The 47,750-nt window shown below is 54.1% G+C and carries 88 protein-coding genes, 6 tRNA genes and 1 pseudogene (3 of these 95 cut by a window edge); 56 read left to right on the top strand and 39 right to left on the bottom strand.

What is annotated here, in order from left to right; genetic code table 11:
- Positions 1-32 carry the 3' end of a stress response translation initiation inhibitor YciH gene (gene yciH / locus FPV09_RS06455; RefSeq protein WP_206204241.1) on the top strand. Its footprint begins 235 nt before the window's first position, so 32 of the gene's 267 nt are visible here — the last part of the coding sequence; its start codon lies off the left edge, out of view; the stop codon is at positions 30-32.
- A protein-coding gene (locus FPV09_RS06450) for a ribonuclease P protein component 1 (RefSeq protein ID WP_148882783.1) crosses the window boundary here: on the top strand, positions 1-295 show its 3' portion. 83 nt of this gene lie to the left of the window's left edge; 295 of the gene's 378 nt are visible here — the last part of the coding sequence; its start codon lies beyond the left edge, outside the window; the stop codon is at positions 293-295. The genes yciH and FPV09_RS06450 overlap by 115 nt, the downstream gene beginning before the upstream one ends.
- The gene (locus FPV09_RS06445; RefSeq protein ID WP_014012551.1) at positions 292-627 is read left to right on the top strand and encodes a 30S ribosomal protein S17; all 336 of its coding nucleotides are present in this window, start codon (positions 292-294) and stop codon (positions 625-627) included. Before FPV09_RS06450 ends, FPV09_RS06445 begins: the two co-directional genes overlap by 4 nt.
- A 5-nt stretch (positions 628-632) precedes the next feature.
- The gene (locus FPV09_RS06440; protein ID WP_058937898.1) at positions 633-1,058 is read left to right on the top strand and encodes a 50S ribosomal protein L14; all 426 of its coding nucleotides are present in this window, start codon (positions 633-635) and stop codon (positions 1,056-1,058) included.
- Between the two features lie 10 nt (positions 1,059-1,068).
- Positions 1,069-1,434, top strand: a complete 366-nt coding sequence (gene rplX, locus FPV09_RS06435) for a 50S ribosomal protein L24 (RefSeq protein ID WP_148882782.1) — start codon at positions 1,069-1,071, stop codon at positions 1,432-1,434.
- Entirely contained in the window at positions 1,434-2,165 is a 732-nt protein-coding gene (locus FPV09_RS06430; RefSeq protein ID WP_148882781.1) for a 30S ribosomal protein S4e, read from the top strand. Before rplX ends, FPV09_RS06430 begins: the two co-directional genes overlap by 1 nt.
- Before the next feature lie 11 nt (positions 2,166-2,176).
- Complete coding sequence (locus FPV09_RS06425) at positions 2,177-2,728, top strand: 50S ribosomal protein L5 (protein WP_148882780.1); 552 nt, start codon at positions 2,177-2,179, stop codon at positions 2,726-2,728.
- Position 2,729: 1 nt separating this feature from the next.
- Complete coding sequence (locus tag FPV09_RS06420) at positions 2,730-2,900, top strand: 30S ribosomal protein S14 (RefSeq protein WP_014012546.1); 171 nt, start codon at positions 2,730-2,732, stop codon at positions 2,898-2,900.
- Positions 2,901-2,911: 11 nt separating this feature from the next.
- Positions 2,912-3,304: a 30S ribosomal protein S8 gene (locus tag FPV09_RS06415; protein WP_014012545.1), complete on the top strand. Its 393-nt coding sequence runs from the start codon at positions 2,912-2,914 to the stop codon at positions 3,302-3,304.
- Between the two features lie 10 nt (positions 3,305-3,314).
- Positions 3,315-3,869, top strand: a complete 555-nt coding sequence (locus tag FPV09_RS06410; protein WP_148882779.1) for a 50S ribosomal protein L6 — start codon at positions 3,315-3,317, stop codon at positions 3,867-3,869.
- Positions 3,870-3,879: 10 nt separating this feature from the next.
- Positions 3,880-4,260, top strand: coding sequence for a 50S ribosomal protein L32e (locus FPV09_RS06405; protein ID WP_148882778.1), 381 nt, complete (start codon positions 3,880-3,882; stop codon positions 4,258-4,260).
- Positions 4,261-4,270: 10 nt separating this feature from the next.
- Entirely contained in the window at positions 4,271-4,717 is a 447-nt protein-coding gene (locus FPV09_RS06400) for a 50S ribosomal protein L19e (RefSeq protein WP_058937904.1), read from the top strand.
- Positions 4,718-4,727: 10 nt separating this feature from the next.
- Complete coding sequence (locus FPV09_RS06395; protein ID WP_148882777.1) at positions 4,728-5,333, top strand: 50S ribosomal protein L18; 606 nt, start codon at positions 4,728-4,730, stop codon at positions 5,331-5,333.
- The gene (gene rpsE, locus FPV09_RS06390) at positions 5,330-6,037 is read left to right on the top strand and encodes a 30S ribosomal protein S5 (RefSeq protein ID WP_148882776.1); all 708 of its coding nucleotides are present in this window, start codon (positions 5,330-5,332) and stop codon (positions 6,035-6,037) included. The genes FPV09_RS06395 and rpsE overlap by 4 nt, the downstream gene beginning before the upstream one ends.
- 11 nt (positions 6,038-6,048) lie before the next feature.
- The gene (locus tag FPV09_RS06385; protein ID WP_148882775.1) at positions 6,049-6,516 is read left to right on the top strand and encodes a 50S ribosomal protein L30; all 468 of its coding nucleotides are present in this window, start codon (positions 6,049-6,051) and stop codon (positions 6,514-6,516) included.
- An 11-nt stretch (positions 6,517-6,527) separates the two neighbouring features.
- The gene (locus FPV09_RS06380; protein ID WP_139680157.1) at positions 6,528-6,974 is read left to right on the top strand and encodes an uL15 family ribosomal protein; all 447 of its coding nucleotides are present in this window, start codon (positions 6,528-6,530) and stop codon (positions 6,972-6,974) included.
- A gap of 35 nt (positions 6,975-7,009) precedes the next feature.
- Positions 7,010-8,455 carry a preprotein translocase subunit SecY gene (secY, locus tag FPV09_RS06375; protein WP_058937908.1) on the top strand — a complete coding sequence of 482 codons (1,446 nt, stop codon included), beginning with the start codon at positions 7,010-7,012 and terminating at the stop codon, positions 8,453-8,455.
- A 76-nt stretch (positions 8,456-8,531) separates the two neighbouring features.
- On the top strand, positions 8,532-9,122 hold the full coding sequence (locus FPV09_RS06370) for an adenylate kinase (RefSeq protein WP_014012536.1): 591 nt from the start codon (positions 8,532-8,534) through the stop codon (positions 9,120-9,122).
- Positions 9,115-9,642: a DUF106 domain-containing protein gene (locus FPV09_RS06365; RefSeq protein WP_148882774.1), complete on the top strand. Its 528-nt coding sequence runs from the start codon at positions 9,115-9,117 to the stop codon at positions 9,640-9,642. Before FPV09_RS06370 ends, FPV09_RS06365 begins: the two co-directional genes overlap by 8 nt.
- 42 nt (positions 9,643-9,684) lie before the next feature.
- Entirely contained in the window at positions 9,685-9,957 is a 273-nt protein-coding gene (locus FPV09_RS06360) for a 50S ribosomal protein L34e (protein WP_139681595.1), read from the top strand.
- 19 nt (positions 9,958-9,976) lie between these two features.
- Entirely contained in the window at positions 9,977-10,558 is a 582-nt protein-coding gene (gene cmk, locus FPV09_RS06355; protein WP_058938253.1) for a (d)CMP kinase, read from the top strand.
- Positions 10,559-10,571: 13 nt separating this feature from the next.
- On the top strand, positions 10,572-10,823 hold the full coding sequence (locus FPV09_RS06350) for a 50S ribosomal protein L14e (protein ID WP_139680161.1): 252 nt from the start codon (positions 10,572-10,574) through the stop codon (positions 10,821-10,823).
- Between the two features lie 78 nt (positions 10,824-10,901).
- Positions 10,902-11,612 (top strand): SDR family NAD(P)-dependent oxidoreductase, encoded by a 711-nt coding sequence (locus FPV09_RS06345; RefSeq protein WP_148883730.1) that lies wholly within the window; start codon positions 10,902-10,904, stop codon positions 11,610-11,612.
- 47 nt (positions 11,613-11,659) lie between these two features.
- Entirely contained in the window at positions 11,660-11,881 is a 222-nt protein-coding gene (locus FPV09_RS06340) for a type II toxin-antitoxin system HicB family antitoxin (protein ID WP_148882773.1), read from the top strand.
- Positions 11,853-12,092, top strand: coding sequence for a type II toxin-antitoxin system HicA family toxin (locus tag FPV09_RS06335; RefSeq protein WP_139680163.1), 240 nt, complete (start codon positions 11,853-11,855; stop codon positions 12,090-12,092). The genes FPV09_RS06340 and FPV09_RS06335 overlap by 29 nt, the downstream gene beginning before the upstream one ends.
- Positions 12,093-12,101: 9 nt before the next feature.
- Positions 12,102-13,103, top strand: a complete 1,002-nt coding sequence (locus FPV09_RS06330) for an RNA-guided pseudouridylation complex pseudouridine synthase subunit Cbf5 (RefSeq protein ID WP_148883729.1) — start codon at positions 12,102-12,104, stop codon at positions 13,101-13,103.
- Between the two features lie 65 nt (positions 13,104-13,168).
- Complete coding sequence (locus FPV09_RS12220; RefSeq protein ID WP_281288750.1) at positions 13,169-13,300, top strand: hypothetical protein; 132 nt, start codon at positions 13,169-13,171, stop codon at positions 13,298-13,300.
- The gene (locus FPV09_RS06325) at positions 13,300-13,722 is read left to right on the top strand and encodes a hypothetical protein (RefSeq protein ID WP_246112240.1); all 423 of its coding nucleotides are present in this window, start codon (positions 13,300-13,302) and stop codon (positions 13,720-13,722) included. The genes FPV09_RS12220 and FPV09_RS06325 overlap by 1 nt, the downstream gene beginning before the upstream one ends.
- 22 nt (positions 13,723-13,744) lie before the next feature.
- Positions 13,745-14,332 (top strand): class I SAM-dependent methyltransferase, encoded by a 588-nt coding sequence (locus FPV09_RS06320; RefSeq protein WP_148882772.1) that lies wholly within the window; start codon positions 13,745-13,747, stop codon positions 14,330-14,332.
- A tRNA-Ser gene (locus tag FPV09_RS06315) sits at positions 14,318-14,404 on the top strand. The genes FPV09_RS06320 and FPV09_RS06315 overlap by 15 nt, the downstream gene beginning before the upstream one ends.
- A gap of 39 nt (positions 14,405-14,443) precedes the next feature.
- Positions 14,444-14,893 (top strand): 30S ribosomal protein S13, encoded by a 450-nt coding sequence (locus FPV09_RS06310; RefSeq protein WP_058938246.1) that lies wholly within the window; start codon positions 14,444-14,446, stop codon positions 14,891-14,893.
- A gap of 10 nt (positions 14,894-14,903) precedes the next feature.
- A complete protein-coding gene (locus tag FPV09_RS06305) occupies positions 14,904-15,446 on the top strand; it encodes a 30S ribosomal protein S4 (protein ID WP_139680166.1) in 543 nt (180 codons plus the stop codon).
- Positions 15,443-15,865: a 30S ribosomal protein S11 gene (locus tag FPV09_RS06300; protein WP_014012526.1), complete on the top strand. Its 423-nt coding sequence runs from the start codon at positions 15,443-15,445 to the stop codon at positions 15,863-15,865. Before FPV09_RS06305 ends, FPV09_RS06300 begins: the two co-directional genes overlap by 4 nt.
- Before the next feature lie 29 nt (positions 15,866-15,894).
- Positions 15,895-16,677 carry a DNA-directed RNA polymerase subunit D gene (locus FPV09_RS06295; RefSeq protein WP_148882771.1) on the top strand — a complete coding sequence of 261 codons (783 nt, stop codon included), beginning with the start codon at positions 15,895-15,897 and terminating at the stop codon, positions 16,675-16,677.
- A 1-nt stretch (position 16,678) separates the two neighbouring features.
- A tRNA-Leu gene (locus tag FPV09_RS06290) sits at positions 16,679-16,766 on the top strand.
- A gap of 68 nt (positions 16,767-16,834) precedes the next feature.
- Positions 16,835-17,200 carry a 50S ribosomal protein L18e gene (locus FPV09_RS06285; RefSeq protein ID WP_148882770.1) on the top strand — a complete coding sequence of 122 codons (366 nt, stop codon included), beginning with the start codon at positions 16,835-16,837 and terminating at the stop codon, positions 17,198-17,200.
- A gap of 6 nt (positions 17,201-17,206) precedes the next feature.
- Positions 17,207-17,635 (top strand): 50S ribosomal protein L13, encoded by a 429-nt coding sequence (rplM, locus tag FPV09_RS06280; protein WP_058938242.1) that lies wholly within the window; start codon positions 17,207-17,209, stop codon positions 17,633-17,635.
- 11 nt (positions 17,636-17,646) lie between these two features.
- Entirely contained in the window at positions 17,647-18,054 is a 408-nt protein-coding gene (locus FPV09_RS06275) for a 30S ribosomal protein S9 (RefSeq protein ID WP_058938241.1), read from the top strand.
- Positions 18,055-18,092: 38 nt separating this feature from the next.
- The gene (locus FPV09_RS06270; protein WP_014012521.1) at positions 18,093-18,290 is read left to right on the top strand and encodes a DNA-directed RNA polymerase subunit N; all 198 of its coding nucleotides are present in this window, start codon (positions 18,093-18,095) and stop codon (positions 18,288-18,290) included.
- A 16-nt stretch (positions 18,291-18,306) separates the two neighbouring features.
- Positions 18,307-18,384, top strand: a tRNA-Pro gene (locus FPV09_RS06265).
- Positions 18,385-18,436: 52 nt separating this feature from the next.
- Positions 18,437-18,610 carry a DNA-directed RNA polymerase subunit K gene (locus tag FPV09_RS06260; RefSeq protein WP_014012520.1) on the top strand — a complete coding sequence of 58 codons (174 nt, stop codon included), beginning with the start codon at positions 18,437-18,439 and terminating at the stop codon, positions 18,608-18,610.
- A gap of 6 nt (positions 18,611-18,616) precedes the next feature.
- Positions 18,617-19,642, top strand: coding sequence for a hypothetical protein (locus tag FPV09_RS06255; RefSeq protein ID WP_148882769.1), 1,026 nt, complete (start codon positions 18,617-18,619; stop codon positions 19,640-19,642).
- A gap of 13 nt (positions 19,643-19,655) precedes the next feature.
- Positions 19,656-20,261, top strand: a complete 606-nt coding sequence (gene rpsB, locus FPV09_RS06250; protein ID WP_058938239.1) for a 30S ribosomal protein S2 — start codon at positions 19,656-19,658, stop codon at positions 20,259-20,261.
- A gap of 40 nt (positions 20,262-20,301) precedes the next feature.
- Positions 20,302-20,389, top strand: a tRNA-Leu gene (locus FPV09_RS06245).
- Positions 20,390-20,447: 58 nt separating this feature from the next.
- Positions 20,448-20,606, top strand: a complete 159-nt coding sequence (locus tag FPV09_RS06240) for a 50S ribosomal protein L40e (protein WP_014012517.1) — start codon at positions 20,448-20,450, stop codon at positions 20,604-20,606.
- Between the two features lie 103 nt (positions 20,607-20,709).
- On the opposite strand, the gene FPV09_RS06235 is transcribed toward FPV09_RS06240, so the two are convergent.
- Positions 20,710-21,039, bottom strand: a complete 330-nt coding sequence (locus tag FPV09_RS06235; protein ID WP_139680170.1) for a PadR family transcriptional regulator — start codon at positions 21,037-21,039, stop codon at positions 20,710-20,712.
- Positions 21,040-21,146: 107 nt separating this feature from the next.
- Here FPV09_RS06235 and FPV09_RS06230 point away from each other — a divergent pair, with 107 nt between their 5' ends.
- The 3 genes from FPV09_RS06230 (at position 21,147) to FPV09_RS06220 (ending at position 23,910) form a co-directional block, all read left to right on the top strand.
- A complete protein-coding gene (locus FPV09_RS06230) occupies positions 21,147-21,446 on the top strand; it encodes an FUN14 domain-containing protein (protein WP_058938237.1) in 300 nt (99 codons plus the stop codon).
- A gap of 25 nt (positions 21,447-21,471) precedes the next feature.
- Positions 21,472-22,782, top strand: coding sequence for a lipopolysaccharide biosynthesis protein (locus FPV09_RS06225; protein ID WP_148882768.1), 1,311 nt, complete (start codon positions 21,472-21,474; stop codon positions 22,780-22,782).
- A gap of 168 nt (positions 22,783-22,950) precedes the next feature.
- Entirely contained in the window at positions 22,951-23,910 is a 960-nt protein-coding gene (locus FPV09_RS06220; protein WP_148882767.1) for an integrase, read from the top strand.
- Between the two features lie 64 nt (positions 23,911-23,974).
- On the opposite strand, the gene FPV09_RS06215 is transcribed toward FPV09_RS06220, so the two are convergent.
- From FPV09_RS06215 to FPV09_RS06090, 29 genes are all read right to left on the bottom strand, one after another.
- Positions 23,975-24,883 carry a hypothetical protein gene (locus FPV09_RS06215; RefSeq protein WP_148882766.1) on the bottom strand — a complete coding sequence of 303 codons (909 nt, stop codon included), beginning with the start codon at positions 24,881-24,883 and terminating at the stop codon, positions 23,975-23,977.
- A 13-nt stretch (positions 24,884-24,896) separates the two neighbouring features.
- Positions 24,897-25,082, bottom strand: coding sequence for a hypothetical protein (locus FPV09_RS06210; protein WP_148882765.1), 186 nt, complete (start codon positions 25,080-25,082; stop codon positions 24,897-24,899).
- 4 nt (positions 25,083-25,086) lie between these two features.
- The gene (locus FPV09_RS06205; protein WP_148882764.1) at positions 25,087-25,431 is read right to left on the bottom strand and encodes a hypothetical protein; all 345 of its coding nucleotides are present in this window, start codon (positions 25,429-25,431) and stop codon (positions 25,087-25,089) included.
- Complete coding sequence (locus FPV09_RS06200; protein WP_148882763.1) at positions 25,428-25,679, bottom strand: hypothetical protein; 252 nt, start codon at positions 25,677-25,679, stop codon at positions 25,428-25,430. The genes FPV09_RS06205 and FPV09_RS06200 overlap by 4 nt, the downstream gene beginning before the upstream one ends.
- A complete protein-coding gene (locus FPV09_RS06195; protein ID WP_148882762.1) occupies positions 25,676-25,939 on the bottom strand; it encodes a hypothetical protein in 264 nt (87 codons plus the stop codon). Before FPV09_RS06195 ends, FPV09_RS06200 begins: the two co-directional genes overlap by 4 nt.
- Entirely contained in the window at positions 25,936-26,136 is a 201-nt protein-coding gene (locus FPV09_RS06190; protein WP_148882761.1) for a hypothetical protein, read from the bottom strand. The genes FPV09_RS06195 and FPV09_RS06190 overlap by 4 nt, the downstream gene beginning before the upstream one ends.
- Before the next feature lie 107 nt (positions 26,137-26,243).
- Positions 26,244-27,164 (bottom strand): hypothetical protein, encoded by a 921-nt coding sequence (locus FPV09_RS06185; protein ID WP_148882760.1) that lies wholly within the window; start codon positions 27,162-27,164, stop codon positions 26,244-26,246.
- A 2-nt stretch (positions 27,165-27,166) separates the two neighbouring features.
- Entirely contained in the window at positions 27,167-27,730 is a 564-nt protein-coding gene (locus tag FPV09_RS06180) for a hypothetical protein (protein ID WP_148882759.1), read from the bottom strand.
- Between the two features lie 68 nt (positions 27,731-27,798).
- The gene (locus tag FPV09_RS06175; RefSeq protein WP_148882758.1) at positions 27,799-28,743 is read right to left on the bottom strand and encodes a hypothetical protein; all 945 of its coding nucleotides are present in this window, start codon (positions 28,741-28,743) and stop codon (positions 27,799-27,801) included.
- Between the two features lie 243 nt (positions 28,744-28,986).
- Complete coding sequence (locus tag FPV09_RS12010) at positions 28,987-29,154, bottom strand: hypothetical protein (protein ID WP_168194743.1); 168 nt, start codon at positions 29,152-29,154, stop codon at positions 28,987-28,989.
- Complete coding sequence (locus tag FPV09_RS06170; RefSeq protein WP_148882757.1) at positions 29,151-29,630, bottom strand: putative toxin-antitoxin system toxin component, PIN family; 480 nt, start codon at positions 29,628-29,630, stop codon at positions 29,151-29,153. The genes FPV09_RS12010 and FPV09_RS06170 overlap by 4 nt, the downstream gene beginning before the upstream one ends.
- A gap of 1 nt (position 29,631) precedes the next feature.
- Positions 29,632-29,961: a hypothetical protein gene (locus tag FPV09_RS06165; protein ID WP_148882756.1), complete on the bottom strand. Its 330-nt coding sequence runs from the start codon at positions 29,959-29,961 to the stop codon at positions 29,632-29,634.
- A 20-nt stretch (positions 29,962-29,981) separates the two neighbouring features.
- Positions 29,982-30,221, bottom strand: a complete 240-nt coding sequence (locus tag FPV09_RS06160; protein ID WP_148882755.1) for a hypothetical protein — start codon at positions 30,219-30,221, stop codon at positions 29,982-29,984.
- A gap of 5 nt (positions 30,222-30,226) precedes the next feature.
- Positions 30,227-30,928 (bottom strand): helicase HerA domain-containing protein, encoded by a 702-nt coding sequence (locus tag FPV09_RS06155; protein ID WP_148882754.1) that lies wholly within the window; start codon positions 30,926-30,928, stop codon positions 30,227-30,229.
- Between the two features lie 25 nt (positions 30,929-30,953).
- Positions 30,954-31,577 carry a hypothetical protein gene (locus FPV09_RS06150; RefSeq protein ID WP_148882753.1) on the bottom strand — a complete coding sequence of 208 codons (624 nt, stop codon included), beginning with the start codon at positions 31,575-31,577 and terminating at the stop codon, positions 30,954-30,956.
- A gap of 171 nt (positions 31,578-31,748) precedes the next feature.
- Positions 31,749-32,075 (bottom strand): hypothetical protein, encoded by a 327-nt coding sequence (locus FPV09_RS06145; protein WP_148882752.1) that lies wholly within the window; start codon positions 32,073-32,075, stop codon positions 31,749-31,751.
- A complete protein-coding gene (locus tag FPV09_RS06140; RefSeq protein ID WP_246112239.1) occupies positions 32,075-32,350 on the bottom strand; it encodes a hypothetical protein in 276 nt (91 codons plus the stop codon). The genes FPV09_RS06145 and FPV09_RS06140 overlap by 1 nt, the downstream gene beginning before the upstream one ends.
- A gap of 4 nt (positions 32,351-32,354) precedes the next feature.
- Positions 32,355-32,954 (bottom strand): hypothetical protein, encoded by a 600-nt coding sequence (locus FPV09_RS06135; protein WP_148882751.1) that lies wholly within the window; start codon positions 32,952-32,954, stop codon positions 32,355-32,357.
- A 116-nt stretch (positions 32,955-33,070) separates the two neighbouring features.
- On the bottom strand, positions 33,071-33,694 hold the full coding sequence (locus FPV09_RS06130; protein WP_148882750.1) for a PIN domain-containing protein: 624 nt from the start codon (positions 33,692-33,694) through the stop codon (positions 33,071-33,073).
- Entirely contained in the window at positions 33,691-33,861 is a 171-nt protein-coding gene (locus FPV09_RS12005; protein WP_168194742.1) for a hypothetical protein, read from the bottom strand. Before FPV09_RS12005 ends, FPV09_RS06130 begins: the two co-directional genes overlap by 4 nt.
- 36 nt (positions 33,862-33,897) lie before the next feature.
- Entirely contained in the window at positions 33,898-34,044 is a 147-nt protein-coding gene (locus FPV09_RS06125) for a ribbon-helix-helix protein, CopG family (RefSeq protein ID WP_246112338.1), read from the bottom strand.
- Between the two features lie 10 nt (positions 34,045-34,054).
- The gene (locus FPV09_RS06120; protein WP_148882748.1) at positions 34,055-36,817 is read right to left on the bottom strand and encodes a minichromosome maintenance protein MCM; all 2,763 of its coding nucleotides are present in this window, start codon (positions 36,815-36,817) and stop codon (positions 34,055-34,057) included.
- Complete coding sequence (locus FPV09_RS06115; RefSeq protein ID WP_148882747.1) at positions 36,814-37,284, bottom strand: cullin; 471 nt, start codon at positions 37,282-37,284, stop codon at positions 36,814-36,816. Before FPV09_RS06115 ends, FPV09_RS06120 begins: the two co-directional genes overlap by 4 nt.
- Before the next feature lie 5 nt (positions 37,285-37,289).
- Positions 37,290-37,811 (bottom strand): hypothetical protein, encoded by a 522-nt coding sequence (locus tag FPV09_RS06110; protein ID WP_148882746.1) that lies wholly within the window; start codon positions 37,809-37,811, stop codon positions 37,290-37,292.
- Positions 37,808-37,975, bottom strand: a complete 168-nt coding sequence (locus tag FPV09_RS12000) for a hypothetical protein (RefSeq protein WP_168194741.1) — start codon at positions 37,973-37,975, stop codon at positions 37,808-37,810. The genes FPV09_RS06110 and FPV09_RS12000 overlap by 4 nt, the downstream gene beginning before the upstream one ends.
- Entirely contained in the window at positions 37,972-38,181 is a 210-nt protein-coding gene (locus FPV09_RS06105; RefSeq protein ID WP_148882745.1) for a hypothetical protein, read from the bottom strand. Before FPV09_RS06105 ends, FPV09_RS12000 begins: the two co-directional genes overlap by 4 nt.
- A 6-nt stretch (positions 38,182-38,187) precedes the next feature.
- Positions 38,188-38,601 carry a hypothetical protein gene (locus FPV09_RS06100; RefSeq protein WP_148882744.1) on the bottom strand — a complete coding sequence of 138 codons (414 nt, stop codon included), beginning with the start codon at positions 38,599-38,601 and terminating at the stop codon, positions 38,188-38,190.
- Complete coding sequence (locus FPV09_RS06095; RefSeq protein WP_148882743.1) at positions 38,598-38,795, bottom strand: hypothetical protein; 198 nt, start codon at positions 38,793-38,795, stop codon at positions 38,598-38,600. Before FPV09_RS06095 ends, FPV09_RS06100 begins: the two co-directional genes overlap by 4 nt.
- Positions 38,792-38,983 carry a hypothetical protein gene (locus tag FPV09_RS06090; RefSeq protein ID WP_148882742.1) on the bottom strand — a complete coding sequence of 64 codons (192 nt, stop codon included), beginning with the start codon at positions 38,981-38,983 and terminating at the stop codon, positions 38,792-38,794. The genes FPV09_RS06095 and FPV09_RS06090 overlap by 4 nt, the downstream gene beginning before the upstream one ends.
- A gap of 157 nt (positions 38,984-39,140) precedes the next feature.
- On the opposite strand from FPV09_RS06090, the gene FPV09_RS06085 reads away from it, so the two are divergent.
- Positions 39,141-39,323, top strand: a complete 183-nt coding sequence (locus FPV09_RS06085) for an AbrB/MazE/SpoVT family DNA-binding domain-containing protein (protein ID WP_246112337.1) — start codon at positions 39,141-39,143, stop codon at positions 39,321-39,323.
- Positions 39,324-39,412: 89 nt separating this feature from the next.
- On the top strand, positions 39,413-39,772 hold the full coding sequence (locus FPV09_RS06080) for a hypothetical protein (protein ID WP_148882740.1): 360 nt from the start codon (positions 39,413-39,415) through the stop codon (positions 39,770-39,772).
- 39 nt (positions 39,773-39,811) lie between these two features.
- Here FPV09_RS06080 and FPV09_RS06075 read toward each other — a convergent pair whose 3' ends face one another.
- The 3 genes and pseudogenes from FPV09_RS06075 to FPV09_RS06065 all read right to left on the bottom strand — a co-directional run bounded on the left by FPV09_RS06075 (position 39,812) and on the right by FPV09_RS06065 (position 41,625).
- A complete protein-coding gene (locus FPV09_RS06075) occupies positions 39,812-40,660 on the bottom strand; it encodes a hypothetical protein (protein WP_148882739.1) in 849 nt (282 codons plus the stop codon).
- Between the two features lie 191 nt (positions 40,661-40,851).
- Positions 40,852-41,319 (bottom strand): annotated as a pseudogene (locus FPV09_RS06070) (putative toxin-antitoxin system toxin component, PIN family); the annotation flags it as partial.
- Positions 41,320-41,343: 24 nt separating this feature from the next.
- Positions 41,344-41,625, bottom strand: a complete 282-nt coding sequence (locus FPV09_RS06065) for a hypothetical protein (RefSeq protein ID WP_148882737.1) — start codon at positions 41,623-41,625, stop codon at positions 41,344-41,346.
- Between the two features lie 139 nt (positions 41,626-41,764).
- On the opposite strand from FPV09_RS06065, the gene FPV09_RS11995 reads away from it, so the two are divergent.
- Together FPV09_RS11995 and FPV09_RS06060 are read left to right on the top strand one after the other, a co-directional pair.
- Positions 41,765-41,911: a hypothetical protein gene (locus FPV09_RS11995; protein WP_168194739.1), complete on the top strand. Its 147-nt coding sequence runs from the start codon at positions 41,765-41,767 to the stop codon at positions 41,909-41,911.
- 119 nt (positions 41,912-42,030) lie between these two features.
- Positions 42,031-42,118, top strand: a tRNA-Leu gene (locus FPV09_RS06060).
- Positions 42,119-42,281: 163 nt separating this feature from the next.
- Here FPV09_RS06060 and FPV09_RS06055 read toward each other — a convergent pair.
- Positions 42,282-42,359: transfer RNA gene (locus tag FPV09_RS06055), tRNA-Arg, on the bottom strand.
- A gap of 70 nt (positions 42,360-42,429) precedes the next feature.
- On the opposite strand from FPV09_RS06055, the gene FPV09_RS06050 reads away from it, so the two are divergent.
- Entirely contained in the window at positions 42,430-42,879 is a 450-nt protein-coding gene (locus FPV09_RS06050) for an Lrp/AsnC family transcriptional regulator (protein ID WP_058938207.1), read from the top strand.
- Here the strand turns inward: FPV09_RS06050 and FPV09_RS06045 are convergent.
- Genes FPV09_RS06045 through FPV09_RS06025 form a run of 5 tightly spaced genes read right to left on the bottom strand, consistent with a single transcriptional unit; the run spans position 42,865 to position 46,055 of the window.
- A complete protein-coding gene (locus FPV09_RS06045; protein WP_058938206.1) occupies positions 42,865-43,191 on the bottom strand; it encodes a hypothetical protein in 327 nt (108 codons plus the stop codon). The two genes, FPV09_RS06050 and FPV09_RS06045, sit on opposite strands and share 15 nt — an antisense overlap.
- A gap of 5 nt (positions 43,192-43,196) precedes the next feature.
- The gene (locus tag FPV09_RS06040) at positions 43,197-43,913 is read right to left on the bottom strand and encodes a phosphoribosyltransferase family protein (RefSeq protein WP_058938205.1); all 717 of its coding nucleotides are present in this window, start codon (positions 43,911-43,913) and stop codon (positions 43,197-43,199) included.
- A gap of 54 nt (positions 43,914-43,967) precedes the next feature.
- The gene (locus FPV09_RS06035) at positions 43,968-44,468 is read right to left on the bottom strand and encodes a YkgJ family cysteine cluster protein (protein ID WP_058938204.1); all 501 of its coding nucleotides are present in this window, start codon (positions 44,466-44,468) and stop codon (positions 43,968-43,970) included.
- A gap of 4 nt (positions 44,469-44,472) precedes the next feature.
- Entirely contained in the window at positions 44,473-44,712 is a 240-nt protein-coding gene (locus FPV09_RS06030; RefSeq protein ID WP_058938203.1) for an Lrp/AsnC family transcriptional regulator, read from the bottom strand.
- The gene (locus FPV09_RS06025) at positions 44,709-46,055 is read right to left on the bottom strand and encodes a signal recognition particle protein Srp54 (RefSeq protein ID WP_148882736.1); all 1,347 of its coding nucleotides are present in this window, start codon (positions 46,053-46,055) and stop codon (positions 44,709-44,711) included. Before FPV09_RS06025 ends, FPV09_RS06030 begins: the two co-directional genes overlap by 4 nt.
- Before the next feature lie 449 nt (positions 46,056-46,504).
- On the opposite strand from FPV09_RS06025, the gene FPV09_RS06020 reads away from it, so the two are divergent.
- The 3 genes from FPV09_RS06020 to FPV09_RS06010 form a co-directional block, all read left to right on the top strand.
- Complete coding sequence (locus FPV09_RS06020) at positions 46,505-47,368, top strand: damage-control phosphatase (RefSeq protein ID WP_148882735.1); 864 nt, start codon at positions 46,505-46,507, stop codon at positions 47,366-47,368.
- A 74-nt stretch (positions 47,369-47,442) separates the two neighbouring features.
- Positions 47,443-47,652: a hypothetical protein gene (locus tag FPV09_RS06015; RefSeq protein WP_058938200.1), complete on the top strand. Its 210-nt coding sequence runs from the start codon at positions 47,443-47,445 to the stop codon at positions 47,650-47,652.
- Positions 47,653-47,742: 90 nt separating this feature from the next.
- Positions 47,743-47,750, top strand: partial view of a hypothetical protein gene (locus FPV09_RS06010; protein WP_148883727.1) — the beginning only. The gene runs 1,294 nt beyond the window's last position; 8 of the gene's 1,302 nt are visible here — the first part of the coding sequence; the start codon lies at positions 47,743-47,745; its stop codon lies off the right edge, out of view.

Genomic DNA, 47,750 nt, shown 5'->3' with positions numbered 1-47,750 from the left:
GATTTTCCGAGGACTTGATAGAAATCGAGTGAATCAGAAAAACATCATCTGGGGCGAGCTCATAGGGCTGAAAGCAAAAATTATAAGGGCATCTCATCCAGAGCTGGTTGGCATCGAGGGCTACGTCCTTGACGAGACGAGGAACACCCTCACCATCGGCGGTGAGAGGGTCTGGGTTATCCCGAAGGACGTGGCGGAGCTCGAGTTTGAAGTTGGCGGTAAAAAAATCCGAATCAACGGAAAGGAACTGATTGGAAGACCCGAGATGAGATTGAAGAAGAGGTGGCGAAAATGAGAGAGATTGGATTGAAGGTTCAGCCTCCCGCTGAGAAGTGTGACGATCCCCACTGCCCCTGGCACGGACACCTCAGGATACACGGCAGGTACTTCGAGGGTGTCGTCGTCAGCGACAAGGGCAAGAAGACCGTCGTCGTCGAGAGGCAGCACTACCACTACCTCAAGAAGTACGAGAGGTATGAGCTCAGGAGGAGCAAGGTTCACGCTCACAACCCGGAGTGCATAGACGCCAAGGTCGGCGACAGGGTCCTCATCGCCGAGACCCGGCCGATAAGCAAGACCAAGAGCTGGGTTGTCGTTGCCGTCACCAAGAGGGCTGGCGAGAGGTGATATGAATGGCGAAGAAGGGTGCAGGTGCTACGAGAGGAATTAGTCCGGTCAGACCGACTCGCGCTCTTCCGATAGGCGCTTACCTCAAGGTCGCCGACAACAGCGGCGCCAAGGTCGTCCAGATTATAGGCGTCGTTGGCTACAAGGGCACCAGGAGGAGGCTCGCCTCTGCCGGCGTCGGCGACATGGTCGTCGCCACCGTCAAGAAGGGAAGGCCCGACATCAGGCACCAGGTGGTTAGGGCCGTTGTCGTCAGGCAGAGGAAGGAGTACAGGCGCCTTGATGGAATGCGCGTCAAGTTCGAGGACAACGCTGCAGCTATAGTTACCCCTGAGGGTGTCCCGAGGGGAACCGAGATCAGGGGTGCCATAGCCAGGGAGGCCGCCGAGCGCTGGGTAAGGCTCGGCAGCATAGCGAGCATAGTGTTGTGAGGTGAGAAAGATGAAGTTGAAGACCAGGCAGCCGAGGAAGCAGAGAAGGTTCCTCTACAACGCTCCCCTTCACCTTAGGAGCAAGGTAATGGCCGCCACCCTGAGCGAGGATCTCAGGAACAAGTACGGCGTCAGGAGCCTCCCGATAAGGACTGGCGACAAGGTCCGTGTAATGCGCGGAGACTTCAAGGGTAAGGAAGGAAAGGTCGTTGAGGTTGACCTCAAGAGGTACAGGATACACGTCGAGGGCGTTACCCACAAGAAGACCGACGGAACCGAGGTTTACTACCCGCTCCACCCGTCGAACGTTATGATAATCGAACTCAACCTCGACGATGAGAGGAGAGAGAAGATAATTAGTAGGAGGGCTGGTTGATGGCGAGGAAAGGCGCTAAGAGGCACCTTAAGAGGCTTGCCGCTCCCAATCAGTGGTACATCTCGAGGAAGACCTACAAGTGGGCGGTCAGGCCGAGGCCAGGTCCGCACAGCATGAGGACCTCCATCCCGCTGCTCTACATAGTCAGGGACTACCTCGGCTACGCCAAGACCGCCCGCGAGGCGAGGAAGATACTCAACGAGGGCAAGATCCTCGTTGACGGCCGCGTTAGGAAGGACTACAAGTTCCCGGTCGGAATCATGGACGTCGTTTCCATCCCCGAGACCGGCGAGCACTACAGGGTTCTTCCGAACAGGATCGGCAAGCTCATACTCCACCCGATAAGCGAGAAGGAAGCCAAGGTCAAGCCGCTCAGGATAAGCAACAAGCGCATGGTCAAGGGGGCCAAGGTTCAGCTCAACCTCCACGACGGAAGCAACCACCTGGTCACCATGGACGAGAAGGACAGGTACATGACCGCCAGCACCGTCCTCATGAAGGTCCCCGAGAGGGAGGTCATCGAGGTTCTCCCGTTCGAGGTCGGTGCCTACGTCTTCGTTACCCAGGGTAAGAACGTCGCCAGGAAGGGTAAGGTCGTCGAGGTCAGGCAGTTCCCGATGGGATGGCCGGACGTCGTCACCATCGAGGACGAGAACGGGGAGCTCTTCGACACCCTGAAGGAGTACGCCTTCGTCGTTGGTAAGGAGAAGCCGGAGATTTCCCTTCCGTGAGGTGAGATAAGATGCAGATCAACAGAGAGGCTATCCTAGCGGACTGGGAAGCTCACCCGATGAGGAAGCCCAGGATCGCTAAGCTTACCATCAACATTGGAGTTGGCGAGAGCGGTGAGAGGCTCACCAAGGCTGAGACGATGCTGGAGGGGCTCGTCGGCCAGAAGCCCATAAGGAGAAGGGCCAAGCAGACCAACAAGGACTTCGGAATCAGGCGCGGAGAGCCGATAGCGGTGAAGGTCACCCTCCGCGGCAAGAAGGCCGAGGAGATGCTGAACAGGCTCCTCGAGGCCGTTGACAGGAAGCTCAAGGCGAGCAACTTCGACGAGCACGGCAACTTCTGCTTCGGAATCCAGGAGCACATCAACATACCGGGCGTTGAGTACGACCCGGAGATAGGCATCTTCGGTATGGACGTCTGCGTTACCCTCGACAGGCCAGGATACAGGGTTGCCAAGAGGAAGAGGCAGAGGAAGAAGCTCCCGACCAAGCACAAGCTGACCAAGGAGGAGGGTATCGTCTTCGCTATTGAGGAGTTTAAGGTTACCGTGGAGGGATTGTGAGATGGCGAAGGCTGACTACAACAAGAGGAAGCCCAGGAAGTTTGGGAAGGGTGCGAGAAGGTGCATGCGCTGCGGCCAGTACGGCCCGATAATCAGGATACACGGCCTTATGCTCTGCAGACACTGCTTTAGAGAGATAGCCCCCAAGCTGGGCTTTAAGAAGTACGAGTGAGGTGAGAGGAGATGACGTTGCTTGATCCGCTGGCGAACGCTCTCTCCCACATAACCAACAGCGAGAGGGTCGGTAAGGAGGAGGTTTACCTCAAGCCGGCTTCCAAACTCATGGGAGAGGTCCTCAGGGTTATGCAGGAGAACGGCTACATCGGCGAGTTTGAGTTCATAGACGACGGAAGGGCCGGCATCTACAGGGTGCAGCTCATAGGTAAGATCAACAAGGCTGGAGCGATAAAGCCGAGGTTCCCGGTCAAGGCCAGGGAGTACGAGGCCTGGGAGAAGAGGTTCCTTCCGGCCTTCGAGTTCGGTATCCTCATCGTCTCGACCTCCCAGGGCGTCATGACCCACAAAGAGGCCATCGAGAAGGGAATCGGCGGAAGGCTGATAGCCTACGTCTACTGAGGTGAGAGAGATGCCGATAGACGCGTGGGTAAGGGAAGAGGTTGAGATTCCAGAGGGAGTCGAGGTCACCGTTGAGGGGAACACCGTCAAGGTCAAGGGCCCCAAGGGCGAGCTCCAGAGGGAGCTCAAGTATCCGGGCGTTCAGATATTCACCGAGGACGGCAAGGTCGTCGTCTTCAAGGAGTTCCCGAGGAAGAGGGACATAGCCATAGCCAGGACCTTCAAGGCCCACATAGCGAACATGCTCAGGGGAGTCACCGAGGGTTTCACCTACAAGCTCAAGGTCGTCTACAGCCACTTCCCGATGACCGTCAAGGTTCAGGGTGACGAGGTCGTCATCGAGAACTTCCTCGGTGAGAAGAACCCGAGGAGGGCAAGGATCCTTCCGGGAGTCACCGTCAGGGTCTCCGGCCAGGAGGTCATCGTCGAGGGCATAGACAGGGAAGCGGTTGGCCAGACCGCGGCCAACATCGAGCAGGCTACCAAGATAACCAAGTGGGACAGGCGTGTCTTCCAGGATGGTATCTACATCGTTGAGAAGGCTGGTAAGCCGATAAAGTTCTGAGGTGTGAGAAATGAACGAGAAGGCGAGACTCCTTAGGATAAGGGCCAGGATCAAGAGGAAGAAGCCCCGCTTCCTCCGCCAGGAGTGGTGGAGGTTCCCCAAGTTCAGGAACGACCCCAAGTGGCGCAGGCCGAAGGGAATCGACAGCAAGATGAGGCTCAAGAAGAAGGGTAAGGCCCGCTCACCCAGCATAGGCTGGAGCTCCCCGAAGGCCGTTCGCGGTCTCCACCCGAGCGGCTACGAGGAGGTCCTCGTCCACAACGTCAGGGAGCTTGAGGCCATCGACCCGACCAGGCAGGCTGCAAGGATAGCGAGAACCGTTGGGGCCAGGAAGAGAGAGGCCATACTCACCAGGGCCAAGGAGCTCGGTGTGAAGGTACTCAACCCGTGAGGTGAGGCTCATGCTCAAGATGCAGAGAAGGATTGCCGCTGATTTGTTGAAGTGCGGTGAGAACAGGGTCTGGATCGACCCGGAGAGGATTGACGACGTCGCCGCCGCCATAACCAGGGAGGACGTGAGGAGGCTCATCAACGACGGCGTCATCAAGAAGAAGCCCGTCAAGGGCCAGAGCAGGGCCCGCGCCAGGGTCTACCAGGAGGCCAGGAAGAAGGGCCGCCACAGGGGCCCGGGAAGCAAGAAGGGTAAGAAGACCGCCAGGATGGGCAAGAAGGAGCGCTGGATGATGACCATAAGGGCCCTCAGGAAGGAGCTCAGGAAGCTCAAGGCCGAGGGCAAGCTCGACGAGCACACCTACAGGCGGCTCTACATCCGCGCCAAGGGCGGCCAGTTCAAGAACAAGAGGCAGCTCTACCTGTTCATGCAGGAGCACGACATACTGAAGGAGTGAGGTGAGAGAGATGGCACACGGACCGAGGTATAGGGTTCCGTTCAGGAGAAGGAGAGAGGGTAAGACTAACTATCACAAGAGGCTCGCCCTCCTCAAGTCTGGAAAGCCCAGGCTTGTCGTGAGGAAGACCCTCAACCACCACGTCGCTCAGATAGTCCTCTACGACCCGAAGGGTGACAGGACCGTCGTTTCGGCTCACACCAGGGAGCTCATGAGGGACTTCGGCTGGAAGGGCCACGGCGGCAACACCCCGAGCGCCTACCTGCTCGGTCTCCTCCTGGGCTACAAGGCCAAGAAGGCCGGCATCGAGGAGGCTATCCTTGACATAGGCCTCCACCCGCCGACCAGGGGTTCGAGCATCTTCGCCGTCCTCAAGGGAGCTGTTGATGCGGGCCTGGACGTTCCGCACAGCGAGGAGATCTACCCCGAGGACTACAGGATAAACGGCGAGCACATAGCTAACTACGCCAAGGCCCTTAAGGAGGAGGACGAGGCCCTCTACAGGAAGCAGTTCAGCGGCTACCTCGTCAAGGGCCTCGAGCCCGAGAAGCTCCCCGAGCACTTTGAGGATGTTAAGGCTAAGATAATCGAGAAGTTTGAGGGGGCGAGAGAATGAGCGACCCGAGAGAGATGACTCAGCGCGTCCTTGAGGAGTGGGAGCCGAGGACCAAGCTCGGCAGGCTCGTCAAGGAGGGTCAGATAACTGACATTCACGAGATATTCCGCAAGGGCTACCAGATCAAGGAGCCGGAGATAGTTGACGTCCTCCTCCCGGAGGTCAACATGAGGGAGAACCAGGAGGTTCTCGACATAGCCCTTACCGTCAGGATGACCGACAGCGGCAGGAGGATCCGCTTCAGGGTTCTCGCTGCTGTGGGCAACAGGGACGGCTACGTCGGCCTTGGAATCGGCCACGGGAAGGAGGTTGGAATAGCCATCAGGAAGGCCATCAACTACGCCAAGATGAACATCATCGAGATCAAGCGCGGCTGTGGAAGCTGGGAGTGCAGGTGCAGGAGGCCGCACTCAATCCCGTTCGCCGTCGAGGGCAAGGAGGGTAGCGTTCGCGTCAAGCTCATGCCGGGACCGCGTGGACTTGGACTGGTCATAGGTGACGTTGGCAAGAAGATACTCAGCCTCGCCGGCGTCCAGGACGTCTGGTCCCAGACTCTCGGTGAGACGAGAACCACCGTTAACTTCGCCAAGGCGGTCTTCAACGCGCTCTACAACACCAACAGCGTCGCCATCAAGCCGGAGGACATCGAGCGCTACGGCATAATCGTCGGAAGGGAGATGTCCACCAGCTTCCAGGTTGAGTGAGGTGAGAAAAGATGGCAAAGCTCGCACTCATCAGGCTTAGGAGCGGGATAAGGGCGAAGGGTGAGGTCAGGGACACCCTCGCCATGCTCCGCCTCCACAGGATCAACCACCTCGTCATCGTTGACGACAACCCGAGCTACAAGGGAATGGTTCAGAAGGTCAAGGACTACATCACCTGGGGAGAGATCGACGCCGAGACCCTCGCCGCCCTCCTCAGGAAGAGGGGCAGGCTCATCGGCAACAAGCCGGTTACCGACGAGTACGTTCAGGAGAAGCTCGGAATGACCATCGAGGAGTTCGCCAAGAAGGTTGTCGATGGCGAGATGAAGCTCACGGACCTCCCGAGCATCAAGCCCGTCTTCAGGCTCCACCCACCGAGGGGCGGCCTCAAGGGCGGCAAGAAGCGCACCTTCAAAGAGGGCGGAGCGCTCGGCTACCGCGGCGAGAAGATAAACGAGCTCATTGAGAGAATGCTCTGAGGTGGCGAGAGATGATAAGGAGGAAGAAGAAGGTTAGGAAGCTCCGCGGAAGTCACACTCACGGATGGGGCTGCAAGAAGAAGCACCGCGGCGGCGGTAGCAAGGGCGGTAAGGGAATGGCCGGAACCGGAAAGAGGAAGAACACCAAGTGGACCTGGGTCATCAAGTACGCCCCGGACCACCTCGGCAAGCGCGGCTTCCACAGGCCCAAGGCCGTCCAGTACACCCCGAATACCATAAACCTCAGCGACATAGACGAGAACCTCACCCTCTTCCTTGACATGGGCGTTGCCTACGAGGAGGAGGGGAAGGTCATAGTTGACACCACCCAGCTCGGTGTTGACAAGGTTCTCGGAACCGGCAGGCTCAGCAGGCCCCTCGTTGTTAAGGCCTACTACGTTACCCCGAAGGCCGAGGAGAAGATCAAGGCCGCTGGTGGCGAGGTTCTCCTCGCCTGATTCCCCTTTAATTTAACTTTTGGCGGGTGTTAATCATGGGGTTCAGAAACGTAGTGTTCGCAATTGAGAGGTACTTCCCAGAGGTTGAGCGGCCCAAGAGGCACGTGCCGCTTAAGGAAAAGTTCATGTGGACAGGGATCGTTCTGCTGCTGTACTTCATTCTCGCGGAGATTCCGCTCTACGGAATTCCCGCCCAGATCCAGGACTACTTTGCCACGCTCAGATTTGTGCTCGCGGGAAGGAGCGGTTCCCTCCTGACCCTTGGTATCGGTCCAATCGTCACCGCGAGCATTATCATGCAGCTTCTCGTCGGTTCTGAGATAGTTCACCTCGATCTCTCGAATCATGAGGATAGGAGATTCTACCAGGCCGCTCAGAAGCTCTTTGCCGTGTTTATGAGCTTCTTTGAGGCCGCCATATACGTATTCGCAGGTGCGTTTGGTAAGGTTGACATGGGACTCGGGGCGTTCCAGACAGTCACGACACCCGCCGGACAGGTTTACATAGGCCTGGGTCTAGGGATACTCATAATACTCCAGCTCGGCTTTGCCTCCGTCATGCTCATACTCCTGGACGAGCTTGTTAGCAAGTGGGGAATAGGAAGCGGCATCAGTCTCTTCATCGCCGCGGGTGTTTCCCAGACCGTTGTCACCAAGTCGCTTAATCCGTTCACCACCAGTCAGTACATAGACCCTGTTACTGGGGGTCCCGCTATAATCGGTGCCATTCCAGCGTTCATACAGCACCTGTTCTACGGGGACCTGACCGGCGCGCTGTACAGGGGCACCCTGCCGGACATGATGGACGTCCTTGCCACCATAGTGGTGTTCCTCGTGGTCGTCTACCTCGAGAGCATGCGCGTGGAGATACCCCTCAGCTACGGCCGCGTCACCGTCCGTGGAAGGTACCCGATAAGGTTCATGTACGTCAGCAACATACCGATCATCCTAACCTTTGCTCTCTACTCCAACATCCAGCTCTGGGCCAGGCTCCTCAATAACTACGGCTACACCTTCCTCGGAACGTTTGATGAGAACGGATACCCCCTGACTGGCTTCGTTACCTACCTCTACCCGCCGAGGGACATCTACCACGTCATAGCCGACCCTGGAAGGGCCCTCGTCTACGCGCTGATGACGATATTCTGGGCTATACTCTTTGGATTCCTGTGGGTCGAGCTGACGGGCCTTGACGCCAAGAGCATCGCCAGACAGCTTCAGAGGGCAGGGCTGCAGATACCAGGGTTCAGGCGCGACCCGAGGATACTCGAGAGGGTGCTCAACAGGTACATCCCCTACGTTACCTTCTGGGGTTCGTTCACACTGGCGTTAGTCGCAGTGCTGGCGGACTTCCTGGGTGCCCTCGGTACCGGAACGGGAATCCTCCTTACGGTCGGTATCCTCTACAGGCTCTACGAGGAGATTGCAAGGGAGCAGGCCACGGAGATGTTCCCAGCACTCAGGAAATTCTTTACGAAGTGAGCCTTTTCTTTTCTTTCACAAAACCTTTTAAACTCGGTCCTGTTACTTTCTCCAGAAACCTTCCTGGGTGAGCGTGATGCCGTTTGTGGTCATGATAACAGGAATTCCAGGGGTAGGGAAGAGCACCATAACCAAGCTCGCACTCAAGAAGTCCCGGGCCAAGTTCAGGCTCGTCAACTTCGGAGACCTGATGTTCGACGAGGCCGTCGGGGCGGGACTGGTGAGGCACAGGGATGAGATGAGGAAGCTCGACCCGAACGTTCAGAAGGAGCTTCAGATGAAGGCCGCGAGAAGGATAGTCGAGATGTCCCAGCGCGAGCCGGTCCTGATCGACACCCATGCGACGATAAGGACGCCTGTGGGCTACCTCCTCGGTTTTCCCAGGGAGGTTATTGAGGTCATAAACCCCAACTTCATCGTCATAATCGAGGCGGCACCGAGCGAGATACTCGGAAGGCGCCTACGCGACCTGAAGCGCGACCGTGACGTGGAGACAGAGGAGCAGATACAGAGGCACCAGGACCTGAACCGCGCCGCCGCGGTCAGCTACGCTATGCACTCCAACGCGCTCATAAAGATAATCGAGAATCATGAGGATAAGGGCCTGCAGGAGGCCGTTCACGAGCTTGTTGAAGTACTGGATCTGGCGGTGGGAGAATATGATTGAGGGAATATACGCGTTCCTTGACAACTTGTTTGGTCCGCTGATACAGGCGTACCACCCGATATGGGTGGTCACGATATCGGGAATTATACTGGGTGCTTTATTCACCCTGATAAACTACATCTTGGTCGATCAGGAGAAAGTTAAGATGCTCCAGAAGAAGAGCAAGGAGTTCCAGAAGAAGTACAAGGAAGCCCAGGCTGCGAAGGATGAGAAGAAGCTCAAGAAGCTCCAGCAGGAGCAGATGGAGTTAATGAAACTCCAGAGCGAGGTCATGAAGGACACCATGCTCAAAGTCACCCTGCTTACGATGCCGATATTCTGGATATTCTTAAGCTGGCTTAGGAGATGGTATGTTGAGGTCGGCATAGTTAAGGCTCCCTTTGACTTCTTCGTGTTCAGCTTCTTCCACAACTGGCAGCACTCGGCACTACCCCCGAGTGAGCTTGGTTACCTCGGCTGGTACATGCTGAGTTCTATGATAACCGGTTACGTGCTCAGGAAGCTCCTCGATATGGGTTAAATTTAAAAACGATTCCCTGAAAGGAAAGGCGAGGTGAGAAGAATGAAGCCGATGTACAGGTCAAGGTCATGGAGAAGGAAGTACGTCAGGACTCCTGGCGGAAGGACCGTCGTGCACTTTGAGAGGAGGAAGCCCAAGGTCGCCCACTGCGCCATGTGCGGCAGGCCGCTCAACGGTGTCCCGCGCGGCAGGCCCAGCGAGCTCAGGAAGCTCCCGAAGACCGCCAAGAGGCCGGAGAGGCCCTACGCCAACCTCTGCCCGAGCTGCATGAGGAAGGTCATGAAGGCCCAGGTCAGGGCGGGCGTTGCCCTCTGATTTCGAATGAGGTGCTAACATGCCCAAGGGCTGCCTCGTGATAACTGTCAGCGGCCTGGCAGGCTCTGGAACAACCACTCTCTGCCGCAATCTCGCCAGGCACTACGGGTTCAAACACATCTACGCTGGACTCATCTTCCGGCAGATGGCGAAGGAGATGGGCATGACCCTGAAGGAGTTCCAGGAGTACGCCGAACTTCACCCCGAGATCGACCGTGAGGTTGACAGAAGGCAGGTGGAGGCAGCCAAGGAGTGCAACGTCGTTATTGAGGGCCGCCTCGCCGGCTGGATGGTCAAGGATGCGGACCTTAAGATATGGCTCGACGCCCCCATGATGGAGCGTGCAAGGCGCGTTGCCCGCCGTGAGGGAGTCTCCGTCGAGGAGGCCTTTGTGGGAATTGCCGAGCGCGAGAAGGGCAACAGGAAAAGATATTTAAACCTTTACGGGATTGACATCGACGACAAGTCGATTTATGACTTGATCATAAATACCGCCCATTGGAATCCCGATGGCGTCTTCGCGATTGTGAAGGCCGCCATCGACCACCTATACCCCGACGGTGACGCGGGGTCGGGTGCAAACCCGGGCAACAAAAAATGAGGAGGTGGGATGAATGCCAGCTATGGAAGTCGGAAGGCTTGCCGTTATAATTGCCGGAAGGAGGGCCGGAGAGAAGGTCGTCGTCGTTGACGTCATCGACAGGAACTTCGTCCTCGTTACCGGCGCTGGCTTCAACAAGGTCAAGCGCAGGAGGATGAACGTCAAGCACCTCGAGCCCCTTCCGGAGAAGGTCAGCATCGAGCGCGGCGCCGACGACGAGGCCGTCAAGGCCGCCCTTGAGAGCGCTGGAATAAGCCTTGAGTGAATTGCAGGAGGCCTTCTGGCCTCTTCTTACTTCCTAACGCTTTTAAGTCCCGTTTCCGAAATCCTTCTGGTGGGTTTCATGAAAACCGCACTGGTGACGGGTGCAACTGGTGGCATAGGGAAGCTTCTCGTTGAGGGGCTCGTCGAGAGGGGCTATAGGGTTGTCGGTGTGGCCAGGAACGAAGAAAAACTTCGTGAACTTCAGGAAAGACTGCAGGCTTTTGAATACATAGTTGCCGACCTGACTGCGGAGGACTTTCCCAGCACGATTTTGAAGGGGCTCGAGAGGCTCGGTGTGCAAAACATTGACCTTCTCATAAACAACGCGGGCCTTGCGGTAAGGAAGCCCCTTCTTGAGCACTCTGAGGTGGAGCTGGAGAATCTATTCCGGGTAAATGCCCTTGCACCTGTGGAGCTTACAAGGGCAGTCCTTCCAATGCTTCCGAAGGGTTCGAGTGTGGTGTTCATAATCAGCGGCGTGGCCTTCGTCAATGTACTTGAGATTCCCTCATATTGTGCCGCCAAGGGCGCACTCCACTACCTGACTGTAAACCTTGAAAACGAGCTCAGGGTTAGGGGAATCCATATTATGAGGGTGTACCCCAAGCAGGTTAAGACAGGCTTCTGGAACGGAAAGGTTCCAAAGGGTTCGATAGAGCCGGAAAGGGTTGCAAGAGCGGTATTGAAGGGGCTTGAAAAGGGCAAGCGGGAGGTTTTCGTACCTGGCTATCTAAAACTCGTCAAGTACCTCCCGAACTGGCCGGTCTTCACGTACCGCTTCAGATATTAGGTGGATTTATTAAGTCATGAACCAAGACTCTACTGGGGGTGAGCTGAATGCAACTCCACGCCGTCATTTGGGAAGAGGAGGGTATTTACATCATTCGTGAAGTCTTTACGGGGATAACCACTCAGGGAGAGACAATAGAGGAGGCCATTGAGAACCTTAAGGAGGCCGTTGAGCTGTACCTTGAGGAGTTTCCTGAGCTGAGAGAGGAACTTGAGAAAGTAAAGTTCGTGGGCGATTTCAATGTCGAAGTTGCCAAGGCTCTCGGGTGAAGAAGTCATTAAAGTGCTCACCAAAAAGTTTGATTTTGAAGTGTCCCGCCAAAGGGGCAGTCATGTGGTGCTCGTTAAGTATATGGATGGTAGAAAAATTGGAACTGTGGTTCCGCTTCACAAAGAGTTAAAAGCCGGCACGTTGATGGGAGTACTAAGACTTGCTCAAATAAGCAAGGAGGATTTCATCAAGGCGTTGGAAGACCCATAGGTGATGCTCATGGCGAGGGACGAAGTGCGCAGACTTCCCGCTGACATAAAGCGAGAGGTTCTGGTTAAGGACGAGAAGGCCGAGACGAATCCGAAGTGGGGCTTTCCACCGGAGAAGAGGCCCATGGAGATGCACATGCAGTTCGGGATAATAAACCTCGACAAGCCTCCAGGCCCGACGAGCCACGAGGTCGTTGCCTGGATCAAGAGGCTCTTCGACCTGAACAAGGCGGGCCACGGCGGAACCCTCGACCCCAAGGTCAGCGGCGTTTTGCCGGTTGCACTTGAGAGGGCAACGAGGGTGGTCCAGGCACTCCTGCCCGCCGGAAAGGAGTATGTGGCTCTGATGCACCTTCACGGCGACGTCCCTGAGAACAAAATCCGCGCCGTGATGAGGGAGTTCGAGGGCGAGATAATCCAGAGGCCGCCCCTGAGGAGCGCAGTCAAGAGAAGGCTGAGGACGAGAAAGGTCTACTACATCGAGATACTCGAGATAGACGGCAAGGACGTGCTCTTCCGCGTTGGAGTTGAGGCTGGAACCTATATCAGGTCGCTCATCCATCATATCGGCCTTGCCCTCGGGGTTGGAGCGCACATGGCCGAGCTGAGGAGAACGAGGAGCGGTCCCTTCAAGGAGGACGAAACCCTCGTGACCCTTCACGACCTCATAGACTACTATCACTTCTGGAAGGACGACGGCATCGAGGAGTACTTCAGGAAGGCCATCCAGCCCATGGAGAAGGCGGTGGAGCACCTTCCCAAGGTGTGGATTAGAGATTCTGCCGTTGCCGCCGTAACCTACGGCGCAGATTTGGCAGTTCCGGGAATAGTGAAGCTCAACAAGGGCATCAAGAGGGGCGACCTCGTTGCCGTCATGACTCTTAAAGACGAGCTGGTTGCACTCGGAAAGGCCACCATGACGAGCGGTGAAATGCTCCAGAGGAGCAAGGGAATAGCGGTCGATGTGGACAAGGTCTTCATGCCGAGGGACTGGTATCCCAAACTCTGGTGAGGGATTTGTCTCGACTCTCACTGCTTTTTGATGCCTTTTCTTCCCCGGTTGAGCCTCGAGGGGTAATGCTCCTCGCAAGGTTTGTCCTCCTCTGGTTCTGGCTCGATGTTCTGCTCTTTCTGCTCCTCGGTGTTCTTGAGCGCTCCCCCAGAAACGTCTTCAGTTCGGTGATACGTATCTTTTTGCCGTTTTTCTGATGGCGCTGTTTGAGGAAACGCTGGTGACCCTGAACAGCGGCGGGCTGGGAGGAAAGGCGACGAGCTTGGCGCACGACCTGACGATGGCCGTTCCGGTTTTCATAGGGATTGGAACGGGGCTTTACCTGGCCCATCGTATATTACCGATGTCGCGCGGTGAGTTCTTTCTCTTTGGAGCACTCTTTGGGTTCTTCATTGAGACAGTTTTGAACGGTGCCTGGAGCGGCTTGGTGCTGCTCGGCGGGGGTGCGATGGGTCTCTACGGCATGATACTATCTGCCTTCACTCCGATGGTTGAGAGGCCGGCACCGCTGGGGGTTAGGAAGGTCTTACTTGTTATGTCACTTGGAACGGTGTTCATGCTCGCCGGAGCCGTTGCGGGGGACACCCTCTGGCGCTTGGCTGGGGGTTTACCTTTATAAACCCATCAACGAACCACCCCACATGAGCCACTACTACTCCGAAGAGCCGAACGTCCCGCTGAAGACGAAGACCATAGAGGTCTGCCTCAGAGGGCACTGCTTCAGGTTCATAACTGCCAGCGGAGTTTTTTCCTTCGGGAAGCTAGACCGCGGCACTGAACTGCTCATAGAGAGCATGATACTCGATGAGGGTTGGCGCGTCCTCGACTTGGGCTGCGGCTACGGGGCGATTGGGATAGTGGCTTCTCGCTTCGTGGACTACGTCGTCATGACCGACGTGAACAGGCGCGCGGTGGGAATGGCGAGGAAAAACTTAAAAATCAACGGCGTTAGAAACGCCGAGGTGAGGTGGGGAAGCCTCTACGAGCCCGTCAGGGGCGAAAGGTTCAACGCGATCATCACTAATCCCCCGGTGCACGCGGGGAAGGAAGTGCTGAGGGAAATAGTTATAAACGCTCCCCGGCATCTCAACGATGGAGGCCTCCTGCAGCTGGTGATTAAGACGAAGCAGGGGGCAAAGTATATTAAGGCTCTAATGGATGACCACTTCACCGAAGTGAGAGAGCTGGCTAAGGGGAGCGGCTACCGCGTGTATGCCGGGATCGCCTAGCCTGGGATGGCGCGGGCCTTGAGAGCCCGTGTCCGCTTGGACACCGGGGTTCAAATCCCCGTCCCGGCGCCAAAATCCTCTCTGAAGGATTGAGATGGAGGTGTATTCGTAATGACGGACAACTTCAGACACATAGTCCGTGTAGCGGGAGTTGATTTGAACGGAAATAAGCAGCTGAGATGGGCCCTTACGGGCATCAGGGGTATAGGCATAAACTTCGCCACTATGGTGCTCAGGGTTGCAGGGATCGACCCGTACATGAAGACCGGTTACCTTACCGACGAGCAGGTCAAGAAGATTGAGAAGGTGCTCGAAGACCCGATCGCCCACGGTATACCCGCCTGGGCCGTTAACAGGCGGAAGGACTACGAGACCGGTAAGGACATGCACCTCATCACCGCCAAGCTCGTCATGGCCTGGCGTGAGGACGTCAACAGGCTCAGGAGAATACGCGCTTACCGCGGCATAAGGCACGAGCTCGGCCTCCCGCTCCGCGGCCAGAGGACCAGGTCGAACTTCAGGCACGGCAGCACCCTCGGTGTGAGCAGAAGGAAGAAGTGAGGTGATGTAGATGGGAGACCCTAAGAGGCAGAGGAAGAGGTACGAAACTCCCTCTCACCCCTGGATTAAGGAGAGGCTCGACCGCGAGAGAGTCCTCATGAAGAAGTACGCCCTCAAGAACAAGAAGGAGCTCTGGAGGCATGAGACCCAGCTCAAGGAGTTCAGGCGTAGGGCCAGGCGCCTCCTTGCCGCCCGCGGCAGGCAGGCTGAGGTTGAGAGGGCCCAGCTCCTTCAGAGGCTCAACAGGCTCGGCCTCCTTCCGGCCGATGCCGCTCTCGATGACGTTCTCTCCCTGACGGTTGAGGACGTTCTCGACAGGCGCCTTCAGACTCTCGTCTACAAGAAGGGCCTCGCCAGGACCATTGGACAGGCCAGGCAGCTCATAGTTCACGGCCACATCGAGATAAACGGCCAGATAATACGCTCTCCTGGCTACCTCGTCCTCAGGGAGGAGGAAGACACCATAACCTATTCAAAGACCTCTCCTTTCGCTAAGGAGAGCCACCCCGAGAGGATGGTTATTGAACAGGCTAAGCAGGGTGAGGCCTCATGAGCGAGGAAGTTCAGCAGCAGGTTAACCTTAAGAAGAAGGAGAAGTGGGGAGTTGCCCACATCTACTCCTCCTACAACAACACCATCATCCACATCACCGACCTCACCGGGGCCGAGACCGTCAGCAGATGGAGCGGCGGTATGGTCGTCAAGGCTGATAGGGACGAGCCCTCTCCGTACGCGGCTATGATAGCCGCCAGGAGGGCCGCCGAGGAGGCCATGGAGAAGGGCTTCACCGGAGTCCACATCAAGGTCCGCGCCCCCGGTGGAAGCAGGAGCAAGAGCCCGGGACCGGGTGCTCAGGCCGCCATTCGTGCCCTCTCCAGGGCCGGCCTCAGGATCGGAAGGGTTGAGGACGCCACCCCGATTCCGCACGACGGCACCAGGCCGAAGGGCGGAAGAAGGGGCAGGCGCGTCTGATTCCCACAACTTCTTTTTTGGTGATGCCGATGGAGCCAAAGTTTCAGATTCTTGAGAAAAGGGAGGACTCGATTAGGTTCATCGTCGAGGGAGTGGACGTCCCCTTCGCCAATGCCCTGAGGAGGACCATCCTCGCGGACGTCCCGACCTTTGCGGTGGATGAGGTTGAGTTCTTCGAGAACGATTCCGCCCTCTTCGACGAGATAATCGCCCACAGGGTGGGTATGATACCTCTCACCACTCCCCACGAGAGGTTCTCCCTCGATTCACTGGAGCTTGACGAGTACACGGTTACGCTCTCCCTCGAGGCAGAGGGGCCTGGAATGGTTTACTCCGGTGACCTTAAGAGCAGCGATGAGGGCGTGAAGCCCGCCAACCCCAACATCCCAATAGTCAAGCTTGCCGAGGGCCAGAGGCTTACGTTTAACGCCTATGCAAGACTCGGCCGCGGAAAGGACCATGCCAAGTGGCAGCCCGGCTTCGTCTACTACAAGTACCTCACCAGGATTCACGTGAGCAAGGAGGTTCCCGACTGGGAGGAGCTCAAGGAGCTCGCCGAGAGGCGCGGTCTTCCGGCTGAGGAAACCGACGAGGAGCTCGTTATAACCACGATCAAGGCGTTCTACCTTCCGCGGAAGTTTGACGCCTACGTGGGGGAGAAGATCAGGGAAGAGACCGTACCCAACGCCTTTGTCTTCACCGTCGAGACCAATGGGGAACTTCCGGTTGAGGAAATCGTGACCATAGCCCTCAAAATCCTCATGAGGAAGAGCGATAGATTTATAAGCGAACTCCATAAATTAGCGGACTGACGCGGGGGTAGCCGAGCCTGGCCAAAGGCGCGGGATTCAGGGTCCCGTCCCGTAGGGGTTCCGGGGTTCAAATCCCCGCCCCCGCACCAGTATTTACGCTCACCCCGTTGGACCTGTCGGTTTCCCACCTGCGAGAGAGCGTTAAGGAGGTATGTTCATGGTCAAGAGAACCGGACCCACTGACATCAACCTGAGGAGGCTCATCCGCTACCTCAGAAAGAAGTCTAACGAGGAAGGAGTTAAGATATGGAAGGACGTTGCCTGGCGCCTTGAGGGGCCCAGGAGGCAGAGGGCTGAAGTGAACGTCAGCAGGATCAACCGCTACACCAAGGACAGCGACACCGTCATCGTTCCCGGAAACGTCCTCGGTGCAGGAAAGCTCGAGCACAAGGTCACCGTTGCCGCTTGGAAGTTCAGCGAGACTGCCAAGAAGAAGATAGTCGAGGCCGGTGGAGAGGTCCTCACGATTGAGGAGCTCATCGAGAGAAACCCGAAGGGTAGTGGAGTAATCATAATGGAGTGATGGGCCATGAGGATAATTAACGCTGAAGGACTCATACTCGGAAGGCTCGCCTCGAAGGTCGCCAAGATGCTCCTTGAGGGCGAGGAAATCGTCATAGTCAACGCCGAGAAGGCCATCATCACCGGAAACCGCGAGGACATCTTCGCCAAGTACAAGCAGAGGACCGGGCTGAGGACCAGAACCAACCCGAGGAAGGGTCCGTTCTACCCGAAGAGGAGCGACGAGATAGTCAGGAGGACCGTCAGGGGAATGCTCCCCTGGAAGACCGACCGCGGAAGGAAGGCTTTCAAGAGGCTCAAGGTTTACGTCGGTGTTCCGAAGGAGTTCGAGGGCAGGGAGCTTGAGACAATAAGCGAGGCCCACAGCTCGAGGATCGCAACCCCGAAGTACGTTACCGTTGGCGAGGTTGCCAAGTTCCTCGGTGGAAAGTTCTGAGGTGAGAGAAGATGAAGGTCATCCAGACTGCTGGTAAGAGGAAGACGGCCATCGCGAGGGCCACCATCAGGGAAGGAAAGGGTCGCGTCAGGATCAACCACAAGCCGGTTGAGATAATCGAGCCGGAGATAGCGCGCTTCACCATCATGGAGCCGCTCGTCCTCGCCGGAGAGGAGATAGTTGGCAAGGTTGACATAGACGTCAAGGTCGAGGGCGGAGGCTTCATGGGACAGGCCGAGGCCGCTAGGGTTGCCATAGCCAGGGCTCTCGTCGAGTGGACCAATGACATGAACCTCAAGGACAAGTTCATGAAGTACGACAGGACCATGCTCGTCGGCGACAGCAGGAGAACCGAGATGCACAAGCCCAACCGCTCAACCAAGGGTCCGCGCGCCAAGAGGCAGAAGTCCTACCGCTGATGGCTTTCCTTTAATATTCATTCGAGAAGGTGATACGGGTGATAGTCCCCGTCAGGTGCTTCACGTGTGGAAAGGTCATAGGAGACAAATACTACGAGTTTAAGGCCCGCGTTGAGAAGGGCGAGGATCCCGAGAGGGTGCTCGACGACCTCGGGATCGAAAGATACTGCTGCAGGAGGACCCTCCTCAGCCACGTCGAGCTCGTGGATAGCGCCATGAAGTACAGGGTGTATTAAAAACCGCACTTCTTGGGGGGCCGTGGGGTAGCTTGGTCTATCCTCCCGGCTTGGGGTGCCGGAGACCCGGGTTCAAATCCCGGCGGCCCCACCAAATGTTTGCAATGGATGTTTGATGCGGAATGTGGAAGGCAGGGGTGGTAGTCATGTTTAAGTATACCCGCTTTGAGAAGGCCCGTATCATCGGAGCAAGGGCCCTCCAGATAGCGATGGGTGCGCCCATACTCATCGACGTCCCGGAAGGAATCACGCCGCTCGACGCCGCGATGCTCGAGTTTGAGAAAGGAATAATCCCGCTCACCGTAATAAGGCCGAGCTGATGAGAGATGACCGTGATAGAGAACGTGATCGGCAGGGTTGCGGTGCTCAAGGGTGGCAGATACTCCGTTGAAGTAGACGTCGTGACGAGCTCTGGCTTCGGCCGCTTTGCCGCGCCCGTGGACGAGAACCCGAGCCTCTACATAGCAGAGGCTCACCGCGCTGTGAGCGAGGTCGACGAGATAATTGGGCCGGAACTCATAGGATTCGACTCGAGCGAGCAGGAGCTCATAGACAGCTACCTCTGGGAGATAGACGGCACCGAGAACTTCAGCCACATAGGGGCAAACACCGCGCTGGCGGTCTCAATAGCGGTCGCCAAAGCTGCCGCAAGCGTCAAGAGGATGCCCCTCTACAACTACATCGGCGGAACCTTCACCACCGAGCTTCCGGTTCCAATCCTTGAGATTGCGAGCGGTGAGGCCTTCGACTACTACGTCATGGTCAGGGACCTCATGGAGATAACCGACGTCGTCGATGCGGTTAACAAGGTCCTTGAACATGCAGAGGCCGGTACTGTGGAGGCCTTCTCGAAGGCCACCGAAAAAGCAACCGACGAGCTCGGCCTCGAGGTTGCCCTCGGCCTCGTGCAGAGAGTTCCAATGGATATGGAGGAAGTGCTCTCCGTAGTCGAGGACAACAACGTGGCCTACATAAAGCCCCTCGGCGATGAGGAACTGTTCCTCGAGCTAATCGCTGGCACCCACGAGGTGTTCGTTGACGGCGAGCACCTCTTCCGCGAGAAGGACATACTGGACAGGCGCTACTACAACGCCCTGTCGATAAAGCCGATAAACCTAGGTACGCTCACCGACTTATACAACCTCGTGAACGACGCGAAGTCGGAGAGGATAACCCCCATCCTCGCGGAGGCTCGCTACGAGTCCTCCGACGAGGCCCTGGCCCACGTTGCAGTGGGCCTTCGCTGTCCGGCGATGGTGCTCCGCAAGGATTCCATCGCCAAGCTGAACGAGCTGATTCGCATAGCGGAAGATTTGGGTGAAAGGGGTAGGATAATAACCTTTGAAGGATGAGGAGGTGTGAAGAATGGAGGAATACCTCGTTCCACTCGACCAGTACCTTGCTGCCGGTGTCCACATCGGAACCCAGCAGAAGACCCAGGACATGAAGAGGTTTATTTACCGTGTCAGGCAGGACGGCCTCTACGTGCTTGACGTCAGGAAGACCGACGAGAGGCTCAGGGTCGCCGGCAAGTTCCTCGCCAAGTTCGACCCCGAGAACATTCTCGCCGTCAGCGTCAGGCTCTACGGCCAGAAGCCGGTCAAGAAGTTCGGTGACGTTACCGGTGTCCGCTCGATACCCGGCCGTTTCCTCCCGGGAACCATGACCAACCCGCAGGTCAAGAACTTCATGGAGCCGGACGTCCTCATAGTCACCGACCCGAGGGCCGACCACCAGGCCATGAAGGAGGCCATCGAGATCGGCATACCGATAGTGGCCCTCGTCGACACTGAGAACTTCCTCAGCTACGTTGACGTTGCGATCCCGACCAACAACAAGGGTAGGAAGGCCCTTGCTCTCATCTACTGGATCCTCGCGAGGGAGATACTCTACAACAGGAAGGAGATCGAGAGCAGGGAGGACTTCAAGGTTCCGGTCGAGGACTTCGAGATGAGGATTATCAGGACCTGAGGGGAAGATTTTTAACGCCCCTCGCTTTACACTCCCTCGCGCGGGGGTGCCCGAGCTTGGCCAAAGGGGGCGGACTTAAGATCCGCTGCCGAAGGGCTACGCGGGTTCGAATCCCGTCCCCCGCACCAAAGCTTTAAAAGTCGAGTCGTGTAGGTGAAGACGGTTTAAGATCATGAGGTGATCACGATGGCGAGATTCCCCGAGGCTGAGGCCAGAATCTTTAGGAAGTACGTGTGCATGCGCTGCGGTGCCACTAACCCGTGGAAGGCCAAGAAGTGCAGGAAGTGCGGCTACAAGGGTCTCCGCCCGAAGGCGAGAGAGCCGCGCGGTGGAATGGGACGCTGAAGTCCCAATCTTTTGCTTCCCTATTTCTACGCTTCTCAATTCTATGCTTTTCTGGAGAACCCTTCAGAAACGCAAAAATTATTTGCGGGCGAGGTTGCCCCCTTCAGGCACCTTTCAGCTTCTCAACCATGTCCTCAAGAAAAGCTATTCCATCCTCAAGGAGCCTCTCTCCCTCAGGGGTGAGCTTGTAGTACTTCCTGGAGGGTTTTCCCGTCTGGCTCTCCTGCCACTCCGCGGTAACATACCCATCTTTCTCGAGCTTGTAGAGGACAACATATGAGCTGACGGTCGCGGGCTCGAAGTTGAACGCCTCCCTTATCCTCTCTTTCAGTTCGTAGGCGTACATGGGCCTCTCCCGCAGTAGCCGGAGTATGTACAGCCAGAGAACCTCTTTAGTTATCTTGTTCTTGAGCCTTTCCATGGGGGTTGTCATGCTCTCACCCGACTTTTATGATCTGTAAATATTTTGGCTCCGTTTAATTTAAACGTTTTGGCAACAAGTTTTTATCCGATGAAGTGCAAGGATTTTAGGGTGGTAGAATGGAGTTCGACCTGAACGCTATGATGGGCGACATGGGAGTTGGGGCGGTGGTTGGGTTTGTAACCGGCTACGCCGTCAAAAAAATGATGAAGCTGGCACTTGCCCTCATCGGTGCCTACGTTGCCAGTTTGCTGTGGCTTGAACAGAAGGGTGTTCTCATAATCGATAAGGACAGACTCTTCAATCTCGTTGGCGACTGGACGCACGAAATAATGACCGCGAGCCAGAAGTTCATAGCTCTCCTGCCCGGTACCGCCGCTTTCGCTGGAGGCTTTGCGCTGGGATTCCACAAAGGTTAAAATCCGGCACCTGTTTATTATTTCCATGAGCTATGAACGTAGGGTCCTGCTACGTCACTCCCTGGCTTCCATAGTTGCCCTTGGAATAACGGGCCTCAGCAGGTTCCTGTATAGTGTAATAATAGCCAGACGATTTGGCGTGGACGTTCTTGGAACGGCCAATTCACTCATCTCAAAGGCGTTTTTTGTGGCAATACCGCTGAGCTTTTTTGCGGTGGCCCTCGGTAAGTATTCCTCGGAGTTCCTTGGGAGGGATGACATAGATGCCGTGCGTTCCATTACCCTGCCCGCGTTTTTGATGCCCGTTATTGGATTGTTGCTCCTTCCGCTCAACATGTACCTTTCCCTGCTGGCTGTCTTCCGCGCTGTTCAGCTGACCTTTCGGAGCTTCCTGTACGGGATTCACCGGGGAGAGCACTACGCGTATGTGATAGTGGTCTCCTTCATTGGATTTGCCTTAGGATTCCTTGTTCCCGATGTCTTTGCGCCATACCTGGTTTTCCTGGGCGTTATAGCCTTTGTCTCCGCCGTGTACCTATGGGTCGCTGGCTTTGTGGTACGGCCTCGCTGGGAATACTTCAGGCTGATGGTTGCGTATTCCTCTTTCGCTTTCTTGGGAACCCTGTCGGGGGTCTTTCTGGTTCAGGGGCCCTACTTCATGAGCGAGCGTCTTCTTGGGTCTGAGGCTGCTGGGGAAGTGTCCGCTGTTCTCTCCGCGGTTTTTTTGCTGACGTACATCCCCCAGGTTCTTCAGTCCGCGATAATGCCGATGTTCTCGTATAAACACGGCCGGGCCGAGAGAGGATACGTTAAAAACCTGGCGGAGAAGGTTACGGAGTTTATAGTGTTAATCACTGGGAGTCTGGTTTTCATCCTCATGATTTTCGGCAGGGAAATTCTGTCAGCGGTCTTTGGATTTGAAATCGGCCCATCTTTCTACCTGGCCCTGATGGCCATTGAAATTTATGTGGCGTACAACCCAAGTATAGTGGCTCTCAACTCCACTGCCTACGTAAAACGCGGGACCCTGGTTTCTCTCCTTGGAGCGGGGGTGGCCCTCGTTTCATGGTTCCTTCTGGTGCCCGTTATGGGGTCTGTGGGTGTGATGGGGGGTCTTTTATTGGCGTATGCGATCATCCTTGCCGGCGTGGTTTACTACTCAAAGAGCTTGCTTGGGATCTCTCCCTATGTTTATCTCCCCCTCATTGCCGCACTGATTCTCCAAGCGAGTGTTTTCGTATCAAAGTACCTTCTCCTGATGGCGTTTGGAGTGTTCCTCTTTCTTGAGTTGCCGGTAGTCAGGTCTTTGCTTGAACTGGTTAGTGGTGTTAGTTAAGTTTATAAGTTTTCGACGGTTTATACACTCTGCCACGGTGCGGGGGTTGCCGAGCCTGGTCAAAGGCGGTGGACTCAAGATGCGCTTCTTTCGCCTAATGAAGGCCTCTCCCGTCAGAATGACAACAAAGAAGAGCCGAACGCCGATAACGTTTTTACAGGAAAGGCTTTGATAGACTCAACTGCCAAGATTCACTACGGTCGTGACAGGCAGAAATACGTGGAATGGGTGAGGAGGCGCACGCCGAGCATGGCCAGGAAGTACATTCCCATGCTGGACAAGTACCTCTGGGGAAAGAAAGCCAACACTCCGGAAGAGCTCCGCCGGATTGTTGAGTCAATTCCGCCGACCAAAAACGGCCTTCCCAACAGGCACGCTTACCTCGCGATAAGGAGTTATATTAACTTCCTGGTTGATACTGGCAAAATACGGAAGAGTGAGGCCATTGACTTCAAGGCAGTGATTCCGAACATCAAGACCAACGCACGTGCCGAGTCCGCGAAGGTCATCACCGCCGGGGACATCCGGAAGATGTTCAACCACCTCAAGGCCAGAACCAAGACGATTCTCAGAGCGAGGAAGCTTTACCTCAAGCTCTTGGCCTTCACAGGCCTCAGAGGGGACGAGGTCCGCGAGCTGATGAACCAGTTTGACCCGAAAGTCATTGACGACACCTTCAAGGCCTTCGGCATTCCCGAGGAATGGAGGGAGAAGATTGCGGTTTATGACATGGAGCGGGTAAAGCTCCCGACGAGGAGGCACGATACGAAGAGGGGTTACGTTGCGGTCTTTCCGGCCGAGCTGGTTCCTGAGCTGGAGTGGTTCAGGAGCACTGGCTATAAGCTGACTGCGGATAACTCGGATAAACATAAGCTGTTCAGGGATTCGAAGGAGGTGAAGGACCTCGCACTCCTCAGAAAGTTCTGGCAGAACTTCATGAATGATCATGTATTGAGCACGGTTCCCAACCCGCCGGCTGATGCCTGGCACCTGATTGAATTCCTCCAGGGTCGCGCTCCCAAGAACGTCGGCGGCAGGAACTACCGCTGGAACGTGCAGAACGCTGTGAGGATCTACTATCACATGGTGGATAAATTGAAAGAAGAGCTGGGGATTCTGGAGCTTTAGACTTAACTTCTTCCTCTCGCTTTTTAATTCTACTCGCCATGATGCTCACCTCTTGGAAAAGAAGTCATGGAAGAGGGTTAAAGGCTATTAATCCATCTATTGTGAAAACGACGTCGATAGAATACTCTGAGTAGGAACCCACGTACCGTGATCCCTGTTCTTTGATATATTGCTGGAACATTGAAGGATACAATATGAATTTCCCAATTCCCCCAGAGGAGGATATGAGTAGTACATCCCCGACGCCACTAAACCCTGCGGAAACTTTTCCGTTGTCTCCACTGTCGTATTTAATTATTCCTGCAAAGATGACGTTCCCCGGGGGATTTCCATCTGAAACTTTCTTTAAATATTGGTATGCAGTCATATAGTAATATCTACTAGAGTATGAGTATCCTGACGTGTATGATTTCATTTGAGCGGCGATATCCGAAACTATGCCTGGAACCTCTTGTACGTATATAGTGGTGGCACCTCCATGAGTCAGTTTTAGAACTCCTTTGATGCCTACTATCCCAGCATTGGCGCTTACATTAAAACTGTTTGATGTCCATTGATCATAGATTATGTCGTCCTCATTAGGATATTGAGAACTTGTCCAACTTCCGTCCTGGTTCTGGATGTAATAGTTAATCTGATATTGAACAGTATCCTCCCCAAATTTTCCACTGTAATTTGAGTTTTTGAAGTACTCGATTTTCAGAGTAATGTGATCTTTCATCGTTTCTGTGGGTGTTGTGGATGGAACCAGCGTTTCACCTGCGGTTATTGATGAATTCGCTCCAACAGAAAGAGTCTTTTCTGTGGTTCCATCACCAAAAGTGAAACCGAGACTCCCTTGATCTACCAGCGTGATTTTCACGTAAGTTGTGGAACCACGTGGGTTGTATATTGCCTGCTTAATGGGTATGTTGTAGTTATCCACGCTTTCACGATAGTATTTCACAAAACCTGCCTGGAGGTTTAATACCATCTCACATCACCTCTTACTGGATGGTGGGGGTAGTAGCAATCCCCACAATGGCCACACCTATGGATACGCCTGCGTTCAGACTGCCGCTGGGTGTTTTGTTTAAGATGACGCCTCCCCCGATGATTGCAACTTCAGTTCCAAAAGCAAATCCATGTGCCAGCTGTCTTTTTCCACCAACTCCTTTCACCAGTATGCTCACAACATCACCCCTGGATGTAGCTCACGTTCACTATCACGCTGTCGGTGATTTGAGTGCCTTCCTTCGGCTCGACTTCAACGACCACCTTCCTCACCGGCTCGCTCGGAATTGGCTGGATGAAGATCTGGCCGTTCAGTCCGCTGAAGAACTTCGCGCTCCAGAAGGGTTTAGTGTCCTCTACCTTCCTCAGCCTTACGATGACGTAATCGTCGTTCCCATGAGATACTGAAATGGCCGTGATGTGGCTCGGACTGCCGAAATCCACTTCCTGGCTTCTCTCACCGTCGGTCAGCTCAACCACGCGGTTATCAGCAGGCTCAAAATACGCGTTCACCTTCATCTCGCTCATTTTCCATACCTCCTCGCGTACCAGGTCGCGAGTTTAATCACTATGATGATGCCGAGGAGCGGCAGGAGCGCCTTCCACCATTCCCTTCTCTTGGCCTTCTCCTCTGCCACCTCGGCCTCAGTCTGCTTTTCCTTCTTCTTGGGGAGAACGAGCTTCATTCCTCCAACGTTCCGGGTTTCGGTCTTTCCGCCGGACGGTGCCGGCGCGGCTGACGGCATGGTGAAGTCGATGAGGTTCACTCCGCTCATTTCCTCAGCCTCCTCAACTGCTCCTCATACTCCCTCACTATCGCGTAGGCCTTCCTCTTCTTCCCAACCAGCTTCTCACTCCGCTTAATCACCGTGGTTCTGAGGAAGACCAGGCGCCTCATGGCGGTTTTGTATGGGATTCTGTGCCTCTTATAGTCCCTGAGGATGGCCTTGCAGATGTCCCTGACTTCCCTGAGGTTGTCGAGGCCTTTCTTGCCGGTATCCCTTACGCGCCTGCCGAGGTAGATGTTCCGGCTCATTTTCTCATCACTCCATTGAACTTCCCTTCGAGCCGGCTCAGCCTCTCCTCATGGTCGAATAGCTTCTTTTCTATCTTGGATGTCCTGTCAAGGATGTCGTTTAGTATTGCCTCGTTCGCTCTTATTTTAGACATTAAACCGATGAAAAATACAAAGAACGTCCCTCCCAGTGAAAGCATAGCCTCCTCTGGAGTCATCTCACCTCACCCTGTCCAGGAACTTTTTGAACTCGATTTGAAAGGCCATCCAAAGGAGGAAAAGAATGAGGCCGTGGAAGAGTGTCTCGCGGTCGAGCTTCATGCTCTCACCTCACAAAGACCGGCGGGTTGTACGGGAGAATCCGGTAAACCGGCTCCTTTGGGAGAGGTTTATGGCTAATAGGTGGTTTTGGCTTGACTCCAGGCTTGAGTCCCGGCACGGGAGTATAGCCAATCACAATCCCGCCGCCAGGGGAACGCGGGTATACCTTCTTGAGAAGTTCGTTCTGTTTTTCAATTGGAAGCGGTTTCAGCCCGGGACGCTTTATGTCCCTACGGGGTTCGAGCCTTGGCGTTGCTTTGTGCGGGTTGCTCTTCCTCCATTCCTCCTTTTTCTTCTCCAGTTCCCTACCGTATCTAACAATCTGGTCGAGGCTCATCTGGCTTGGGTCTTTTCCTGCCGCCTTAAGCGCCGCCTTCACTCCAGCCAGCCACGCGTTGAACTGCGCGTAAGTGCTGAACCCGTACTTCCTCGCGAGTGCATCCTCTTTAGGGATGTATTCATTGCTGTCAGGGGACTTCACCAGGTTGTTCACGAACTTGTTCGTGTACCACTCACCGTCAAAGAGGACCTCCTGTCCAGGTCTCACTGGAGTGCCATACTTCCTGATTGTTCCGGTCTTTCTGTCTACTTTTCCACCCGTGCCTGGTCCCCACTCAGCGCCGCCGTACTGAACCCTCGTCTTCGCCGCGTTCCCTTCAGGAGTTCCCGGCTTCGTTATCACAGTTAGGATATCTTCCCCCGTCTGCTTGAACTTGTCCGGCGCCTGTTTGAGGTCGTTTTTGAGGTCGTTCATGAAATTCTCAACCTTCTCCTTCGCCTCTTCAACCTTCTCTCCGACCTCCTTGAACATGCCGAAGAGTTTGTACAGCGTGTAGAGGACGGCAATGGCAAGAAAAGCGTACATCGCCAGCTGTAGAATGTTGTCCCGCTCTTTGTAAGCCATGACCACCGCAGGAGCTGCCATACTCACCACCTCAGAACCTTCTTGAGAATCAGGAACGCCGCCACCACACCGAGAACAGCGGTAACACCGAACCTGCTCTTCTTCTCAGGCTCATGAACCTCCACCGCTGTGGAGGTCGCGGTGACTTCCCTCACCACGGTGCTCGGCTTTGGCTGTGGTTTTGGAACGGTCTTTATTCCGGTGTTCTGCTCCACCTCTGCTTTCGCTCCAGGGACCAGACTGCGGAGTGCCTTCTCAGCCTTATCCTTCACGCCAGGAATGTATGCATGCTCCTTAGCATCGTAAAGCTGGTTGAGGAGCCTCTCGACTTCAAAGTATTTCGGGTCATACTTCGTAGAACCGTGAAGGCGCTTCCTCAGCTTTGCGATTGCCTCCGGCTGGCTTTTAGAGGTAGCCACAATCCTCTGCAGTTCCTCGCGGGATATGCCGTATTTGCTCCGGAGAACATCATTAACCTTCATTTCCACTGGAACCGGTACAGCCTTCCCCGTGCGGGTGTCCACCAGCTCATCGTGCACCCTACCGTACCTGTCAGTGTACACCCTCCTAATGTACCGCCTACCCATTTTAACCACCTTGAAAACCGGATTTTAGCCGCTGATTTGACCGGCTGATTCAATGAAATGAAAAGAGGTCAGAGGCTAATAGCCTGCGGGACAACCTCATGACTTATGTAGCGAACCTTGCCGCTGTTGGAGGTCTTAAGCGCAATCTTGAAGGTTCCGCTTGCCTCTTCGCGGAGGTCGAGTCCACCAAACACAACCTCCTGGTCGTAGTCGAACATGGTCATGCCGGCTGGAACACTCGGAAGCTTGTACTGGATCTTGTCCAGCTCCCTGCTCGTCTCATAATCAATCCTGTAAAGCTGAATGCGAGCAGGCCTGGTCCTGACGAGCGCGTACTTGTTAACTATGTCGGCTCTCGCGCCAGTATCATCGTAGAAGACGAGGAGTGCACGCTTGAGGACTGAACCAACCGGAAGCTCGAAGACTTCAGTCAGCTCGCCGAGCGCGTTGAAGGCCTTCTCAATCGCATAAACCTTCGGCTCTTCGATGAAGACTTCCCCGTATTCTCCACCAGCGTAGGTCATGACGTACTCCTCGGCGCTCTCGTAAACCTCCTTGTCAAGGGTGACCTTGATGGAGGCATCGCTGACGGTCACGCTGTTCCCGAGGTCGGTCTGCCAGTCCACGCGAATCTGCAGCTGGTCCTTTATGAGTGCATGAATCTGGCCAGCGTCAAGCATGATGAGGAAGCTGACGCTCTGACTTCCTCCAGTCGGGACGGTGACCGTGCTGGCCAGGTCGAGCGCCTTCCCGTGGGTGTCATAAACGTTCAGATAAGCGATGTCGGTTCCCCTAAGCGCGTAGTGGACGACGTTCCCGTTGCTAACGACGCGGATTTCATTTATCGCCTTGAGAACGTCCTCCATGGTGAGTGTGGCGTCAGCGGCACCGCCATTGCTGAGAGTAATTTTAGCCAAAAGCGCCATGCTATCAATGACGCCGTTGCGCGGGAGGTCAATGGATTTTACCTGCAGAGTAAGAACATCATCAAGGGTCTCCTTCACCTTATACACCAGTCTCACCTCCTGGTTTCACTGCCTCGCCTTCAAAGCCTCTTGGCCAGGAACTTGTTCCAGATGTACAGCGCCACGAGGACGCTCAGGGTGTTCACGAGGAAGTCGCCGGTAAAGATCTCCTTCCAGTCCATCTCCCTCACCTCTCACCTTTGTCTCGCTCCGAGGCCTATCGGCCTCGTAGAGAATAGAGCGCTTTGGGTATTTAAGCACTGAACCAGAAAAGGGGAGAAAACGGGAGAATCAGGAAGAACTCTCCAGTTTAACCCTGCTGAGGTTGTAGAGGTACTTCACCGCCATGCTCCTTGAGACGTGCCTCTCTCCCACACCTAACTCTCTCGCCAGCCTCTCCCTCACCCTATCCAGAATCTCCAGCGCCTCGCGGTCGAGGTAAACACCCACCGGCCTCACCTCAAAACCTCTCTCACAAACTCTCCAGCTCTCAGGATTTTAACCTTTCTCCCGTCAAAACGGTAAGTTTTTGTGGTCTCATCTCTCATCTGGACAATATGCCTCGTGTTTTCTGAGATGATATAATCCACCTTCTTAGCGTATGCTACATCGAAGAACTTGGCGTCGTTCGGATCCCTCAGCTTTTTAATGAACTCAATGTTGTGGGAGAGTTTTTTCCGGGGACGGACCACAATGCTGTTCTTGAGGACTATCGTTAGAATTCGCAACGCACGCCTCGTGAATCCTGTCTCAAGACCAATACCTAAAACTTGGGTTTGCATCTCCTCAATAATCTCCTTTGAGGTGAAGTTCACAATTTCTCCCCTTTGCAGTGCTTTCAGGATCCGCCATGCCGGGGACTTGGAAAGGTTCTTTGATTTCAGCGCGCTGATGAGGACTGAAGTATCCAAAACAACCTTAATTTTATCAACCATATCAAACGACCCCAAGTTCCTTTAGCTTTGCTTCTATCCGCTTGAACTTCCTAAAACTCCGCCTACCCATCTCCAAAAGCGTCTCAAGAGGAAGATCTATCCCCCCCTGCTCGGCTTCCAGTTCCCTCTCCCACTTTTCCAGCTCTTCATCTGTAATGGTCTCGGCGAGCCTCTCAACTTCCCTCATGCGCTGACGCATTTCAAAAAACCACACTATGTCCTCCGGCTTTTCGTGAATCTTTCTCGCGAGCTGGACAACCCACTCACCAAACGCCTCCTGAGTCTCTCTCTTTTGGAAAAGCCTTACCACCTTTTCAACATCGGACGCCATGACACTCCCCGTTCTAATCTCTACGGCGGATTATAAAACCCTAACGCCAGCCAGACCACTACGGCCAAGCCGTAAACGTAGCCGATGAGAAACTCCACCACATCACCAACCGTCGCCACCGGCGCCTCGTTCTCCCGAACCTGGTAGAGAGTGTATATCAAAAGAACCACCAGGCCATAAACGAGGAGGAAGGCCGAGACGAAGCCGAGGAAAGCATGCCAGATTGAGCGCTTATCATCAAAAAGGTACAGCCTCGCCAAGACCCTCACCCGAAATGCCTCGTCCTCCTCACCACGAGTTCTCTCTTTATGATACGGGTTCTGTTCGGCGGAATGAACTCAATCAAATCATGCTCCCTTAATCTGTCGTTCAGCTCCGAAAAGCCAGGAATCATGCGGTTGAGGTAAATCACGTCATTCGGCACGTAGTGCTGGAATATGAAGTGCCTCTGCGCCTGGCGGAAGAGCAGCTTGGGAAAGTCCGCAATGGACTGGGTTATCGCTACCGTGTAGAGCTTTCCGTCACGGCCTTCTCTAAACAACTGCTCCAGCTCCTTCCCCGGCCTCCGGCTGGAGGGATTGTAGCGGTGAGCCTCCTCAACCACGATAATCCTACTCCTGTCCCGCCTGAAAATCTCGTCGAGCAGAGGCTTGTAGTACTGCTCCACCAAGCCCTCAACACCAATCCTGTTAATCGTCCCCCTCGTCGGGACCACCAGCACCTGGTCAAAGTCCAGGAGCCTCCGCCAGCTGTACCGCTTCCCAACCATCACCTTGAGCAACCTAACACCCTTCAACTGGACCAGGCCGAGGTGGTTCTTCACCTTCGTGTCCAGGACGATGAACCTCCTCCCCTTCTCCCACGCCTGCTCCACCAGCCAGCCGGCAAAGTAGCTCTTCCCGCTCCCGGTGTTCCCGTAAATGAGGTCAATAGACCAGGCCGGAATGTCAATATCTAAGATACCCAAGCTCTCACCTCCAGAAAAAGAGAAGTCAAGAGCCGAGGTTCTTCGCAATCTTCGCCAGCATCTCGCTCTTTGGCGGTTCAGGCTCCTTCGGCTTCGCCTTCTCGCGCAGTTTTTCGGTTTCCGTCTTCACAGGCCTATCCTCCGCCTTGGCTTTTTGGCCAGCTTTCTGCTCTTTCTCCTCCCGCTCAGTTTCCCTCGGCCTCTTCCCCTTCGCCTCCTTCGCCGCCTTCCTGTACATCCACGTCAGCATGAGGAGGCTTCCGGCACCGATGACCAGGCCGAACTTCCCGCTCACCTGGAGGCTCTGACCCTCCACCTTCTCCATGTACCAGAGGCCGGCGTTGAAACTCGGCCTCCCAACGTCCCACCAGATTGAGAAGTCAATGTCCGCGCCGATTTCCTTCGCCTTCTTCTCCAGAGTTTTAACGTAGTAGTTCGCGAAGATGGCCAGGCTGTGGTCCCGCTCCTGGAACTCGTCAAGCCTGGCATTAAACTCCTCCTCACTCATCAAGCCACCGGTCTCGCCAACCTCCTCAAGCTCCTCATCCTCGACCAGCTCGTCAATCTCCTCCAAGTCCCGCTCAACATCCTCGACCAGGGAAGTGATGTCCTTCTCGTCAAGCTCAACGTTAGCAACTTCCTCACTCATTCACCTCACACTCCGGGAAGAGTTGAATCACCGGCACTCCGGCAGTTAAATCGTCCAATCTCACCGCCATCACTGCAACAGCGCACCGGCCATTGGCCAGATACCACATGCACTCATGACGCCGGCACTCTCCATTTATCAGCGGACAAAAGCGTTTAACCGGCTTCTCACTCATTCACTCCACGCCTCCCCGATAATTCTTAACTCCCTACCCAGCTCGCGCTCTATAACGTCAAGAACCTCCGCCTCCCCATAATCACTACCAACATCTCGAACCAGAACAGGATCCGAGAGATGCAGTTCTGAAGCTAATCTACAGAGTTTAACTCTAAGCACCCCACCGCGCTCTTTGATGTAAATATACTTCCCGTCCTCACAGATTCCTTCCAATTGCCAAGGCGCAGCCGGAGAAGTTTCAACCACGTAGCACTTAACTACCGACCCATCGTCATCAGTCTTCTCGACGATTCTCGCCAGTAAGAATGGATTATTCTCCATCACTCAACCTCCTTCCAGCTCAGCGTCAGCCTGACCTTCTTCTCTTTCCCCAGCTCGAAAACCAGCGCGTTCTTCTCCTCGAGATGCCTCACCTTCGCCTTGCCGAGGAGTTTCAGAAGAACCTCCTGAAGGTCCTCCTCATTCTTTACCTCGCCGACCTCGAGACCGATCCCGCGGACCGCCTCAATGAGAGTATCAACCCAGCCGAAAATCCTGGAAAGCTTCAACTGCGTCACCGGGTTCATCATGGCCATCGCCATCTTAGCCTTCTCCACAATCTCACCCCCTCAGGTTGCTCTCAATCTTACCTAAGACCGGAGAACGCACCACCGGCCTGTTCTCCTCATCCGGCATGTCCCTCACCGCTCCGAGACGCTTCAACTGCCTGAACATCTCATCGAACCAGCCGACCTTGTAGAGGTAGTACAAGAACGCCAAGCCGATGATGAGACCCCACGCTTTCCAGCTTAGCTTTGGCGTTGGAATGCTGAGCTTTTTCACCCTTTCACCCCTCACCTTTTCACCCGGCTTTTCCTCCTTTTTCATCCGGGGGACTTTGGGGGGGTCTTCCCTCTTCACCTTCTCCTCGCGGTTTTCAACCGGCTTCACCCTTGCCTTTTCCTCGCTCTTCGCCTCACTTCCACCCTCTTCAACCTCGGCAGTGACCTCCTTGGCCGGCTCCTCCTTCTTTGCCTCGCTCCTCCTCCCAAGAATCCGCTCCCGCTCCTCCTCCGGCAGTTTCAGGAACTCCTCGTAGGGGACAACCCTCTTAGAACGGCAGACCGAACACTGCGGCTTTTTAGCACGGCTCCAGAACCTGTTCCCACATCTCATACACACATACAGCTTTCTCCCACTCGCATCCTCCACCGGTCTCACCACCTTCCCCTGATTTCACCAAGGGATTCTGGGTGAATCCCCCAATTTCACCTATTTCACCCGCCTATTTAAGCACTGAACCAGAAATATGAAGAAAACGGGAGAAATCTCCCGACTCACAACTTGCGGAGAATATTGTACATGGTTTTAGGCTTGACTATATTCAACCGCCTCGCCTCGAGGAATTCCCTCACATCTTTTCTCTTGGTGAGGTTTAAAATCCCAGAATCCATCGTGACGAAAAAATCAATCCCGGATTTCAATGCTATAGCGAGCAAGTGAGCGTCCTGAGTTTTGACGCCACCCCTACCCAAGAAGTAAGTGACATTATAATAATCAGCAGGTCCCTCGATCTCACAACCCAGTTTCTCAAAAACGGCCTCAATAATCGAAGTTGCCTCCAAGACTTCGCTAATGATGTCTTCCAAGTCCCTCTCTGACGGGAGATACTTATTATAATAGCGCTGGAAATAAACTGGCGAAATGCCGTCCATCCACATGGAATTATACACAAAATCCTCAACAAGCACATTCATGAGCTCCGAGAGAATGACTGAATTAACGTAAAACTTGGCCTTATTTGGACGCTTCCTGATGATGTACTCAACAAACTCATAGGACTGAGCTCTACGGCCATACGCTTCCTTGATGTTCTTCTCGAAGAATTCAGCACCCTCAACCGTGGATTTTATGATATACCACTGTGCAAGAACATTAGTATCGACAAGAACGTGAATCATCCGACCACCTTAACCGCCTTCCTCCATGCTCCAGTCCTTCTTAACTCCGGAATAACTCTAACGACTTTCCAGCTTCCATCCTCGTAATACTCCACAACCAGCGTCCTTCCATCAACAGTCTTCAACTTCTTAACATCAACGACCTTCTTCCCCATTTCCTTCACCATTCAAGAATTAAAAGTGGAAAGAAATAAACTTTTCCATCACCAAAACCGCCACCACGGCTTAAACTCCCTCTCCAAGGCTCTCCTCACCACGTCGCTCACAGTCACACCACGCTTCTCCGCCTCGCTCTTAACCCGCTCGTAGAATTCGGGACTCACTCTCGCAGAGACGGTTTTAGTCCTCATCCCGCTCACCTCACAGCCACCTCATAAACTCACCTTCGACCTGGAGGTAATTCAACCTCTCACCCTTCTCAAGGAACCTCCTAATCTCATTCCTGTCCAGGCCTTTCTCCTCCAGAGTCTCGATAACAACCTTCAACGGAACAACATCCCGATCCCTCGCAAGCCTCTCCACCACCCTCACGAACAGCTCAAACCTCTCACGCTCTCTCGACGGAACACCAACCTCGAGAATGCTCGCATCAACCTCACCAGTCTCAGGGTCATAAGCAACGTACTCAAGGCTCTCCCAAACCAGCCTCACGGCCTCCTCAACATCAACCCTCTCCACCTTCTCCGCCAGACGAAGCTTCGCATGCGCGTAAGCCAGCCTCACGATAGCATCCATTACACGCCTGCTCACCGGTGCTCCACTCCGCTTCGTCTTTCTCCTAATCTTCTTGAACTCCTCCACCATCAGCCTCCCGGCCTCGTCATCAATTTCCGGGAACACATTGAACCTCGCATAAGCGAACAACTTCTTCAAAAGCTCAGGCTCAATAACCCTCTCCGGAGGCTTCCCGTTCTTCCGCCTCTTCACCTCGCTCAGAATACTCCACCCAATCTCCTCATCCTTCTCCTGTTCAGGCTCATCAAAGAACGCAAAGATAAGGTCAAACCTCGTCATGACAGGAAACGGAACGTCCAGCTGGTCAATGAGCAACTGCCTCCTATCAATCCTCCCAGCCTTCGGATTGGCCGTGCCGATAATCGTGGCCGTGGCCCTCAGCTTCATATTCGAAATCCCGGCCTTAGCAGGAGCAACAAACCCATGCTCCATGCACGTCTTCAACGCGTTAATGTCCTCCCTCTTCAAACTGCTGAACTCATCGACCAGGACAATCCCATCACTCCCGAGGACCAGCAGGCCACCCTTGACCGTGAACTTCCCGGTCAGCTCATCCTTCTCAAAACTCGCGGTTAGGCCAGCACGCGAAGACCCACCACCCTCCGCCGTGAGGACCTTCGGCGCAACGTTCTCAAGATCCAGCGCAAGCCTCGACTTACCCACACCAGGGTCCCCCGCAAGGAGAACATGAATCGTCGTCCTCTTGTCCCACAGACCCTCAGCAGAAACCACCGCCAAGGCCAAGGCCTTCTTGACCGACTCATACCCCCTAATCCACGGAGCGATAGACCTCGCGACGGCGTCAGGCAAGTCATCACCAAACTCATCCCTCAGGCCGAGGACCCTCTTCACATCCTTCTTACTCAGCTCCACCTGGAAACCCCGGTTCAACTGCTCCACATGAATCACCTCAAGCACGTAGTCCGACTCCGCCACACTCTTCCTCAACGACTCCCTGACCCTGAGAATACCGTAAAGAACCACCTTGTCCCCCACATCTACAGCACCAGCACCGGAGCCGAGGATGTAAGCACTCAACTCCTTTGGGTTCTCGCCAACGTGAAGACTTTCCGGCGCATCCCTCACCACGAAATGCTGAATCTCCACCTTCCTCGACTTCTTCACATCAAAATCCCACGCGTTCCTGGCACCACAGGCAGGACACTTAGACGGAGGCTTAGCAGGCTCCCTCGTCGGCCTGTTCAAAAGACCATGCTCATGACCACACTTAGTACAGACGTAGGTGGCCACCTCAAAGAAAGGAACCACCTTCGAGGCCGAGGTTATGTAACCTTCAACGGCTACAAACTTACCCACCAGGTCAGGCCTCATATCCCTCGGCCTGAACACCCTCGGGAAATTCCCCACCTTCACCCTAACCTCAACAGGCTCAAACCCATCATCGAACAGCTCAGGCTCAAGCCTGGCAATCTCCTCGTAAACCTCCTCCTGGAGTTCCCTCACCGCGTTCTCAAAAGCACCGAGAACAAAATCAGGCTCATCGAAGAGAGCCTTCGCCAGCCTCGGGTCGTACCGGACAAGGTCAAGGTAGTCCACGTAAAAATCCTTCCCGCCTTCCCTCACCAGGTCCCTGACCCTGTCAAGGTAAACCTCCTCCCCGTCACGCTTGAAGTTCCTGAGGAAATCCTTGGCACTGTTGGTGTAGTCCAGTAAATCCTCTGCCTCCTGCTCATAGCCGAGGAGCTCGAGGATTTTCGCCTTGACGAACTTCACCACCGAATCCTTCAGCCTGAAAGCAGGCTCACCGTTCACCTCACCAACGGCGTCGAAAAGGACAGCCTGAAGGCTCTTGGCCGTGTTACCGTTACCGAAGAAATCAGACTTGACCCGATAAATCATGCTCTTTGTAAAGCCAACCTCCTCCCTGAGCTTCTCCAATATGATGCTTAGAGGAGTTAGCTCATGACCTTCATCTCTTGCTTCCATGACGATGAGAACCACGTTAGAGTGAACAGGTCTTGGTAAGCCATAGGTCTCCTTGATGACATTTAGTAGTCTCTCAAATTTCTCGTTACCAAGCTCTTTTTTGGCTGAACGGTATTTGAACGGTTTGAACAAGCTTTGTTCAAACTGCTCTTCTTCGGATTCTCCAAGAACGCTCGTGTTCAAACTGTTCAAATCACTTTGAACAGCTCTATAATTTTCCAGCACTACTTTGTATGCGTTGAGCAGGTCCTTTGTGATTGAGGTCGGCAGGAAGCCGTACTGTCCCCTTATCCATACCCTCAGCATGGGACTTAGAACGGCCGGGTCGAGGTGTTCAAGGCCTTCCTCGTCCATCTGCCTGAGAAGGTCTTCTATCTCCTCGATGAGCTTGTCCTTCAGCCTGTCGCTGGCTTTTCTGACTTCCCTTGCTGCATCGTTCATGTCCTCACCCCCGTGAGCCAGTAGGCGATAGTGTTCGGGTCGGGTTCGACCGGCCTGACTTCCGCTGGCTTAACACTCTGATTGTCAGGAACGCCGTGTTCTTCGGTGTTCCCAACACTGGGAACAGCTCTCAGTTTCTCGAAGACTTTTATCCCTGTGGCGCTGATGTGGTAGCCGGGCACGTATTTGGCCTTGTCAAAGAGGTCGTCGAAGTGTTTGGCGCGTATGACCGCCAGAACGCCTAAGGCTACGTGGTGTGGGTATCTTGTGCTCAGGTAGTTGTAGAGTTCTCGCGTTATCTCGGCCTTGTCCCTTATGCCGAGGTTTATGATTGCCGTGTAGAGGTCTTCCCAGTCCTTTTCCTTGAGGCCGTATTTTTGGAGAAGGTCTATTATCCCTTCAACGTGGGTCTCGCTCATTCCAACCACCTCCGTCTCGCAGGGGAAAGAAGAGGCCTGATTTCTCATTCTTCTCACCTTCTCCCCAGCAGTTCTTCCTTGATGAACTTGTGGACCATTCCGCCTGAGTTGAAGCGCCTGGCCTTCTCCAGTGGAAGGAGAACCACCTTCCGGCCGTCGGCCAGCTCTCGCCTCACCGCCAGGCCTTTCTCGACCCTCCAGACGAGCCACTTCACCCTGGTCTTCACGATGTAATAAGCGGGAACGCCGAGGTAGAAGGCGAGGTCCTCGAGGAACGTGTACTGAGGCTCATCAAAGAAGGCATAGCCATCATCCTCGCGGAGCTGGTACCGGCTCTTGACCTCGAGGAGGGCCAAGGGAAGGCCGTTCTTGAAGTCCCAGAGGATTAGGTCGATGTCAAAGAGGCCTATCCTCGTCACCCCGTACTTGTTCTTCACTTCCTCGAGGAGGTCGGAGAATTCTTCGTGAGCGTCGAACCCGTGGAGCTGGTTGATGATGGCCGAGACTGTCCGGCGCCTGAGCCTTCTAAGTTCCTGGCTGGTTGTTATGAGGTTCCTCCTGTCGCCTTCGGTCATGAGTTATCCTCCTCCGTCAGTTTTACTATGAGTAACGGAAGGACGATAAAGAGGAATGCAAAGAGGTCATCTGCAGTGATGCCGTAGAGCACCCAGCGGATTGCGAGAGCGATTGTTAGAACACTCAACACGAAGTTGGTTGTGCTCTTGTCGAGAATCTTCATGCTACCACCACCGCCTCGGGGAAGCTCTCCCGTGTGAGCTTCAGCGCGCTGGCCGGCACGTGGAGGACGAGTTTTATCTTCTCTTCCTCGAGCTCGATGTTAGCGACTTGAACGGGAACGAGCGTCCTGAGTTCATCGACTTTCTCAAGCGCCTGGCTGAACTCTTTCAGCCTCTCCAGTTCAAAATATGTGATTAGAAGCGGCATGCTTCCTCACTCCATCACATGGTCGAGGGTTGCCTGTCTGGTTGGTTTGACCTCTGGCTTCTTCCACTCCTTAGCGGGTTTTCCGATGAGTTTTCTGAGGTACTCGATTTCCTCCTTCCAGAACTCGCGTTTTTCAGGCTCCGCGTTTTCGAGGACCTCAAGAACTTCGCCGGGTCCTATGGTGAAGCCGTAATTCCTCTTCGTTGGGTGTTCGTCTGCGAGGAACTGGAGGACCTCCTCGAAGGTCTCAAACCTCTCGGTTTTGCCAGAGTTGGTGTAGCCTGAGAAGAGCCTCTCAACGTCCCTGGCCGAGTAACCGGGCCGGCGCTTGTACTTCCTGATCACCCAGTAGGCGTTCCCTTTGTGGGAGTACATTCCAAGGTGGCTCGCCAGAATCCAAACCTCGTTTATCTCGCTCATGCTCCAACCCTCCCGTAGTACCTGCGGACTGAAAAGCTTGCAAAAGGAAAGCTCTGCTTCACCATCATCTTAACCCGTTCCTCTGCCTTCTCCCGCGTCTTCTCGAAGATGATGAATTCGATGGGTTCCTCACCCGGCTGGGTTATGGTCACGCGCCAGGCTTTCATGACTGGAGGCCTTCCACGCCTGGTCATGCTCTCACCACCTTATGTTTGTGCGTCAACTTCTTATGCACTGAACCAGAAACCTGGAGAATTCGGGAGAATTCTCTCGATGGTATCAGCATGGCACCCTCGTCGAGAACCCACTCGGCCTCCCTAAGCTTCGCCAAAGCCTCCTCCAGAGGAAGCTTCCGGAGGTCATAGATGGACACAACACGCATGGCGGTTCACCAATGTCGAATTGTCAGAAAATTCTAATAATTCTTTCTATCAGAAATTAGTATAGATGACAATTAACAAAAAATTCTAATTGTCGAAAAGTTCGAATTTTGAATACTTTTTTAAAAGTGTGTCAAATAAAATATTTTGGTGATTCAGATGGCTCAGAGAGGTAGAAAAGGTGGAATTAAGTTAGGACCTGGTCAGTTTGTAACTCGTGTTGGGTCAAAGTATATGATAGTGATCCCAAAAGAGGTTAGAGACGAGCTGAATATCAATGAGGGGGATACAGTAATAATAACTGTCAAAAAGGCAAGAGTGGAGGTTGTCCCTGTGGATTAGGTAGGTTTGTGGTGTTTCCTCCCGTTTTCTCCCCTTTTCTGGTTCAGTGCTTAAATACACTTGTGTGTTATTTTCTTTGGTGAGGCCTTGTGGATGCAAGTGAGAAGCGTCGTTTGATTCTCAAGGGTTGTGAGAAGTGGAAGGGTCATTGGCTAAGGGTTTACCTCATGAATGGATCTGATTTTAGGGTGAAGGCAGAGGAGCTTAAGGAGATGGTGGAGAAGAACCAGCTTAACCTGAACCTTGTGAAAAATGTGGAGGTGGATGATGAGTACAGGAAGTTCAAGCCGATGCCTAAGAGGGAGTTGAGGATACCTAAAAAACATCTCCCCATTTCTGGTTCAGGTGGAAATTCTGGGTCTGGTGGCGATGATGAGGATAAGAGATGGGGGGTTCTGCTTGGGATCCTCACGGTTCTGGTTGTTGTTGGCCTGTTGTTGAGGAGGTGAGCATGTGAGCAGGAAGGCTGAAAGAAGAAAAAACACAGCTCATCCTGTTTCTTCTACTTTTATTGTTAGATGTACCTCTGCCGGATAAACTACATCGCCTGTAACTTTGTAGTCTATGGTCTTGTCCGTGAATACAGAATACTCATTATCTAAAACAAGGTAGTATATGTCAGGGTCTAACCTCTCCAGATAACTTGGTGGACCGTTTGTAATGTCATAGGTTCCACTTTCGGCCTTTTCATATGAGGCCACGACTCTTGGTGTTCCCCCCTCTTGGTATATTTGGAACTCCGAGGCTCTCATAAAGTCCAGATTTATATCCAATTTTTCTCTGATGTCTATCGTAGCTTTGACGTTTTCAGCATACAGTATGTTTGAGAGGCTGATAGGTATTCCAATGTATTTTCCAGCATCAATAACCTCTGTACCTTCTGCGAGCGTCATGTAGATTGGATCGGCAATACCAACGAGGACATAATAGGTTCCAGGAGAAAGAGTAGCAGTATAAGTTCCACTCTTTACATGGTGACTTATGAACTCATAAGTGAGACTGGTTGAATCTCCTTTCCATTTTTCTAACTCTGAGGCGGGGATTATTGCGAGATAGGAGATACTTTCTGCTCCTGAGATAATGTCAAGCTGCATAGTAACTTTTGATGTGTGAGTTATCTCGATGTCTCCAATATAGTACTGGCCATCCAGAGTTATGTCTTTGTCGTAAGCTATCCATGAGGAGGGTGTCCACTGCTGGTTGGTCTCTGTAGAACTTAAGGTTGTTGAAGACGGAGAGGATGTTTGGTTGGAATTCGTGGATGTCCCAATACATCCTGTAGCAAAAACAACCAAAAGTAGGATAGCTCCGGCATAGAGTTTCTTTAGGGCAACCATTGGAAGTCACCACAGTTGATAACAGAAGTTAGATATATAAACTTTACACGTGGTTGTTACAAAGACTGTCCCCCATTGGCGATGAGTGGAGGTTGTCCCTGTGGATTAATCCAGAGTAGAGGTGTCAAAAGAATCGTGGCGAATACGACTAAGAGCTGAGTTTTCTCCCTCTTCCGGTGATAGTTGTTCCTTCAACCCACTCTGTATTTTTCCCTTATGTGCTTCAAGAACTCTCCGGCTGTGAGAATGTAAAACCAGTGCCTTTTAAGGTTGAACTTAAGCGTCTTTTTGTTCCTCAGGCGGACCAAGTGTGCGGTGTTCATGCTGATGAGGTAGCGAGCCTTTGAAGCATAAACCACGTTTAGGAACTTAACATCGTCTAAATGGCTAACGGCCTCTACGATTTTAGGATCATCCTCGAACTTTACACGTGGAGAAACCCTCTTTGTATGGTTCTGTATGAGGTTGTATATAGCCTTAGCCTTCTCGGGTTTTCCGATGAGGAGGCCGATTATTGCAAGGGTCTCTTTCATCTCTCGCAGAGTTTCTTTTGATCCATAATTCTGAAGGGTGGAGCTCTTTAGGAGCTCAAGAATCTTAATGGCTGGACTCCGGGATGGGTCTTTGGTTTTCAAAGCGCTGATAAGAATCGATGTGTCGAGGACGACCTTGAGCTAAACCATTCAAATCACTCCGAGTTTTTCCAGCTTCCTCTCGATGCGGTGGAACTTCTTAAGCTCCCTTCTGGCGAGTTTTAGGAGTTCCATGGTGTTCAAGTTTGTGGTCTTCTTGTCTTTCAGGATTATCTCCCAGGCTTTTTCGTCGCTCATTGGTTCGTCCATCTTGTTCATTAGCGTCTTAACCTGAAAGAACCAGATAATGTCATCTGGCTTTTCTTTTGTGGCCTTGGCAAGGCCGTCAATTACTGACTCAAAGACCCGCCTATCCACTGCCTTTACCGCCATAGTCTCACCTGACTATGGTTTGCAGTGGGGTTAGATTAACTTTGTGGTGGTCCTAAGGCTGGTAGGCCGTTCAATGGAAAAGGCTTTTAGCCTAAAAATTTATAAAGTTCAGTGGGGGTTTTCGTCATGGTAAAATCGGGTGGAGTGTCCGGACACTCTCAAGCGGGGGAGCAGGAGCAGGCTGGAGCGCGGAAGCGGAAGGCCAGGAAGCGCCTTTCACCGCGTCTGCACATTACGCTACCTCCAGAGGTTTACAGGAAGGCCAAGGAGCGCTGGGATAACGTGAGCCGAGTGGTCGCGAGCCTGCTCGAGGTGGCTTTGTCCGAGGATTTGACGGTTGAGGAGGTCGTGACGGCCGTAACGCTCCTTAGGAGTGGCGCTTTGGTGGTGAATTCGCCTTTAGGCGCGGGGGTTGCCGAGCCTGGTCAAAGGCGGTGGACTCAAGATCCACTCCCGCAGGGGTTCAGGGGTTCAAATCCCCTCCCCCGCACCACAGTTCTTCTCAAGAACGTGTTCTGACGACTTTCTGGAAATGTCTACCGCTTTGAAGGGACGTTGTTTGAAAGAATTAAGCGGTGATAGGTTGCGCGCCTCCATATCAGGGGTCAAGATGGGGGTGTGAATTTTTGAATTCGGACTCAATGCAGAACAGGTTATGGCGGACCGGCGGGGATTCGAACCCCGGACCTGCGGCTTAGGAGGCCGCCGCCCTATCCTAGCTAGGCTACCGGTCCACTGCCCGCTATTCCCTCCAAGGGAAGGGTATTTAAAGTTTACGGTCTACTCGGGAGGGGGTGGGATACGGTGGACGAACTTGACCTAAGGATACTCTCACTGCTCCAGGAAAACGCCCGCCTGTCGTACCGTGAGATAGCGCGGGAGCTCAAAGTGGCCGTTGGAACCGTGTACAACCGCATCAAAAAGATGGAGGAGGAGGGTGTAATCAGGGGATTCGCTCCGATCCTTGACTACGAGAAGCTCGGCTTTGGGCTGACCGCGGTTATAGGTGTCAAGGCCCAGGGGAGGCGCATCCTGGATATAGAGCGTGAGATAGCCAAAAACGAGAGGGTAATGCTGGTCTACGACATAACCGGTGAGTTCGATATAGTCCTGGTGGCGAAGTTCAGGGACAGGGCAGACATGAACCGCTTCGTTAAGTGGCTGCTCTCTCTCGATGGGGTGGAAAAAACGAACACGAGCGTTGCGATGCAGGTGGTTAAAGAGGACACGAGGCTAAAGCTAACGGAGGACTAGAACCTCGTCCAGGAATCGCTTCGCAAAGTCGTCGAAGCTCTCAACCGGAAGGATGACTTCCTTCCCGTTGACTTTGCCCTCAAAAATCAGGTTTCTCGCCGTTATCTCCAGTATCTTTTTGAAGTCGGGGTTTTCCGCGATGGTATCTCTGAGAACCCGCGTGAACTCTGCCTCGTCTGCGTGCCGCACCACTCCCTCTATGACCACCTCTTTCCCGCACTCTTCCTCGGTGCATCTGAATTTAAAAGGGAGGCCGGGTTCGACCTCCACCGGAATCGTCAGGCCGTCGGCGTTGTATATGAACACCTTCATGGGGATCACTCCAGCCTTATGAGGCTCTCCACGGGGATGCTGTACTCCTCACGCAGCCGCTCTATAACGTCCCCGACGCTTATGAGGAAGAACATCCCAACAGGCTTCGCCCCCGCCTGCCGGCACATCTCCAGGAGCGCCCTCTGCGTCTCGCCGCTCCTTATGACGTCGTCAACTATGAGGACGTTTTCGCCCTTCTTGAGGGCCCACTGCGGGAGGTACAGCGTCGTGACGCTTCCCGAGGCGCTCGGCACGTAGCTGACCTCGTAGAACTTCTCAACACCGACTTCCTTCTTCTTCTTGGCGTAGACAACATCGACGTTCAGCTCCCTCGCCACGTGGACGCCGAGGGCTATTCCGTCCGTTGCGGCTGTGAGGACCCTATCGACGTTCTTGTCCATGTACCTGCTCGCCACGTCCTCCGCTATGAGGCTCATCAGGGCCGTGTCGCTGAGGACGGGCATGTTGTCAAAGAACCCGTACTCGTCGAATTTTATCCTCTTCCTGACCTCCTCCTCTACGTTGATGTACGGGAGGAGCAGACTGAGGAGCTCCTTCGTTCTCTCGGCGCTTGGCAGGACCTTTCCCCTCACGTATCTGTTCAGCACGGTGATGGGGAGGCCCGTTATCTTGGAGAGCTCCTCGTAGGTGTAGGTCTTCTTGAGCAGTCTGAGCACCCTGACCAGTCTCAGCTTCTCCTGCACGGACTTCAGCTGACTCATGCTCTCACCTCCGGTGCCCCTGAATTAACAAGAAAATGTATAAATAGGTTTCGGTCACTCCCGGCTCTTCACAACTTTCCTGCGGTACTCCTCTATGACGTCGCCGTACTCCCTGAGGAGGAACTCCTTCGTCACGGGCTCCCCCTCGGGATGGTCGATGCCGGGGCAGAAGGAGTCCTGTTTGACGTAGATTTCCATCTTTTTTCCGTGCTTCACGAAGACGAATGGGTAGAGCCTGCACGCGAGGGGCCGGTGGTCGTAGATTTTGCAGCGCATGGTCTCGGGATCAAGGAAAACGCAGCCCCCGTCGAAGGGACGCTTTTTGAGGGCGTAGCTGAGGAACTTGTCTCCGCGGTAGAACATCTTATCGTAGTCCACGAATTCCCAGGCACTGTAGCCCAGTTCCTCTATCCTGGCTATATCCTCATCCCGGATGGGTATCTCCAGCTCGTAGCAGCATTTCCCGCAGTTTTCGAGGCACTTAAATTTAAAGGTGAGGTCGTGCTCGACCTCCAGGGTCTCGAGGTCGATGGTGGCAACCCACCGCCTCTCCAACCCCTCACCCCCTGTAGGAGCTCGCTATCAGCGTCTCCGTCATTTCGATGTTCTTTATCCTCCTCAGAACCTCGTCGTGGAACCTGTCCAGCTCCTCTATGCTGCCGACCTCCACGCGGAGGATCAGGTCGTACTCCCCATAGACCCTGTATATCTCGTTTATCTTCTCGTTGCCCCGGAGGATCTCATAGACCTTCTCCTCGGTTCCGGGCTTAACAACAACCAGGACAAACGCTTCCATCATATGCCGAACCCCCCGAAGTTAAACCTCTTGGCCATCTTGGCCAGCTTCCTCTTGTCCATGCTCTTGAACATCTTCTTCATCTGATTGTACTGGTTGAGGAGCTCCCTTACTTCGGCGGTGCTGGTTCCCGAGCCGCGGGCTATGCGTTTGATCCTCGAGTAGTTGATTATCTCCGGGTGCTCGAGCTCCTCCTCGGTCATGGAATCCATGATTATCCTGTACCTCCGGAGCTTCTCCTCACCCACCCTGACGGCGTCATCCGGCAGGGAGTAGCCCAGTCCCGGGATCATCTGAAGAACCTGCTTCAGCGGTCCCATCTTCTGCATCGCCTCGAGCTGGGCGTACATGTCCTTTAGGTTGAACTTACCCTTGAGGAACTTCTCTAGGTCTTCCTCGCTGACGGCCTGCTGTTTCTGGAGCTCCTCGAGCTTCTCCAGAAGTCCCTCGATGTCTCCCATTCCCAGGAGCCGCGAAACAAAGCGCTTCGGATCGAAGGCTTCGAGGTCGTCTATCCTCTCGCCAACACCAATGAACTTTATCGGGGCGCCAGTTGCGGCGACGGCCGAGAGGGCCCCACCCCCCTTGGCCGAACCGTCGAGCTTGGTGACTATTATCGAGCCTATTGGCGTTGCCTCTTTGAATGCCAGGGCCTGGTTATACGCCTGCTGGCCTATGGTTCCGTCTATGACCAGTATGACCTCATGGGGCTTTATGGCCTGGCTTATCTGCTTCATTTCCTCTATAAGGCCGGACTCCTCCTTGTGCCTTCCGGCGGAGTCCACGATTATGACATCCACGTCCTTCCCCCGGAAGTACTCGACGCCCTCGTAGGCGAGCTTGACTGCGTCCTTCTCCTCGGGATCGCCGGAGACCTCTATTCCGTACGGTTCGAGGAGCTGCTTGAGCTGGTAGTAGGCTCCTGGCCTCCAGGTGTCCGAGCAGACGACGCCCACCTTGTAGCCCCTCTTCTGGAGGTGCCTCGCAAGTTTCGCCACGCTGGTTGTTTTACCCGAACCCTGGATTCCGACGGTGAGCAGTACGGTGGGTTTCTCTTTTATCTCGAGGGGTTTGGCCTCCTTTCCGAGAAATTTGGTCAGCTCCTCGTAGACTATCTGGATTATGTGCTCCTTCTTTGAAGCCCCTGCAGGGGGTTCCTCCTCAAGGGCCCTCTTTTCTATGGTTTTGGTCAGCTGGAGAACGAGCCTTACGTTAACGTCCGCCTGGATGAGTGCCCTCTGTATATCTCGCACTACCTCCTTTATCGTCGCCTCGTCCACGGTCTTTGAGCGGGCGAGCTTTTTCAGGGCGCTGTTCAGTGCCTTCCCAAGCTTCTCTAGGGCCATTTTCTCTCACCGTAGTGATGGCGTCTCTAAAGTTTATAAACAGTTGGGTCGGTTCCCGGAACAATGCAATGTTCTAATGTGCGCTTTCTTCATAATCGGGAACGTCAGGGCAGATTTCATCGAACATGCATGTACATTTAACTACAAAGGCGGACGACGCTGCTTTTTTGAAGGAATAAAGAACTCTAGAGGTCATTTGTGGAAATTTGCGGGCCGACAAAGCTTTTAAACCTCTACAGAACCATGTATTACTGGGAATGGCGGAACGGAGGTGACACAGATGATGTGGATGGCCCATCTGTACGGGTACATGCTCGAGAGGGAGATGGAGAGGAGGAAGCGTAAGTCCATCCCCGAGGAGCTCGCGTACGTTGAAACGCTGAGGGCTTGATGGTTGAATCATCCCTCACTTTAATAAGGTGCGGTTCTATTTTTACCCCGGTGGTGTTATGAGGATCCACTATGAGTGCATCGCTTGTGCCGTTAACCAGGCTCAGAAGATAACCGAGATGAGTGCCGGGGACTTTGAAAAGCGCAGGAGGGCCATGCTTTTCGTGGCCGGGAAGCTTGGCGAGCTCTTCAGGGAGGATTCCATTCCCGCGGTGAGCGGGGGTATGCTATTCCTTGAACTGTACCGCTTTCTGGGGGACGATGACCCGTTCAGCGGTTACAAGGAGACCTCCACAAAGCTGGCCCAAAGGGCTGCCGAGGATCTCGGGGTTCCCGGGGACTTCAAAACCGCTCTTAAGCTGGCGATAGCGGGCAACATCATAGACTTCGCCGTTGGCTACGACCCCTCAAAGATAGAGAAGGACATCATTGGAGTGACCCGGGAGGAGCTTAGCATAGACCACAGCGATGAGCTTCTCAGGGCGCTCGAGAACGCCGGGGTGCTGCTCTACCTCACCGATAACTGCGGGGAGGTGTACTTTGACAGGCTGCTGCTTGAGTTCATACGCGGGAGATTTCCCGGCCTGAGGATATACGTGGCCGCGAAGGACGGCCCAATAATCAATGACGCCACGGTCGGGGACCTGCTGGAGGCGGGGTTCGACGAGTTTGCTGAGGTCGTCTCCACGGGCTCCAGGCTTCCGGGCACTCCGCTTGAATACGCCTCCGAGGAGTTCCGGAGAATCTTCAACGCCGCCGACGTCATAATTGCCAAGGGACAGGCCAACTTTGAGACCCTGAGCGACTTGGGGGACCGTAGGGTGTTCTTCCTCCTCAAGGCCAAGTGCCCTCCAATCGCCCGCGAGCTTGGTGTCGAGAGGGGCTCACTGCTCTGTGTGAGGGGCGGAAAAATAGACGATTGACGATATTATCTTTGACGAATGTCTATTAGAAACCTTTTTATATTTTCAAGTGGTATATACTCATGGTGATATCTATGACAACGGTAATTCGGAAAGATGCGGAAAGGTTTTTGAGGGAGTTAAAGGCTCATTACGGCGATGCCTGGAGGATGCCGCGCAGTAACTACCTGTCCAAGCCAGATTTTGTTGTGGTCGACCCCAAGAGCGGCAAAAAGACAAAAGTAAGCTTCGTTTCCCTTGACGATGGTGAAGTCGTCGGCGTCGTTTACGACGACCTTGGCTGAACTTTCGCTTTTTGACTAATTATGCCCATTCTGTTTTGGCCGTTGGAAACCATTAAATACTTCCATATCGTAAATTTTCCGGTGGAAATAATGGCGGC

The sequence above is a fragment of the Thermococcus aciditolerans genome, from assembly GCF_008152015.1.
Lineage (GTDB): Archaea > Methanobacteriota_B > Thermococci > Thermococcales > Thermococcaceae > Thermococcus > Thermococcus celericrescens.
The sequence above is the reverse complement of the archived record's forward strand: the minus strand, read 5'-3'. Positions and strand labels throughout refer to the sequence as shown.

Bases quoted from the DNA above. Each gene is read 5' to 3' on its own strand.
- FPV09_RS06180 (WP_148882759.1), bottom strand. From the start codon at position 27,730: ATGGGTAGGCGGTACATTAGGAGGGTGTACACTGACAGGTACGGTAGG.
- FPV09_RS06165 (WP_148882756.1), bottom strand. From the start codon at position 29,961: ATGGCGTCCGATGTTGAAAAGGTGGTAAGGCTTTTCCAAAAGAGAGAG.
- FPV09_RS06130 (WP_148882750.1), bottom strand. From the start codon at position 33,694: ATGATTCACGTTCTTGTCGATACTAATGTTCTTGCACAGTGGTATATC.
- FPV09_RS06330 (WP_148883729.1), top strand. From the start codon at position 12,102: ATGGCGAGGGACGAAGTGCGCAGACTTCCCGCTGACATAAAGCGAGAG.
- FPV09_RS06445 (WP_014012551.1), top strand. From the start codon at position 292: ATGAGAGAGATTGGATTGAAGGTTCAGCCTCCCGCTGAGAAGTGTGAC.
- FPV09_RS06215 (WP_148882766.1), bottom strand. From the start codon at position 24,883: ATGGTATTAAACCTCCAGGCAGGTTTTGTGAAATACTATCGTGAAAGC.
- FPV09_RS06335 (WP_139680163.1), top strand. From the start codon at position 11,853: ATGTCGAAGTTGCCAAGGCTCTCGGGTGAAGAAGTCATTAAAGTGCTC.
- FPV09_RS06200 (WP_148882763.1), bottom strand. From the start codon at position 25,679: ATGAGCGGAGTGAACCTCATCGACTTCACCATGCCGTCAGCCGCGCCG.
- FPV09_RS06185 (WP_148882760.1), bottom strand. From the start codon at position 27,164: ATGGCAGCTCCTGCGGTGGTCATGGCTTACAAAGAGCGGGACAACATT.
- rplX (WP_148882782.1), top strand. From the start codon at position 1,069: ATGAAGTTGAAGACCAGGCAGCCGAGGAAGCAGAGAAGGTTCCTCTAC.
- FPV09_RS06195 (WP_148882762.1), bottom strand. From the start codon at position 25,939: ATGAGCCGGAACATCTACCTCGGCAGGCGCGTAAGGGATACCGGCAAG.
- FPV09_RS06190 (WP_148882761.1), bottom strand. From the start codon at position 26,136: ATGACTCCAGAGGAGGCTATGCTTTCACTGGGAGGGACGTTCTTTGTA.
- FPV09_RS06105 (WP_148882745.1), bottom strand. From the start codon at position 38,181: ATGCCGCTTCTAATCACATATTTTGAACTGGAGAGGCTGAAAGAGTTC.
- FPV09_RS06110 (WP_148882746.1), bottom strand. From the start codon at position 37,811: ATGACCGAAGGCGACAGGAGGAACCTCATAACAACCAGCCAGGAACTT.
- FPV09_RS06020 (WP_148882735.1), top strand. From the start codon at position 46,505: ATGAGGATCCACTATGAGTGCATCGCTTGTGCCGTTAACCAGGCTCAG.
- FPV09_RS06365 (WP_148882774.1), top strand. From the start codon at position 9,115: ATGATTGAGGGAATATACGCGTTCCTTGACAACTTGTTTGGTCCGCTG.
- FPV09_RS06205 (WP_148882764.1), bottom strand. From the start codon at position 25,431: ATGAGCGAGATGAAGGTGAACGCGTATTTTGAGCCTGCTGATAACCGC.
- cmk (WP_058938253.1), top strand. From the start codon at position 9,977: ATGCCCAAGGGCTGCCTCGTGATAACTGTCAGCGGCCTGGCAGGCTCT.
- FPV09_RS06240 (WP_014012517.1), top strand. From the start codon at position 20,448: ATGGCGAGATTCCCCGAGGCTGAGGCCAGAATCTTTAGGAAGTACGTG.
- FPV09_RS12005 (WP_168194742.1), bottom strand. From the start codon at position 33,861: ATGGTGAAGGAAATGGGGAAGAAGGTCGTTGATGTTAAGAAGTTGAAG.
- FPV09_RS06380 (WP_139680157.1), top strand. From the start codon at position 6,528: ATGATAAGGAGGAAGAAGAAGGTTAGGAAGCTCCGCGGAAGTCACACT.
- FPV09_RS06030 (WP_058938203.1), bottom strand. From the start codon at position 44,712: ATGATGGAAGCGTTTGTCCTGGTTGTTGTTAAGCCCGGAACCGAGGAG.
- FPV09_RS06360 (WP_139681595.1), top strand. From the start codon at position 9,685: ATGAAGCCGATGTACAGGTCAAGGTCATGGAGAAGGAAGTACGTCAGG.
- FPV09_RS06405 (WP_148882778.1), top strand. From the start codon at position 3,880: ATGAACGAGAAGGCGAGACTCCTTAGGATAAGGGCCAGGATCAAGAGG.
- FPV09_RS06305 (WP_139680166.1), top strand. From the start codon at position 14,904: ATGGGAGACCCTAAGAGGCAGAGGAAGAGGTACGAAACTCCCTCTCAC.
- FPV09_RS12220 (WP_281288750.1), top strand. From the start codon at position 13,169: ATGCTCCTCGCAAGGTTTGTCCTCCTCTGGTTCTGGCTCGATGTTCTG.
- FPV09_RS06100 (WP_148882744.1), bottom strand. From the start codon at position 38,601: ATGAGCGAGATAAACGAGGTTTGGATTCTGGCGAGCCACCTTGGAATG.
- FPV09_RS06400 (WP_058937904.1), top strand. From the start codon at position 4,271: ATGCTCAAGATGCAGAGAAGGATTGCCGCTGATTTGTTGAAGTGCGGT.
- FPV09_RS06150 (WP_148882753.1), bottom strand. From the start codon at position 31,577: ATGAGTGAGGAAGTTGCTAACGTTGAGCTTGACGAGAAGGACATCACT.
- FPV09_RS06125 (WP_246112338.1), bottom strand. From the start codon at position 34,044: ATGAGGACTAAAACCGTCTCTGCGAGAGTGAGTCCCGAATTCTACGAG.
- FPV09_RS06230 (WP_058938237.1), top strand. From the start codon at position 21,147: ATGGAGTTCGACCTGAACGCTATGATGGGCGACATGGGAGTTGGGGCG.
- FPV09_RS06025 (WP_148882736.1), bottom strand. From the start codon at position 46,055: ATGGCCCTAGAGAAGCTTGGGAAGGCACTGAACAGCGCCCTGAAAAAG.
- rpsE (WP_148882776.1), top strand. From the start codon at position 5,330: ATGAGCGACCCGAGAGAGATGACTCAGCGCGTCCTTGAGGAGTGGGAG.
- FPV09_RS06275 (WP_058938241.1), top strand. From the start codon at position 17,647: ATGAAGGTCATCCAGACTGCTGGTAAGAGGAAGACGGCCATCGCGAGG.
- FPV09_RS06235 (WP_139680170.1), bottom strand. From the start codon at position 21,039: ATGACAACCCCCATGGAAAGGCTCAAGAACAAGATAACTAAAGAGGTT.
- FPV09_RS06320 (WP_148882772.1), top strand. From the start codon at position 13,745: ATGAGCCACTACTACTCCGAAGAGCCGAACGTCCCGCTGAAGACGAAG.
- FPV09_RS06255 (WP_148882769.1), top strand. From the start codon at position 18,617: ATGACCGTGATAGAGAACGTGATCGGCAGGGTTGCGGTGCTCAAGGGT.
- FPV09_RS06300 (WP_014012526.1), top strand. From the start codon at position 15,443: ATGAGCGAGGAAGTTCAGCAGCAGGTTAACCTTAAGAAGAAGGAGAAG.
- FPV09_RS06395 (WP_148882777.1), top strand. From the start codon at position 4,728: ATGGCACACGGACCGAGGTATAGGGTTCCGTTCAGGAGAAGGAGAGAG.
- FPV09_RS06440 (WP_058937898.1), top strand. From the start codon at position 633: ATGGCGAAGAAGGGTGCAGGTGCTACGAGAGGAATTAGTCCGGTCAGA.
- FPV09_RS06095 (WP_148882743.1), bottom strand. From the start codon at position 38,795: ATGACCAGGCGTGGAAGGCCTCCAGTCATGAAAGCCTGGCGCGTGACC.
- FPV09_RS06310 (WP_058938246.1), top strand. From the start codon at position 14,444: ATGACGGACAACTTCAGACACATAGTCCGTGTAGCGGGAGTTGATTTG.
- FPV09_RS06075 (WP_148882739.1), bottom strand. From the start codon at position 40,660: ATGGTTGCCCTAAAGAAACTCTATGCCGGAGCTATCCTACTTTTGGTT.
- FPV09_RS06370 (WP_014012536.1), top strand. From the start codon at position 8,532: ATGCCGTTTGTGGTCATGATAACAGGAATTCCAGGGGTAGGGAAGAGC.
- FPV09_RS06420 (WP_014012546.1), top strand. From the start codon at position 2,730: ATGGCGAAGGCTGACTACAACAAGAGGAAGCCCAGGAAGTTTGGGAAG.
- FPV09_RS06090 (WP_148882742.1), bottom strand. From the start codon at position 38,983: ATGCGTGTTGTGTCCATCTATGACCTCCGGAAGCTTCCTCTGGAGGAG.
- FPV09_RS06120 (WP_148882748.1), bottom strand. From the start codon at position 36,817: ATGAACGATGCAGCAAGGGAAGTCAGAAAAGCCAGCGACAGGCTGAAG.
- FPV09_RS06345 (WP_148883730.1), top strand. From the start codon at position 10,902: ATGAAAACCGCACTGGTGACGGGTGCAACTGGTGGCATAGGGAAGCTT.
- FPV09_RS06410 (WP_148882779.1), top strand. From the start codon at position 3,315: ATGCCGATAGACGCGTGGGTAAGGGAAGAGGTTGAGATTCCAGAGGGA.
- FPV09_RS06145 (WP_148882752.1), bottom strand. From the start codon at position 32,075: ATGGAGAATAATCCATTCTTACTGGCGAGAATCGTCGAGAAGACTGAT.
- rplM (WP_058938242.1), top strand. From the start codon at position 17,207: ATGAGGATAATTAACGCTGAAGGACTCATACTCGGAAGGCTCGCCTCG.
- FPV09_RS06040 (WP_058938205.1), bottom strand. From the start codon at position 43,913: ATGAGTCAGCTGAAGTCCGTGCAGGAGAAGCTGAGACTGGTCAGGGTG.
- FPV09_RS06045 (WP_058938206.1), bottom strand. From the start codon at position 43,191: ATGAAGGTGTTCATATACAACGCCGACGGCCTGACGATTCCGGTGGAG.
- FPV09_RS06425 (WP_148882780.1), top strand. From the start codon at position 2,177: ATGCAGATCAACAGAGAGGCTATCCTAGCGGACTGGGAAGCTCACCCG.
- FPV09_RS06350 (WP_139680161.1), top strand. From the start codon at position 10,572: ATGCCAGCTATGGAAGTCGGAAGGCTTGCCGTTATAATTGCCGGAAGG.
- FPV09_RS06015 (WP_058938200.1), top strand. From the start codon at position 47,443: ATGACAACGGTAATTCGGAAAGATGCGGAAAGGTTTTTGAGGGAGTTA.
- FPV09_RS06065 (WP_148882737.1), bottom strand. From the start codon at position 41,625: ATGGCGGTAAAGGCAGTGGATAGGCGGGTCTTTGAGTCAGTAATTGAC.
- rpsB (WP_058938239.1), top strand. From the start codon at position 19,656: ATGGAGGAATACCTCGTTCCACTCGACCAGTACCTTGCTGCCGGTGTC.
- FPV09_RS06415 (WP_014012545.1), top strand. From the start codon at position 2,912: ATGACGTTGCTTGATCCGCTGGCGAACGCTCTCTCCCACATAACCAAC.
- FPV09_RS06325 (WP_246112240.1), top strand. From the start codon at position 13,300: ATGGCGCTGTTTGAGGAAACGCTGGTGACCCTGAACAGCGGCGGGCTG.
- FPV09_RS06170 (WP_148882757.1), bottom strand. From the start codon at position 29,630: ATGGTTGATAAAATTAAGGTTGTTTTGGATACTTCAGTCCTCATCAGC.
- FPV09_RS06340 (WP_148882773.1), top strand. From the start codon at position 11,660: ATGCAACTCCACGCCGTCATTTGGGAAGAGGAGGGTATTTACATCATT.
- FPV09_RS06115 (WP_148882747.1), bottom strand. From the start codon at position 37,284: ATGAGAAATCAGGCCTCTTCTTTCCCCTGCGAGACGGAGGTGGTTGGA.
- secY (WP_058937908.1), top strand. From the start codon at position 7,010: ATGGGGTTCAGAAACGTAGTGTTCGCAATTGAGAGGTACTTCCCAGAG.
- FPV09_RS06260 (WP_014012520.1), top strand. From the start codon at position 18,437: ATGTTTAAGTATACCCGCTTTGAGAAGGCCCGTATCATCGGAGCAAGG.
- FPV09_RS06295 (WP_148882771.1), top strand. From the start codon at position 15,895: ATGGAGCCAAAGTTTCAGATTCTTGAGAAAAGGGAGGACTCGATTAGG.
- FPV09_RS06285 (WP_148882770.1), top strand. From the start codon at position 16,835: ATGGTCAAGAGAACCGGACCCACTGACATCAACCTGAGGAGGCTCATC.
- FPV09_RS06430 (WP_148882781.1), top strand. From the start codon at position 1,434: ATGGCGAGGAAAGGCGCTAAGAGGCACCTTAAGAGGCTTGCCGCTCCC.
- FPV09_RS06085 (WP_246112337.1), top strand. From the start codon at position 39,141: ATGGCTCAGAGAGGTAGAAAAGGTGGAATTAAGTTAGGACCTGGTCAG.
- FPV09_RS06385 (WP_148882775.1), top strand. From the start codon at position 6,049: ATGGCAAAGCTCGCACTCATCAGGCTTAGGAGCGGGATAAGGGCGAAG.
- FPV09_RS12000 (WP_168194741.1), bottom strand. From the start codon at position 37,975: ATGAAGATTCTCGACAAGAGCACAACCAACTTCGTGTTGAGTGTTCTA.
- FPV09_RS06225 (WP_148882768.1), top strand. From the start codon at position 21,472: ATGAGCTATGAACGTAGGGTCCTGCTACGTCACTCCCTGGCTTCCATA.